Annotated in this window: 36 protein-coding genes, 2 pseudogenes and 1 other annotated feature; of the genes and pseudogenes, 3 read left to right on the forward strand and 35 right to left on the reverse strand. The window is 41.6% G+C overall.

Translation table 11 applies throughout. The features are described 5' to 3' along the window. The 15 genes from C6H66_RS26125 to C6H66_RS20825 form a co-directional block, all read right to left on the reverse strand. The coding region (locus tag C6H66_RS26125; protein WP_181150254.1) for a hypothetical protein at window positions 1–383 on the reverse strand (383 nt) is incomplete at its 3' end. A gap of 873 nt (window positions 384–1,256) precedes the next feature. Then, window positions 1,257–1,862 (reverse strand): FMN-binding negative transcriptional regulator, encoded by a 606-nt coding sequence (locus tag C6H66_RS20760; protein WP_105396590.1) that lies wholly within the window; start codon window positions 1,860–1,862, stop codon window positions 1,257–1,259. Between the two features lie 140 nt (window positions 1,863–2,002). Beyond that, window positions 2,003–3,307, reverse strand: a complete 1,305-nt coding sequence (locus tag C6H66_RS20765; RefSeq protein WP_105396591.1) for a SidA/IucD/PvdA family monooxygenase — start codon at window positions 3,305–3,307, stop codon at window positions 2,003–2,005. Between the two features lie 24 nt (window positions 3,308–3,331). Then, entirely contained in the window at window positions 3,332–4,687 is a 1,356-nt protein-coding gene (locus C6H66_RS20770) for a diaminobutyrate--2-oxoglutarate transaminase family protein (RefSeq protein ID WP_105396592.1), read from the reverse strand. A gap of 25 nt (window positions 4,688–4,712) precedes the next feature. Beyond that, on the reverse strand, window positions 4,713–5,753 hold the full coding sequence (locus C6H66_RS20775; RefSeq protein ID WP_219847631.1) for an aromatic ring-hydroxylating dioxygenase subunit alpha: 1,041 nt from the start codon (window positions 5,751–5,753) through the stop codon (window positions 4,713–4,715). A 198-nt stretch (window positions 5,754–5,951) separates the two neighbouring features. Further along, window positions 5,952–7,478, reverse strand: coding sequence for a 4-hydroxyphenylacetate 3-hydroxylase family protein (locus C6H66_RS20780; RefSeq protein ID WP_105396593.1), 1,527 nt, complete (start codon window positions 7,476–7,478; stop codon window positions 5,952–5,954). 33 nt (window positions 7,479–7,511) lie between these two features. After that, window positions 7,512–8,258 (reverse strand): sulfite exporter TauE/SafE family protein, encoded by a 747-nt coding sequence (locus C6H66_RS20785; protein WP_036775912.1) that lies wholly within the window; start codon window positions 8,256–8,258, stop codon window positions 7,512–7,514. A gap of 42 nt (window positions 8,259–8,300) precedes the next feature. Further along, window positions 8,301–9,365 (reverse strand): cell division protein ZapE, encoded by a 1,065-nt coding sequence (zapE, locus tag C6H66_RS20790; protein ID WP_105396594.1) that lies wholly within the window; start codon window positions 9,363–9,365, stop codon window positions 8,301–8,303. A gap of 386 nt (window positions 9,366–9,751) precedes the next feature. Beyond that, on the reverse strand, window positions 9,752–10,207 hold the full coding sequence (locus tag C6H66_RS20795) for a hypothetical protein (RefSeq protein ID WP_105396595.1): 456 nt from the start codon (window positions 10,205–10,207) through the stop codon (window positions 9,752–9,754). A 374-nt stretch (window positions 10,208–10,581) separates the two neighbouring features. Beyond that, the gene (locus C6H66_RS20800) at window positions 10,582–15,906 is read right to left on the reverse strand and encodes an RHS repeat-associated core domain-containing protein (RefSeq protein WP_105396596.1); all 5,325 of its coding nucleotides are present in this window, start codon (window positions 15,904–15,906) and stop codon (window positions 10,582–10,584) included. 295 nt (window positions 15,907–16,201) lie between these two features. Beyond that, on the reverse strand, window positions 16,202–16,690 hold the full coding sequence (locus tag C6H66_RS20805) for a hypothetical protein (protein ID WP_105396597.1): 489 nt from the start codon (window positions 16,688–16,690) through the stop codon (window positions 16,202–16,204). Window positions 16,691–16,970: 280 nt separating this feature from the next. Beyond that, window positions 16,971–18,194 carry an efflux RND transporter periplasmic adaptor subunit gene (locus C6H66_RS20810; RefSeq protein WP_105396608.1) on the reverse strand — a complete coding sequence of 408 codons (1,224 nt, stop codon included), beginning with the start codon at window positions 18,192–18,194 and terminating at the stop codon, window positions 16,971–16,973. Window positions 18,195–18,237: 43 nt separating this feature from the next. Next, window positions 18,238–19,716 carry a TolC family protein gene (locus C6H66_RS20815; RefSeq protein WP_105396598.1) on the reverse strand — a complete coding sequence of 493 codons (1,479 nt, stop codon included), beginning with the start codon at window positions 19,714–19,716 and terminating at the stop codon, window positions 18,238–18,240. Beyond that, window positions 19,709–20,923: an ABC transporter permease gene (locus C6H66_RS20820; protein ID WP_422615627.1), complete on the reverse strand. Its 1,215-nt coding sequence runs from the start codon at window positions 20,921–20,923 to the stop codon at window positions 19,709–19,711. The genes C6H66_RS20815 and C6H66_RS20820 overlap by 8 nt, the downstream gene beginning before the upstream one ends. Continuing rightward, window positions 20,916–21,659 carry an ABC transporter ATP-binding protein gene (locus C6H66_RS20825; RefSeq protein ID WP_248000767.1) on the reverse strand — a complete coding sequence of 248 codons (744 nt, stop codon included), beginning with the start codon at window positions 21,657–21,659 and terminating at the stop codon, window positions 20,916–20,918. Before C6H66_RS20825 ends, C6H66_RS20820 begins: the two co-directional genes overlap by 8 nt. Window positions 21,660–21,978: 319 nt before the next feature. On the opposite strand from C6H66_RS20825, the gene C6H66_RS20830 reads away from it, so the two are divergent. The 3 genes from C6H66_RS20830 (at window position 21,979) to C6H66_RS20840 (ending at window position 23,729) form a co-directional block, all read left to right on the forward strand. Beyond that, the gene (locus C6H66_RS20830; RefSeq protein WP_036805322.1) at window positions 21,979–22,392 is read left to right on the forward strand and encodes a flagellar protein FlhE; all 414 of its coding nucleotides are present in this window, start codon (window positions 21,979–21,981) and stop codon (window positions 22,390–22,392) included. Between the two features lie 168 nt (window positions 22,393–22,560). Beyond that, window positions 22,561–22,986, forward strand: a complete 426-nt coding sequence (locus C6H66_RS20835; protein ID WP_046394502.1) for a flagellar protein FlhE — start codon at window positions 22,561–22,563, stop codon at window positions 22,984–22,986. A gap of 320 nt (window positions 22,987–23,306) precedes the next feature. Beyond that, the gene (locus tag C6H66_RS20840) at window positions 23,307–23,729 is read left to right on the forward strand and encodes a flagellar protein FlhE (protein WP_236548164.1); all 423 of its coding nucleotides are present in this window, start codon (window positions 23,307–23,309) and stop codon (window positions 23,727–23,729) included. Window positions 23,730–23,829: 100 nt separating this feature from the next. Here the strand turns inward: C6H66_RS20840 and C6H66_RS20845 are convergent, their stop codons facing one another. The 20 genes and pseudogenes from C6H66_RS20845 to C6H66_RS20940 all read right to left on the reverse strand — a co-directional run. Beyond that, on the reverse strand, window positions 23,830–24,054 hold the full coding sequence (locus C6H66_RS20845; RefSeq protein WP_046394511.1) for a type II toxin-antitoxin system TacA family antitoxin: 225 nt from the start codon (window positions 24,052–24,054) through the stop codon (window positions 23,830–23,832). A 174-nt stretch (window positions 24,055–24,228) separates the two neighbouring features. Further along, window positions 24,229–25,164 (reverse strand): hypothetical protein, encoded by a 936-nt coding sequence (locus tag C6H66_RS20850; protein WP_105396599.1) that lies wholly within the window; start codon window positions 25,162–25,164, stop codon window positions 24,229–24,231. 515 nt (window positions 25,165–25,679) lie between these two features. After that, a complete protein-coding gene (locus tag C6H66_RS20855) occupies window positions 25,680–26,165 on the reverse strand; it encodes a C40 family peptidase (protein WP_105396600.1) in 486 nt (161 codons plus the stop codon). Window positions 26,166–26,262: 97 nt separating this feature from the next. Beyond that, the gene (gene arnF, locus C6H66_RS20860; protein ID WP_105396601.1) at window positions 26,263–26,643 is read right to left on the reverse strand and encodes a 4-amino-4-deoxy-L-arabinose-phosphoundecaprenol flippase subunit ArnF; all 381 of its coding nucleotides are present in this window, start codon (window positions 26,641–26,643) and stop codon (window positions 26,263–26,265) included. Further along, window positions 26,640–26,981: a 4-amino-4-deoxy-L-arabinose-phosphoundecaprenol flippase subunit ArnE gene (arnE, locus tag C6H66_RS20865; RefSeq protein ID WP_065391464.1), complete on the reverse strand. Its 342-nt coding sequence runs from the start codon at window positions 26,979–26,981 to the stop codon at window positions 26,640–26,642. Before arnE ends, arnF begins: the two co-directional genes overlap by 4 nt. Then, window positions 26,978–28,640 (reverse strand): annotated as a pseudogene (arnT, locus tag C6H66_RS20870) (lipid IV(A) 4-amino-4-deoxy-L-arabinosyltransferase). Before arnT ends, arnE begins: the two are co-directional and overlap by 4 nt. Before the next feature lie 7 nt (window positions 28,641–28,647). Beyond that, window positions 28,648–29,541 (reverse strand): 4-deoxy-4-formamido-L-arabinose-phosphoundecaprenol deformylase, encoded by an 894-nt coding sequence (arnD, locus tag C6H66_RS20875; RefSeq protein WP_105396603.1) that lies wholly within the window; start codon window positions 29,539–29,541, stop codon window positions 28,648–28,650. After that, window positions 29,541–31,523 (reverse strand): bifunctional UDP-4-amino-4-deoxy-L-arabinose formyltransferase/UDP-glucuronic acid oxidase ArnA, encoded by a 1,983-nt coding sequence (gene arnA, locus C6H66_RS20880; RefSeq protein WP_105396604.1) that lies wholly within the window; start codon window positions 31,521–31,523, stop codon window positions 29,541–29,543. The genes arnD and arnA overlap by 1 nt, the downstream gene beginning before the upstream one ends. Beyond that, window positions 31,524–32,501 (reverse strand): undecaprenyl-phosphate 4-deoxy-4-formamido-L-arabinose transferase, encoded by a 978-nt coding sequence (arnC, locus tag C6H66_RS20885; protein WP_040150606.1) that lies wholly within the window; start codon window positions 32,499–32,501, stop codon window positions 31,524–31,526. Next, complete coding sequence (gene arnB / locus C6H66_RS20890; RefSeq protein WP_105396605.1) at window positions 32,502–33,647, reverse strand: UDP-4-amino-4-deoxy-L-arabinose aminotransferase; 1,146 nt, start codon at window positions 33,645–33,647, stop codon at window positions 32,502–32,504. 156 nt (window positions 33,648–33,803) lie between these two features. Further along, a complete protein-coding gene (btuD, locus tag C6H66_RS20895) occupies window positions 33,804–34,550 on the reverse strand; it encodes a vitamin B12 ABC transporter ATP-binding protein BtuD (protein WP_105396611.1) in 747 nt (248 codons plus the stop codon). A 34-nt stretch (window positions 34,551–34,584) separates the two neighbouring features. Then, entirely contained in the window at window positions 34,585–35,592 is a 1,008-nt protein-coding gene (gene btuC, locus C6H66_RS20900) for a vitamin B12 ABC transporter permease BtuC (protein WP_046394491.1), read from the reverse strand. Window positions 35,593–35,658: 66 nt separating this feature from the next. Continuing rightward, window positions 35,659–35,955, reverse strand: coding sequence for an integration host factor subunit alpha (gene ihfA, locus C6H66_RS20905; protein WP_011146885.1), 297 nt, complete (start codon window positions 35,953–35,955; stop codon window positions 35,659–35,661). A gap of 4 nt (window positions 35,956–35,959) precedes the next feature. After that, window positions 35,960–38,347 carry a phenylalanine--tRNA ligase subunit beta gene (gene pheT, locus C6H66_RS20910; protein ID WP_105396606.1) on the reverse strand — a complete coding sequence of 796 codons (2,388 nt, stop codon included), beginning with the start codon at window positions 38,345–38,347 and terminating at the stop codon, window positions 35,960–35,962. 15 nt (window positions 38,348–38,362) lie between these two features. Then, window positions 38,363–39,346: a phenylalanine--tRNA ligase subunit alpha gene (pheS, locus tag C6H66_RS20915; protein WP_036775936.1), complete on the reverse strand. Its 984-nt coding sequence runs from the start codon at window positions 39,344–39,346 to the stop codon at window positions 38,363–38,365. A gap of 211 nt (window positions 39,347–39,557) precedes the next feature. After that, window positions 39,558–39,682 (reverse strand) — a sequence feature (Phe leader region). Window positions 39,683–39,785: 103 nt separating this feature from the next. Further along, window positions 39,786–40,142 carry a 50S ribosomal protein L20 gene (gene rplT, locus C6H66_RS20920; RefSeq protein WP_036775937.1) on the reverse strand — a complete coding sequence of 119 codons (357 nt, stop codon included), beginning with the start codon at window positions 40,140–40,142 and terminating at the stop codon, window positions 39,786–39,788. A gap of 41 nt (window positions 40,143–40,183) precedes the next feature. Next, the gene (gene rpmI, locus C6H66_RS20925) at window positions 40,184–40,381 is read right to left on the reverse strand and encodes a 50S ribosomal protein L35 (protein WP_011146889.1); all 198 of its coding nucleotides are present in this window, start codon (window positions 40,379–40,381) and stop codon (window positions 40,184–40,186) included. 97 nt (window positions 40,382–40,478) lie between these two features. Further along, window positions 40,479–41,018 (reverse strand): translation initiation factor IF-3, encoded by a 540-nt coding sequence (infC, locus tag C6H66_RS20930; protein WP_071647077.1) that lies wholly within the window; start codon window positions 41,016–41,018, stop codon window positions 40,479–40,481. 3 nt (window positions 41,019–41,021) lie between these two features. Then, a pseudogene (gene thrS, locus C6H66_RS20935) lies at window positions 41,022–42,951 on the reverse strand (threonine--tRNA ligase). Between the two features lie 406 nt (window positions 42,952–43,357). Next, on the reverse strand, window positions 43,358–48,137 hold a 4,780-nt coding region (locus C6H66_RS20940; protein ID WP_146111088.1), incomplete at its 5' end, for a non-ribosomal peptide synthetase.

The raw sequence follows: 48,137 nt of genomic DNA on the forward strand, positions 1-48,137 counted from the left end.
GTTCCGCCGCCAGTTCCACCACCAGTTCCACCGCCAGTTCCGCCGCCAGTTCCACCACCAGTTCCGCCGCCAGATCCCTTATCCTCCTTAATTAATACACCGTTGATATATCCATGTTTATTATATTCATATCCGGTAGTTCTAATAGTGACTTTCTTTGAATTAAGATGTGCAAGAATCAAAGCTATTAAACCACCACTCCCTTGATAACCACCATCAGAATTATCCAAAAGAAAATCCCGTGAAGCACCTTTATCATCAACAATTACTACATGAACATTGTTTCTGGCTATCTCTGGAGCAATTTGAATGGAAGACACAGTTACATCAGAAATCGTTACATTAGGTGCAACTATATTATTAGAATTGTTTTGATCAATCATAATATATTATTCCTTATAAGGTTGAATTCACACCAAGTTATAAATATAGAAAATCATATTAAACTAAAAAACTTAACTAATTTACTGAACATCCATATTCAACCACCATAATCCATAAACTTATAAAAAATAAACACACTTTTCAACTTTAAAAATAGTGCAGAACCAATAGTGCGTCAATAAAATACCAAAGAAAATTAAAACTAAAAAAAATAAGCATTCAACATTAATTTATAATAACAAATTAGATTACCGTATGTTTTTCTATTTTTAACCTAGTGCTACATGGTTCATATATTGTGTTATTTACATTAAACATACAGTAAAGAAAAAACCCTCCTAATAATAGTGGTCCGTAATTATATGATCAACATAAAATTCAAGATAGAAAATATAGCTAATAGATAATCTAAGATTCACATAGTTATAGCAATAGAGCGAGATATTTCGCATCGAAATCAGATCAGCTATTAAAAATCACAATAGCCGGTTGAATAACAGCCACCACATCAGAAAAAATGTCAAAAAAAAAATGAGCCAGATATCTCTAATGGATAATCCGACTCACTATTCACCACTTGATAGTAAATTCAACTGACCATGTGTAAGTCGCAATATTAGTAGAAGTGATGGTTGAATTATAAATAGCACCTCCACTCGGCGTTGCTCCTTTATTCTATTTTAGAATTTTAACGCCATTAGCATATGTCTTGACAAACGTGGTCATAAATTTACAGGTCTTAAACCCTATCTTATAATGATAGCGCTTCTGGCAAGGCACTACCGTTTAAATATCTCGTCTATCTTTACTATAGGCATGATAACCCTCATTGTTATTAATATATTATTTACTCTTTTATCATAAAAATAACTCTAACCATTGATTAAACTTTTAATTAATGAATCAAACTCCGATGGATTATTATCTAACAGCCACTGCATAGCTGACTCATGATCAACGAATGGTTTATCCTGAGATAATTTAAAACGACCTTCAATGTATTTCGGTACAACTTTCAGCCCCAGAATTCCAGGTAAATTCTTAACTACGCGAGGATCTTCCTTATCTGGTCGGAAAGAATCTTTGCTAGTAGCCAAACGCTCACTGGTTTCTAGCAAAATATTTAAATTCATTGAAGATTCTACAATAATATCAATACTGGCATCCATATGTACTGCGGTATAATTCCACGTAGGCAACTGCCTATTCTTATAAGCTTCAGGAGGGATATAACTGGATGGTCCCATGAATACAATATGAGCTTCAAATGAAACGAGATCATTAACCATAGGATTACGACGATCTGTATGCCCGAATAACATCTTATCAACACCTTGGAATAAAGGAATATGGCTGGTAATGAAACCATTGCTCATGTAACGCGTTATTAATGCCAGAGGGTATGCATCAATAAATCGCCATAATAATTCTACATTTTTGCAAATGAATTCATGATAATGGAACGGGAAAGTTTTCATAATATTAATTATCCTCTAAATTCTCTTCATTAATTTCAACGTCTATTTAAATAATATTTCCACCCTTAATACTATATATTTTACTCTCAATAGACAATTCAATCATTTCTGGCACAAAATGTTAGGCACATTCCTTATACTCATCTGGTTCGAGATAGATATTGATTTAACGAATCGACAATTGTTTTAGAACGCAATGCAAGCAAGCTAAATGAACCAGCATCACCCATACCATGAGTCGATTCACACAATCCATTTAAATAAATAGGGGTAAAATCTCCCTTCGTCAAATATTGCACCCTGTAATCTCTTCCTATAGACAATATATCTCCCTGATTGGTCAGTAATTTCTTAATAGGTAATAATAATTTAGGACAAAGCTCCTGGCGTTCTCCAGTGCCTAAATCAAGGAATCCAGTAGCAAGTACAACTAAATCAAAACACTCTTCAAATTCATTGCTATTAATAAAGTTTCGACTTTTTAGCAGTATACCATTTGAAATACTCCGGCAATCAACTATTTCATTGCAAGTTAATATCTGCATTGAATTTTGATGTGACAGTTTATTTTCATACTGTTTAATATACAGTTGATTCAAAACATCAATATCTGCCGACGAATAATTCGTATGTACCAATTCTCGACGAAGACGAGCTTTATTCTCCGGCGTAGCTTCATAGAATGTATCGACAAATTCAGGGAAATAAACCTCATCAGAGAAAGGACTCGTATCTTTCTGCCGAAATCCAAAATTCCGGGTGAAGCCAACGAGTCTTTTGATATCATTTTGGGTACTCGCATGTAATAGAATTTCTACTGCGCTTTGACTGCCGCCAATAACCGCAACGCTTAAAGAATTACTGTATTTCCTGGCCTGATCTAATGAAGGCAAATAATGGTTAAGATGAACAACACGCGTATCTTTCAATTGATCAAAAGGTTCAGGTATGAAAGGAGTACGACCGGGAGCAAGGACAATACTTCTCGCTCTATAGATATCTCCTTTAACGGTATTGACACAATAATGATCTATATATTCATTTTGGCCATCCAGAACAGGAAAAATCTCTGTCGCCTCACAATCGTAATCAACCTGATCATTGAAAAAATTCGCCGCCCAACTTATATATTGCGCATATTCTAAACGCAAAGGATAATGTAAAGGTAAATTAAGGTGCTGATATAATCGGTCAGTTTCATAAAGGAAATTGGTGAACGAATAATGACTTTTGGGATTTCTTGGCGTAACCAAATCACGCAGCGGATGATTTTGAATATCAGATCCTGGCAACATCATTCCTGGCTGCCAACATGCGCTTTGTTGACGCTCAATAAACCGGACTGAAAAATGCGGGGCTAATTCCTCTAAAGCAATAGATAAAGCAATATTAGCAGGCCCAAATCCAATACCCAAGATATCATAAATTGATGAAGAGTTTTTCATAATCTCTCCTTAAATTATTTTGCTTCACGATGGCTGATAATTATAGTTTGAGCAAGCAATAGAAAATGCTGTTCTTAAACGCTCTACAATATTATTTACGTCTTGAGGAGTAATGATCAAAGGAGGCAACATCCTCAAAACAGCACTTTGCCGCCCTCCACTTTCGATAATTAAGCCTGCATCAAAACAACACTTTTTTACCATTTGAGCTAATTTTCCATTAGCTAGAGGATGCCCAAGCGCATCAGGAGGGGAATTTAAATCAATCAATTCTAGACCCAACATAAGCCCCCGACCACGAACATCACCAATAGCAGGATAATCATCTTGTAATTCAAGCAATCTGTTTTTCAGGAGATTACCTGTATAGTTAATCTGATCGAGAAGATTTTCTCGCTGGATGAAATCTAAGGTAGCAGCGCCACTGACTAAAGCAATCTGATTACCCCGAAATGTACCGGCATGTGCACCCGGCAACCACTGATCATATATGTCTCGATAGAGAAGCACAGCAAGCGGATATCCTCCCCCTATCGCTTTAGAAAGAATAATCGCATCAGGCGTGATATCAGCAAATTCATAAGCAAACATATCACCCGTACGCCCAATTCCTGTCTGTACTTCATCAATAACCAGAGGAACATCATGTCGCGCGGTTATTTCCCGGATCTGATGTAACCAATTAGCACTCGCCGGAATACAGCCACCTTCCCCCTGAATAACTTCAACCAACACCATTGCGGGTTTGGTTATACCACTTTCTGGATCACTAAGGAGATTTTCCAGGCTTACAAGACTCAAGCGCTCCGTTTCGCTGACACTGGTATTTGCACCAAAGGGGCTACGAAAAGTATATGGATAAGGTAGAAACTGAATTTCAGCAGAAAGCCCTGTCACAGATCTCTTTGGCGTCAAATTACCCATCAAAGAAAGTGCGCCATGAGTCATACCGTGGTAAGCCCCCTGAAATACAATAATAGAACGCCTCCCGGTAGCTGTTTTAAATAATTTTAACGCTGCTTCTATCGCATCAGTCCCCGTTGGACCACAGAATTGTATTTTTGCTTGATGTGCAAAGCTTTGAGGCAATATTTGATAAAGCTGTTCAACAAAATTAATTTTCGCAGGGGTTGCTATATCTAAAGCCTGCTGTAATTGACCAGACTCCAAAAACTCAATAACTTTTTGCTTTACAAAAGGATGATTATGTCCAAGTGGTAAAGCGCCGGCACAAGCTAAACAGTCAATATATTCTTTATTTTCATTGTCATATACATAAGACAATTTCCCTTTACTTAATACCTTGTCTATATTTCGCGAATAAGTACGCGCATTAGATTCGCGATCGACAAGTCGATATAATCTAAAATCATTATTCATTCTAATACCTTTTTTAAATAGGAAATTAAAAATCAGATTCTCTTGTTTCTGAGAGAATGACTTCACGTGCTTTAAGCCCCAATATTTTTAACCATCGACGGTATTCCAACCCCATTCGATCACTACTGAGATGCATTTCTTGCCGTGGATCAAGCGGCAATCTTACTGGTCGTTGAGATTCAACAATAATTCTGTCTTGTTCAAATACGGTATCTTGTCTGGAAAGTATCTGCTCCAATGTGAGATCATGACCAAAATTAATTGCAACAATTAGCCATATAATACATTTATCTTCATCAACTGGGGTCGCATTGAAGAAAGTACAAAAACGCTCAATATCCCCGGTCTTTTTCTCAAAATAAGCAGTCGTAGGATTGAGTACTGAGTAGCAATAACGTGCAGTAACCGGTATTCCCCGATGGTCGCCATAAGGTTGAAATACGCTAATTTCAGAAGAGTGGAGCCCACGATCATCTTGATTAACAGTATATTTCTTTATCTCCTCTGGAGCATCAGGCAAGCCGTTAAGATTGGCATGAACAAAAGGAAAATGCGAGGCATCTATAAAGTTTTCCAATGACCTTAACGCATTAGCTTTATAATAATAAGGGCCTGCAACCACTTTCCTGAAATTGGGCTTGTCCCATTCAGGGAAGAAAGGAATAGGACGTAATGGTTCTAACAGGCTTACCCATATAAAACCATATTTTTCTTCTGCATAGTGACAGAAAATCAATCTCTTTGACGAAGGTGGGATATTATTCGGATGAGCGGGTGTAAAAGTACAGTTCCCTTTAGCATCATATCGCCATCCATGATATGGGCACTCAATATTCCCATTTTTAATACAACCTAATGATAGTTTAGCGCCCCGATGTCCACAATAATCTTTCCATGCATGTATTTTATTCTCATTATCTCGCCAAAGCACCAATTCTTCACCTAATAAACGAATCGCTTTTGGTCGATTATTTTTGACCTCCTTAGAATCTGCAACAACATGCCATTGATTATTTAAAGCACAATAATCAAGCTCCTCTCTATTCCATTTTCCTGAGTACAACATCGTAACCTCCACTATTAATATATACCCGTTATCTTTCAAGCTGCCTCTTTGTTGGCTGCACTCACCCCAGTCACATAGTTATCTATGCTCCCGGGGATTCGCTCCCTTGCCGTCGCGATGCAACTTGAAATCCATAGGCTATAATAGGAGTTTAAATAGTGTAATAATGCTGATAGAAATACGATTTAAATAATATGACTATAATGTTTCTATGTTATTAGGATCAAAGCGCCAACCTTTATCTACCCAACCATTCAAATCATAGTCAGATAAACATTGATTCACTAAATCATTACATTGATCCATTATTCCAGCGGTTTCACAATGTTTCAGCATATCAAGGCGAATTTGTTCATGATTACCGGCATAATTATGTTCATATAGTTCATGACGCCCGGCGAACTCACTGCCTAATGCATCCCAAAGAAGTTTAATCAGTTTCTGGCGTTCAATAGCGGATTGGTCAGTGCCCTGATAATAGCAATCAATCAGTGGCCTAATCTCCGTATTTTCAATATCCAACCAACTTGAAACTTGCATAATAGGCGAGCCTCCCAAGATCGTGTTGAATATAGGTTTTAACTGTGACATGACTTGAGTACTGAAATATCTCACCGTTGTGGCAGCATCCAATTTAGGTATTACAGAACCGTCATCTCTTTTTTCAGGATTTTGACAAAGGTTTTCTGTTAACGACCACATTAGGTTGCGTATAGCAACAATATCAGCCAAATGACTTCTGACTCCTCTGAATTGATCTGAACCATTGGATTTCAAAACATTAGCAAACAGCCCACATATCAGATCCATTTTAACGGCCAATCTTGTACCTGACTGCAAAGGGTAACGATTAAGAAAACCAGATACTGAATAGAAATTTCGTGCTCTCTCTATATCTCGATAAATCAATACATTTTCCCACGGAACAAAAACGTCATTGAAAATCAAGACCGAATCATTTTCGTCAAAACGACTCGATAAAGGATTATCAAACGGGCTTAATGCCGCCAATTCATACGATTTTCTGCATATTATTTTTAAATTAGGGGAATTCATCGGCACTATAAGACACAGAGCAAAATCCTCTTCCCTGCCCTTCTCATAATGAGTGGCACTGTTTTGTGCAACAAAGGTAGCATTTGAAATTGCCGCACTCGTCGCAACCATTTTTACCCCTTTGACAATGATTCCCGCATCAGTTTCCTTTTCGACATGCAAATAAATATCTCTCATATCTGAAACATTCTTAGCCCTGCCAACAGGGGGATTAACTAATACGTGGTTAAGAAATAGTACCTTCCGCGCACTTTTACGATACCAAGACAGAGCGTTATCACTAAACGAACCATATATTTCAGGAGTTGAACGCAACGTAGCCGTAAACCCTGCTTTATAATCTGGTGTTCTTCCCATAAATCCATAGGTTAATTTTGCCCAATGTGCTATGGCATCTCGTGCTTTTAATAAATCCTTAGCGGACTTGGACGGCATGAAATACCGATGCGTTCGATAGCCGTCAGGATCAATATCGGTTAATATCTCCTGAGAATCTGAATTATGTAACGCGTCATAGAGTCTAGATATCGAATAAGCGCTATTGCGGAATGCCTTATGTGTCGTAACATTACACACTTTTTGCCCATATATTAATACATCACGCCCATCATCTAAGCTACTAAGATATTCTTCACCGGTCATCATTTCATTCTTATCAACACTTGCCATACTATTACTCCTTATAACTCTCTATCTTGAGTATTAATAAAAATATTTAACTATTAACATCACACCAGAAACTAATACTACAATATTAACCAGTTTCAAGAATTGCTCACGCGACATTCTCAGCGTAATATACCGACCAAATGTAATACCAACTAACATGCCAGGAGCAAGTACCAACACCAACAAAATCAAATCAGTATCGAAATATACGCCAGCTAAACCAAAAATTACTACTCGCGTTAATGTACTGAGACCAATAAGCGTTGTTTGAGTGATACGCATAGCCTCTTTATTTTCAATCCGCCCGCTTAGATAAATCGCATATAGAAAACCACCGCTACCAAATAATGCACTGAATACGCCGCCAATTAATCCGAAAGGGAACGAAGCAGTCGATGAAAAATTCCGATTTGGTTTTAAGCCACTCAAAGAGTAGACAGAATAGAGAACAACAAATACACCTAAGGCAAGCAAGAGTATTTCAGGTTTAGTTTTAAGTAATATAGCCGCACCAATAAGGCTACCGAAAATCATCAATGGAACAAGGCGTTTTAATTCTTTCCAATCGGCTTTACGTCCGTCACGACTAACATTAACGATCGCGGCAAACATATCTAGTAGTGCCAACAAGGGAACAATTTTAGCCACCGGAATATATAACGCTAGTACTGGGCTGGCAATTAAGGCCGTACCAAAACCAGCAATTCCAAATATAATGTAAGCAATCAACAAAGCACCGACTATTACGGCATAATTTGAGTAAGTTAAAGCATCCAACATTTTTTTCTTAGCCTATTTTATAAGTGGTTAATGAGATCATATTCACGCTATAGAACAGCCCAAACCATATTGTTTCAATTGACTAAGGCGGCTGCGTGTACGCGAAATATCTGCCAGTTCAACACCATCAAACATTTTATCATCCAGTGGGCGACAACCGATTAAATAAAGCTGACAGCGTTGGTCATAAAGCACATCGACCACATTAATAAAACGTTGTTGAGCGGCACAGGAAACCTGACCTAATTCAGGAATATCCTCAATAATCCAGCATTGATAGCGTTCACTTAAAGCCAGGTAGTCCATAACCGCTGTCGGACTGCTGCACAGATCTTGGAAAGTCAAATGAATTATGCCATTGGCAGCAGATAATACAGACAATATACGGTAGCCAACTTTTAGATCTATAGTAGACATAAGGCGTTCTGGCAAAGACAGCTTAATACGTTGTTCTTCATTCCCAGGCCAAACATAAGCACCTTGGCAAAAAGGATCGACATCATTGCCAACCAGACATCGATAATCAATTTCTCCCTCCATCGAAACTATCTTCATATTTTTTTCAATTAGCTGAATAGCAGGTAAAAAGCGCTCATGATAAAGGGGGTTTGCCAGTAAATCATTAGGGGGATAATTTGAAGTCGTTATCAAGACTATACCACGCTGAAAGATAAAATTTAAAAGCCGGCTAATAAGCATTGCGTCTCCAATATCATGCAGATGAAATTCATCGAAACATAATAATTGGCAGTTTTGTAGCTGAGTATGTAAAGTTGCTTCCATTAAATCCTTTTTTCCTGCTTGAAGGTTCATTAATTGATGAAGTTCACGAAAGAAATGGTGGAAATGGACTCTACGTTTATTTTTTATAGGCGCCGCCTCGAAAAAAGCATCTAGTATGAAACTCTTCCCTCTTCCTACCGGGCCCCAAATATAAATTCCCTTTACACAGGGACGTTTAAACCAAAAGCGACGAAGCATCGTATTAATTAAACATACCATATTCTCGACGACAGATATTTGATATTTATCAAGCGTGTATTTACACAATTGAGCTTTTTTTTGAATAGCTTGTTGTAGCTCTATACCTTTCGCTCGCTTTTCCATATATAAACCAGACCCTTAGTGTTTAACTTATTAAAATAAAAACTAATAAAATCGCAGTCCATTTTTAGAAAATTTTTCCCTAAAATAAATAAACACCAACAAAGGGAACTACACAATACCCTAAAGTTGTTTTTATGATTTTTATGATTCCTATCACATATGTATCACATAGGAATAATAATGTCATACCACTATGTTCTTTGACACATTTTTCAATAAATTCACAGGCTTTTGATAATAGTAACAAGTTCTTTTTAAGGATCTTGTTATCATCAATTATGCAACGGAAAGATTAATTAACTGAAAAAATATGATCTCACTCTCAATAAACCAAGTGAAAAATATGATGAGCCAGATTATCCCATAAAGTATCTGGCTCGCCTCTGCTACTTCATCGTGAATTCAACTGACCATTCGTAGGTAAGAAAATTAGTATAAGTAATGGTTGCATTACAAACAGCGCCTCCACTCGGCGTTGCTCCTTTATTCCATTTTGGAATTTTAACACCATTGACGTATGTGTTAACGAAAGTAGTCGAAAAAACGCAAGTCTTATTTCCAATTTTATATCGTACAATCGCATAATTTCCATCAGGTGAAATCGGGCTTTCAACCTTATAGAAATCAAACTCACCTTGCCTTACGCTAGCTCTAGGCTGAGGTTTCGCATTGACATAGGTACCGACTTCATTATTAGTAACAACGGTATAAACAGCATCCGCGCTACCAGGCGCACCAAGATGCTTAAATGTAACTGTTACAGGCGGGCCTGCATAAGCAATACCTGCGGCAGTTAAGGAAGCAGTTGCAAACAGGGCCAACAACGATTTGCGTACTAACATGTTAGATACTCTCCTTATATGTTGTTTGGAATGGCTTACTGCGTTTCAATACAACTTTCTTTTCTATAATTTATTTTTGCGTACAATATATGTTCAACCCCATAAAGCAAATTTCCACTTTATGTCCCTATTAATATAGACCACTTTGCAGAACTTATTTAAAAGAGTAAGAGGTTCTCCGTCATAAAATTGACAAATACTCTGACCTTAAGGAATTAATAACGGCTTGATAATTAAAAAAACCATAATTTGATAACGGAAAACATTCGCAATCCGCCAATAACCTGCGGTTTTGCCTAGTCTAACAGCAAGGCCAAAGCGCACTGCCTTTAAGCAGCACGCTTGTTTTAATTATTACCTTCTATAAGTTAGGTCTATTTACTCTTTTTTGAGTGCCAGAATCCCGCCAGCCCCAATCCCAGTAATGCCTCCATGCCTACAGTAAGCCCTATCATTCTGGCTGGGGCAGAAGCAGCAATACTGCCGAGCATATCCAGAAACAGCGTACTGCCCACACTTGGTCCACTCCCTATCATCGAAGCAGCAGTTCCTCCTCCCATTCTCGTACCTGTCAGCATAAAATGGCTTTCCATTGCCACACCTGAGCGGCTTGTCACAGGACCTAATAATTCCCTGGAAACACTACCTAACACTCTCTCTTGTACAACATACCTTCCCCCCATTCTGCCAATTCTGGGCGCATTCGAACTGACTGACCTCATCATTGTCGCTCCCGCCCCTTGTGCAAACCCTGCACCCATAGTCGCACACATGCCCACAACACCAAGGCCAAATGCAACCCAACTGAATGTTTCTGCAAGTTCAGGGTTGGTATCCATAATTGCACCAGCAGCAATGGCAAATCCGCCAGAAGCAACGGTTGCTACACCGCCGATGACCGATAAGCCTACAGCTAAAGTCATACCCGCGGCAGCCATTGCGGCCAATCCTGCACCGAGTGTCACAACACCAACGACAACGGTAATGACACCAAAAATAATCCCAAATATCCCTCCCCAGGAAATATGACCTTGCGGATCACGGCAATTAATTGGGTCGATATAGGCATAACTATTTGGCCCACCGTCACCAAAGGGACTCCAACTGTCAGGTGTTGTAAAACGGAACAGACAAGGACTGTATTGCCGTTCACCCAAATGATAAACACCGCTAACATCATCGACCATCTGTCCGGTAAATCCGATAATCATTGGTGTAGCGGAAGAACCAAACGGGCTATAGCTGAGTAAACTGCTTTTCCCTTCCTTATTCAGCGTTAATATTGGTGAGTTCATTTCATCTGCACCAATGAGCAATACATCGTCTTGCTGCTTGCCATCTTTCTGGCCAGAAATAATGATGCCGGTAATCTGCTCTGAAACACGCGACACCCGAGTTTTGAGTTCCCCGGTCAGCTCATTACTCAACAACGGATAATTGGCATTCTGTTGATAATACCATTCTCTACGGGTTTCAAGCTTACTGCGGGATACCAGTTTACCTTGGGGATCATAGTGATAGAGATAAATGTCTTCCCCGGCTTTTAATGTTTTTAACCGATTAAGCGCATCATAAGTCAGAGTTTGACCTTGTTCGTTCTTCGTCATACAACCATTCGCATCGTATTCCAACGTTATCAACACAGGATAATCTTTGTGAGTATGCCTAACTTCCGTCAATTGGCAGGGATCGTGAGGACTTGAATAGATAAAACGAGCCTCATCCTGTTCACTATTAAATTGGGTTATGCATTGGGTAATATTGCCTAACGCATCATAACTCAATGTCAACTTGGAAATAGGTTTCCCATAGCCATCAAGGGGTAATTCATCGCCGGTACAAATATATTCCACCAACATGTTGAGTGAATTATATTTGAAGGTTTCATCGCGCAGTACGATTGTGCCATTACATATCATACGTGATGCCAACTGGTCGTTTTTATGCCAACGTTGTGTCATAGTCAACGTCTTATCAGCCTGTCCTGATGGGGTTATCGTGCGGGAAATTTCACGACCAAATATATCATAACCAAATTCCATCACTAATTTAGTCTGATCACGTTTATTTAATACACTTTGGCGCACCAATCGATCAAAGGCTGCATATTCCATCTCAGTCTCGATATCATCATCAACGACTTTAATAAGTTTCCCTTGTACATTATAAAAATGTCTCTGTTTCTTACCAGTAATATCATTATGTTCAATACATTTATCGCCTACAGAAAATGTTTGAGATAAGGATTGCTCAACACCTTCTGCAATAGGAGTAATGTTTTCCCCAGTAATATTACCCAGACCATCATAAGTTAATTGGCTAATATAGCCACTTTGATCTTTGTAACACTTAAGCTGACCGGTTGTTTTGTCATAATCAAATTGGTGGTCAATATTACCACCTTTAATTGATTTAATCACATCACCAAGCTCATGGATATTTTGATATTGCAATATCGTTCCATCCGGTTTGATCATTGTATCTGGAACTGGAGATAAATCTTTATAAGTATATTTCTGAATACGACCACCATTATTTACCTCAATCAAACGCTCAAGAGAGTCAAATTTTTGACTGCCAGGAATAAATGTTTTATTCGCATTGGTGATACTAATTTTTGTGACAAGTTCCTTATCTGTATGGGGAGCATATTGTTTATTAATTTTCACACCATTCGGTTGTATAACCTCTATTACACGGTGGTAGATATCATAAATAAAATCTGTTTTGTTTCCTATTTCATCAGTCAACGAAATAAGCTTATTATTGGTACCATATTGATGCTCTGTAGCAGAATATAATATTGGTGATAGAATTAATTTCCTGACAATCTCATCTTCATCCTCAATTTCATCATCTTCAATCTTAAGTTTAAAAGCGTAACTCTTGTTTTTTTCATCCTTAACCTCAGAATCCAATGTATATCGGTTATTCTTAATCACATTGCCATGACTATCGAAAGTTTCTTCGGTAAACCACGCAATATCTTTCCCTGATTTCAGCATAATAGCCGGTATACAAAGTCTTGATTCATCATCCTTGTTATTCTCTTGTATTGGGTAATTATAATTAAGAGAGTCAAAACTAGTAGAGTCATAACGGACAAATGATGATCTCTGATATTTTTTCAACAACGATAGAATATAATCTTCGGTCACTTCATGTTTATCATCAATATTAATTGAGTCAATATAAATAGTTTTCCGTGTTTTCTTGACCTCATTGATGAAAGTATACGTTATATCGAATTGTTGATCATGACGTCTATGTAAATTGAAATAACAGAATGGTGAAATATAATAGGTTCTGTAAATATCCTCAGTGACAATAATATCCCCTGATTTTACGTCTGGTAATAAATCAAATCTCTTTTCAACCGTAACAAGGAAATTTTCATCATATTGTTTATCACACACCAACAGCCACTTATTCTGACCTTTCTCTGGGGAAGATTTCCATATCTGTACCTCTCGATTAAATACATCATGACCAGTCAGAACTTTCACACCTTGTGCATTAGTATGCATGATATATCCTGCAAATCTGGCATTATCGACTTTCTCTTTAAAAACCGTAGTATAATCATCATTTATAATAATCCCATGATCATAGCTTTCTGTTGTACTAAATTCCTTTTTAGGATTATTTTTGATCTTTTTCAGTCTTGATAACGCATCCCATTCATATTCAGATATATTTTCATATTTATCTTTTTCACTTAACGTTAAACCCGTCTGAATAGAAATCACTTTTTCAGTCATAGAGTTTTTTCCATCATGCCCGGTAAACGTCATCACTGCTTTGAGGTTACCCTCATAAAATGAATATTTATATGATACAGCGTTAATTTTTGCATCTTTACTGACTAAATTATCAATTTCAGAGGAAGATTTAACATTGCCCAATAACAGCTTATCATTAATCAGATAATCAATTGATTTTTCCAATTTTCCATGATTAAAATGAGAAGGATTATTTATATAAAATGCCCGATTAATTTCGTATGTGGCTACACCAGATTTATCATCTGTATGTTGCATCAACATACACGCCATTAAATCACAATTACCAAGATTAACAGGAAAGCCTTTCTTCTCTTTCACCGGAAAACTATCATAAATATATTTCTTTATATACGTTTTCTCATTACCTTTATTAGAGGAGGGGATATGCTTTTCCGTCTCCAAAAGCAGTGTCTTTCCTTTAAAATAACTATAATTATCAATACTACCATCGGGATGCTCTTTCTTTATAATGCGCCCCTCATTATCATATTCAAATCGGGTTGTTAATATTGAGACAGAATCAATAGTATTATTTTCTATCGATTTTAATGTTACTCCAGTTTCTATTATCTCTATTTTTCCTAGTTTCACCTTCCTATTTATGTCACTATTTCCTATATTTTTCAATGAATTACTATTATCTTTATACTCAAAATAGACTGTTTTTTCTTCTTTCTTTAAAGAGAAAAATTCTGGTTGCTCTGAAAACGGCTTATCTTTAATTGCCAGATATTTACTGATGTTGGCCTTAATAATACCTGGGTCATTAAGATAAGTTTCTATATTACTTCCACGTCTCAACATAGGATCATAATATTGTATCGAGTCTCTATCATGTTTCATATTCTCATCATAGGAACCAATAATATCACAATTAAACTCTTCAAGATAAAGAGCATTGTAAATATAAATTGTTTTACTATATAAACGTGAATAGTTATGTTTTTGCTTTTGAACTGTGGTGATATACATAGGGGAACCCAATGGAGAACCAATTGAGTAACCATAAGAGAGCATATTATCGTTATTACCATCATAATATGAATTATAACTCACTTCATAACTATAATATGTACAAATAGCTTCACTTTTTCCCGTTCCGTCTGCAATCTTATGAAAACAGACTTTAAAGCTATTACGACCATCGTCTTCATATGAAACGGTTTCTATCTTATTTAGCGGAGAAACAATTTCTGTAAGATAAGCTGTCTTCTCTGAACTCTTATTTGACAATTCAGTGTAGGATAATTTCCATTTTAATGGTGTGCTGAATGAAGCATTTTCTATTCCAGTCAGGAGACTATTATTTATAGTCAGGTTAAATTCCTTTTTTTCATTACTATCAGGGAAAACTAGCAGGGACACTTTTTCGTTTGAATAGGAAATAGTGACCAATGATTTCTTTATCTCTTGCGTATCGGTATATCTGTTTATACCGGTTAATTTAACTTCTTTACCCTCTTTATGCCAATTAAATTCTAATATTTCCCCCAAAGACGAACTACGAAATACACAAGGTTTGTTATCACTAAAATCACTTATTTTAAGTAATTCAATCATCCCAGTGTTACGATAAGTGACTTTATAGAATTTATCTATTTTCTCAAAGAACACATCACCAATACCCCCTTCTAATATGAGAGCGCCTTTTTTCTCAGCCACATGAAATAATCTACCATCAGCCAGAGCAAGCAGTTTTTTGTCTTCATTATAGACTGTCACTGGGATTCGCCATCCCTTTCCTAGCCCAACATTTTTCTGATTTAATGGTGAATAGAGAAGTCGAATATCAAATTGAGTTTCTATGAGGCTTGAGAGACATATATTTGAAGAAAAAGTCCCCGTGCGAGTATCAACCCCGCTTTCAATATAACTATGAAAATTTACCTTACCGCTATGTGTTCTTGTGGACATGATTATAAATCCTTAATATTAATGATAGTATATGTACCTAGAGTACATAGATAAATTCCCGGATATACTCTTACTGGAAAGATAATTCCGTGTATTTCGCACAACGCTTTTTGTCTGATAGAGAATAATAAAACCTGATAAAAGACGAATATTTATATAAATAAAACCTCATGATTTGAATGAAAATCCTCAATTCAAACACAGATATTATTTAATTAAACAAATATAATATTCGTCAAGAATTAATTAACGTATTGATGAGAAAATAACGATATTTAATAATTAGTAGCAATCACTATTTTGAATGTACATTAATCATCGTTGCATTATAAATCCCACAGGTTTTATCAATAATTTGAACACTCTGTTGATAATAAGTCCTTGAACTACCTGGAGCGACTTCAATGATAACTTGGTCTGGCCCTTTTTTATTCCAATTATATCCGATATTTCCACTGGGTACCGTAGAGCCGCTGGCATCGAGTTTAATCTTATCCCCCGGTTTTTCCTGAATTACCTTAACATCTATATGGATTTTTTTCGGAGTAGCATATTTCCCTATCTGCCGCACAATTTCTCTCTTTTCTCTCTCAGAATCGCCATCAACTGATTCCATCTCTTTCATCAATCGATCAAATTGAATTTGATTCGAGACGGTCCAACAAGCTGGATCATGAGAAGTTGGGATATTATTTTCAGGCAAACCAAATGCGTATGCATGTCCAGATAGATGAATCAGAGCGACGAATGAAATAACCGATAGCGAATGACGAATAATACTCATAATGTCTACCTCAAAGTTTCATTATTTAATTAATATTTTGAATAGCTATATATTCATGTTTGCTGTTAGAAAAAGTCTATGCCAATTAATATCTAATTAAAGTAATATATTCTCATCAGCGCAAATATGAAATTTGATCTATATCAAAAAATCAAGAAAGTATTATCGAGAGCACATTTTGTCTACCGAAAAACAGCAAAGCCATATCCAGCACCGTAGACTATTGTCAACGGCAAACGGGATATAATTGATTATGTCTGCACTTAATTCGAATTAGTCATCACTGTACGGGGATTTCAATATAGCCAGCTTCCAACCCGCTCACCTCTACGCCTTGAGGAACGGCATGCCCCGGCGTCACTATAATTTGCTGAGTTTGTGCGTTTAATTCACGGCGATAGTTAACGAAAGTTCGTCCATCAGAGCCGATATGTAATGCCTCCGCTGGCACGGCCAATCCACGTTCATTGCGATAGGTGACAATAGCCAGTTTCGCACTCATATTCAGCCGGATACGCTGCCGCTGTTCAGAAGTCAAAGGATCAATCGCCACTAATAGATCATAGGTCACACCCGCTCCCTGCATTTCCTTTGAATTCCCCTGTACACCAATTGTCTTAATTTTCCCCCGCAGAGCTAGCCCGGCAAAACCATCACCGGTGATCTCAACCGGCATTCCTTCATATACTTGATGAAGGTCGGCCTCCTCAATACGCGCCACCGCCTGAATTTGTTCCAAATTAATCACTCCTAACAGAGGTGTTCCCTGAGTGACACGTGTCCCCTTTTGAATAAAGATTCCCTTATCTGATTCCGGTACCTGAGGGCGAATAACAATGCCATCAAAAGGAGAAATCAATTCACGTTGCGCTTGCTGGGCTTGAAGCGCTCGATGACGCGATTGGGCATTCGCTAATTCCATATCAGCAATTTGGCGATTCTCCCCAGCGCCCTTATCAAGAACAATACTCAGTTCCGTCTTAGCGGCAGCCAAATCAAGCTGTTGGACTCTGACCTGCTGCTCCAGCGTATCAACCTCCATACGGGGAACAATGCCACGCTCGAACAAAGCCCGAGTATCAATTAACTTGCGTTCGGTATCGCTCAAACTTAACTGCGCATTGGTTAACGTTCTACGTACCCTAGCGACATCCGGGCTGTTCTCCCACCCCACCAAATCTTGTACGGTTTTCTGGGCTTTCAACAGTTCCGTGAGCGCCTGCCGCAACTGAATGTCCAACTGTGTTGTATCAAGACTCAACAGCGGTTGCCCGCGCTTAACGCGCTGGCCTTCAGTTACCATCACTTCGGCAATAACGCCATCAAATGGCGCCGCGACCGTCAAACTGGTCGCTGCCTGAATGCGGCCAACTAACCCAAGACGATTTTCCAGTAATTGAGGTTCAACATGTACCCACCGCTGCGGTGATGATGTATCCGTTGAGGAAGAGAGGAAAATATAAGCAATGGTAGCCCCAACGACTAATGCAACAGCAAGTGTCATCAGCCAACGAGTTTTATATTTGGAACGAGCAAGTCCCTTGATATTAGTCGTTAAGCGCAATATCCCAACTCCCTAATGTGGTGCCCAATGTTTCGTCCAACTCCGCTTGTGCATTTAAGTAGGTGATCAACGCATTGAGACGAACATTCTCGGCATTGCGCAAATCGGTTTCAAAGCTCAATACTTGAAAGTTGCTGGAGCGGCCCACCGTCAATTTTTCACGTTCAATTTCTAGCTTGCGCAAGGAGAGATCCCTGGCACGTTGTGCGATCTCATATTGACGCCAACGCGTGCCAATATCGCGCACCGCATTACCCACATTACGTTCCAGTGACTGTTTCGCCTCAGCAAGACGAATGTCCTGATTCTGAACATCAACCCGCGCCCGCACTTCCGCCTGACGCTGACTCAAATCACCAATGGGTATCTCTACCTGAACACCGGCGTAATTTTCCCAATTACGGGAACTATTTGACCCTGTTCGATCTCGTATCTGGCTGGCTCCACCAACCAAAGAGACATCCCATAAGCGTTCGTTACGGGCAACTGTCAGGTTAATTGCAGCCTGTTCCGCAGTAATCAATTGAGTAAGATACGATGGCTGCTGCTCTTGTGCTAAATTCTGCGCCTGTAGCAGGTTAATATCTACGCGTTTAGCTTCCAATCTATCAGTCGCCTTCACCTGAGTTTGTAAGTCTAAGGCAAGCAAACGCAGTAGTTCCAAACGACTGGTATCCAATTGATTAGCCGCTTCCTCCGCAGCCAGTTCCTGCATTGCAACGTCAGCCTCGGTCTGGACAACCTCAAAAGCAGCCATTCTGCCCGCGGAGATCATCGCTTTGTTAACTTCCAACAGTTGACGCGAACGCTCCAGAGCATCACGGGCGATTTGTAATTGTTCTTGAGCACGCAACAATTCACGGTAAGCCATAATAATTTGCGTGATAGTCTGGGATACCGTCGCTTTTAGGTTCAAACGATTTGTCTGCTCCATCAATTGAGCGAGGCGCACAGGCGCTGTAGCTATATCTTTGCCGGCGCCACGCAGCAGAGGCTGAATAACCGAGAATGAAACACCATCATTACGGCTACGACCCGCATTGTCTGCCCACGTCGTCCGATTTGTCCAAGACAAACTAAATCGAGCGCCATATTCTCCAAGCAGCGTAGAGGTGGGGGTAATCTCACTTTGGCGATAACGATCGCTCTGATTACGGGTAGCGGTATAACGGCTATTAATCAGCAACTTAGGCGTAAAACGGTCCTCAGCAACGCGTAAATCGAATTTCTGCGCAATCCGATCCAGATAAGCGCTGCGAATCGAACGATTGTTTCGTAACCCTAAATAGATTGCATCACTGAGCGTCAGACCAATGGTTTGCTGATTAAGCGAAATTGTCTTCGTCGCAGGCATGGTTGCCTGTGATGGATTCAACGGCTCCGCTAAAGCCTGTTTGACGGACGCGGCTATTATCAGGGCAATGATGATGCCAATAACACGTTGAAAAACTTGGCTAATCATCACGAAGCGCCTCTACAGGTTGTAATCTGGCCGCCGCTAATGCCGGATTGATACCGAAAAACAGGCCGATCACTAATGAACTGGCGATACCCAGAGGCAAAGAGAATAGGGATAACGTAAATACCCAGCCCGAAAATTTTACAAATAGGTATCCTGCCGCAACCCCCAACAATGAACCAATCATTGCGCCGGCAATGGACAGAATGGCAGCCTCCAACATAAACAGCATACCAATATCAACAGGCCGAGCGCCCAAAGCCATACGAACACCAATTTCACGCCTGCGTTCCGAAACATTCATCAGCATGACATTCATCACGCCCACTCCTCCCACCAGCAACGAAATTCCCCCTAAACCCGCGAGCAAATAGGAGAATGTCCTTGCCTGACGCGTCAATCCATCAAGCAATTGTTTCGGGATCTCAACTTCGACACGACGACCTTTTGATAATGAAACAAGGTAGTCACGTAACGACACCGCATCACTGCTTAGCGTTGTTGTGTCACGCGCTCTGGCAATGACGCTGCCAACTTCTGGCGCAGACCGCAACCGTCGCATTGCTTCAATGGGCAGTATGATGGAATGATCAATAGAGCCGGGGAGTAAAGGGTTCGGCCCCTGAGCCGCAAGAATGCCTATCACTTCAAACAGATATTCCCCAATTTGCAATTGACTGCCTACTCGAATAGGTTGATTGGCTACTTTTAATTGTTTGGCAATATCCGCGCCAAGCACGGCATAGGTTGTTTGGCGATCATAGTCCGATAGGAAACGCCCCTGCTCGATCTGTAAATCCAGCACCGCAGCCAGATCAGAGGATGTACCGGTAATATTCGTATCGACCCCTTGCCCGTGAAAGCGTACACGAGTCGAATATAACGTGATGGGCGCAGCATGTGTGATAGTCGGTATTGTACGAGTCAGCGCCTGAGTATCCAGCGTAGAGGGCGCGGGTTTGACATCAACGCCGGGAATGAAAGCAAAATGAGCAACCAAAATATTGCTTCCCATACTTTTAAAAGTGCTGATAGCTTCATTAACAGCGTTATGACCGATGTTTAGAAGTGCAATGACCGAAGCACATCCGACTGCAATACCAAGCAAAGCAAGCAAGGAGCGCCTGCCTAACAGGCGCAGGCTACCCAGTGATTCTCGCAGGGCTTGCGTGAAGGAAAAACCATAGCGACCAGAATTCACATTAAGCATTAGGGCTACCCAGCCACAGATCGGTTTCGGAAAGCCGCCCGTTGTTAACATAGAGACAGCGCTGCATGTTTTTGGCTATGGCTTCATCATGCGTAACCATGACCAACGTAACCCCTTGCTCACGGTTCAATGACAGCAGAAGCGCCATGATATCTCGTGCCGTCGCACTATCGAGATTGCCTGTCGGTTCATCCGCCAGAATCAGAGAAGGCTTACCGACCAAGGCTCTGGCAATGGCGACACGTTGCCGCTGTCCCCCGGAGAGATCAGCCGGACGATGGTAAATACGGCCAGCCAGACCAACCAACTCAAGCTGGTATTTCGCCTCCTGCCGAGCTAGAGAACGAGAATATCCGCGATATAATAGTGGTAGCGCGACATTATCTAACGCCTGCATTCTGGGAAGTAAATTGAAACTCTGAAACACGAAACCAATTTCCTGATTTCTTATTTTCGCCCGTTCATTAGGAGTAACATTTGTTATATTAACGTCCCTAAACTGAAAATAGCCAGAAGTGGGTTGATCCAGTAAACCAAGAATATTGAGTAGAGTACTTTTACCCGAGCCGGAAGCGCCGACAATCGCACAACTTTGTCCGCGCATGATAGTGAATGATATTTTATCAAGCACTGGGTAATATTTTTCCCCCATACGATAAGATCGACAAATATTTTCCATGTGAATCAATGCTTCCTGACATGGGGAAGTCGTGATTGTCATGTCTGATTTATTCATCGTTTTTGGCATCCATTAAACGTATTACTGACTCCACTGGGTTGCTTAGCAGGTTTTATATCATGGGGAGATCCTGTTGTAAAAGATTGCCGTCTGAATAAAAGACAAAAACATCAGATGCCAAAAATTAATTAGAGTTATTTAACAAAAATCAACATTACCCATTGACGTAATAGGGTTAATGCACCCAAATTGATGCTACCACCTTTAGTACATGGTGGGTGTTGTTATGAAATTGAGGAAGCAAAAGGGAGCGAGATCGAAAGACATATCCAAGATCTCATCAATATGAAGAAATTAAATTATCAGGATAACAACCATGAAATTGAAAAAAATCTTTGGGATTGGTAGCGCTTTATTATTAACTATGCTCTCACAGACAGCTGCGGCAAGTGGCAGCTATCACTCTTCAGTTGTTCTGCCCACACTGTATTCCAAAAATTTCTTAGAAACGGTTAACGTTCCTATTGTCGGTTCTCCCCCTGCAACAGGAAAGATTACCAATGTATCTTGGACTTGGAACGTTGTTGGATGGCCTAAGAATTTATCGGTTTATCTTTGTCAGGGAGATACCAGCAGTTGCGTAGATATATCACGCACGCGAAGAATGTCGACAGCCGCATTTAATAATAGAAGCCCAGCCCAGCAGTTCCTTTTCGCCTTAAGTGTTGGAAACGGTAACGTTATGCCAATAGCAGGTCAAACCGGAGAAATTACTGTCAGTTGGCAATAACTTTTCAATAACTCTCCAAAGATTGCCGTCAGCGCTATAGACGGCAATTCTGACCAATCTTGAATATCAGTATGGCTTTCTAAATATAACGTCGGTGGCAAACGGTGCGAAATTTCAGGATATATCCAAGATCGCACAATAGAAAATATCAAGTTACCAGGAGCAATTATGAAACTGAAAAAGAAAGTGCTCACAACCCTTTGTAGCGTCAGCAGTGCATTATTGTTAACGATGTTTTCACAATCCGCATTCGCGGCAAACTATCAATCTTCGGTTGTTCTACCCACGCTGCATTACAAACATTTCACACAAATTGCTAACGTTCCTATTGTCGGATCTCCACCTGCAACAGGAAAAATTAACCTTGTAACTTGGGCTTGGAGAGTTGATGGATGGCCTAAAAATTTGTCGGTTTATCTTTGTCAGGGAAATACCAATAGCTGCCTCGACATATCACGCGAGACAAGTGGTGGAACTACCGCATTCAATAACAGAAGCCCAGCACAACAGTTCCTTTTCGCTTTAAGAGTTGGAGACGGCAACATAATGCCAATAGAAGGTAAGACTGGAGAAATTACTGTCACTTGGCAATAACTTTTCTATTATCCTCCAAAGATTGCCGTCAGCGTTACAGGCGGCAATTCTGATTTGCTTTGAATATCAATATAGTCTGCTAAATAGTCTTCCAACTCTGGCTTCATTTCATTAATTCATTAGATAAATTTAATTTAAATTCCCATTTTTCATTGACAACTCGAGGAAAAAATACCTCAATTAATAAAGTCATCTAATGTATTTTATCTATCCTCACTTATGGTTTAGGTGGCGAAAAGTGTGAGATCGCAGGAGACATCCCGGCCCTCGCAACAGAAAACATTAAGTTATCGGGAGCAATTATGAAATTGAAAAAGAAAGTGCTCACAACCCTCTGTGGCATCAGCAGTGCATTATTGTTAACAATGTTCCCACAAACAGGATTCACGACAAGCTGGAGCTATACATCTTCGATTACTCTACCAACGATATATTCCAGAAACTTCACGGAAATTGCCTATCTTCCTATTGTTGGACCTACACCAACGACGGGTAGTATTACTGAAGTATCTTGGGTTTGGAGCGTTGCTGGATGGCCTGCTAATACTCAAGGACTATCCGTTTATCTTTGCCACGGAGATACCAACAGTTGCCTGGATGTATCACGCATTCAAAGAATGACGACTACCGCATTCAATAATAGAGACCCGGCACAGCAATTCTTTTATGCTCTGAGAGTTGCAAGTGGTGGAACAGTACCTGTATCTGGCCAAACCGGAAAAGTTATTGTCAACTGGGAATAATATTTCAATAACTCTCCAAAGATTGCCGTCAGTATTATAGGCGGCAATTTTGATTTGCTTTGAATATTGTAGGGTTTAAGAAAGTTACTAGATGATTTCTTCAAGGATTATAGACATTCACCCTATCTTTATAGTGCTTTGCGGCTTTAAGTAGCTTAGAGTTTGCTTTTGGCGGATTTTCCAAAGCTGCCAACAAAGCATCAGCCCCCTTCATCGAAAGATGTAAGGTTTCAGTTTGTTCAGTCGCTATTTGTATGATCTCTTGAATCTCTGTGGAAATTCTTGCAACTAAACGAGTCTCTTTACGTTCTGTATTAGTAGCCATGATTTCATCTGCATTTTTAATCCATATAAACATGGTGCCATTATGGCATAAAAAATAGACGTTCATTAATATGTATGTCGAAAAGGCACAATATGAACATCCAAGAATGTATTATTTTCTACCTGATAATAGATGACGACGGCCTCGGCCGCCATCTTAGTCTCCCTCAGATAATTAATCCTGCGGTAATTGAACCCCTTTATAACCAGATAAAATCAATTCCCATTCCTGTTGGGCAAACCATATCTGGGTTTTGTCATCATAATGAATACTATCAGGCAGAAAAACACCAAACTCCGGCGCCTTTCCGGTATAGTCAGGAGAATTCCGTGCATCAATTAGCGTTCGATATTGGGGAGCATCAGCGATAACATTGTTAATTGCTTCAAGTACATAACGAGTGTTAATAGGTTCAAATACAACCGAAAGTGGATAATACAATCTCCACGGTATACAGCGAGAACCCAAAGCATCACTGATACCAGTAATGATGCGGGTAAAATTCTGCTCTGATGCCTGTGCCGCCAATAAACTTTCGGTTTCTGCTTCCCACTGGTTCCAATGAACAGCCAAAATACGAGGATTTTTGCCTAGTTTACGCAGTGATTCGACCGCCATGCGCAAGGTTCTGATCGCACGCGGATAGAGCGATTCGACATCGCAGGGATTTCGCTCAGGAGCCCAACGGTTATTCGGCAGATTATCCAGATACATGCCCTGCCCGCCCCACCCCATTAAAATGACATAAAGATCAGGTAAATTAAGCGCATTACCCCGGTTAATGTGGCCTTGCCAAAGTTTGGCAAAACGGTTGGCGACATTGACTGGGTGATCCTGATTGCCAATAGGTAAACCGATAGGAGTGCCAATATTGGCATTACCAAAGCTAGTCAGCCCTGTCCAGTTAATTGCGGGAAAGTCAATGCTGTAAACTTCTGGCTGAGATAATGTAAATACGTTTTTTAAACCTTGTGTAATTTTTTCACCTTGTGGTAATTGTGTTCCATGACCATAACTGTTGGATTGCCCAAGTATGATAAATAATGGCGCATCATTGGGCGCCCACGGAGAATATTTTATTTCCGGTAAATAAGGTTGTTTATTTGTCATCAGTTTTCCTCTTAATATGATTTAAGTTATTAGGTCTGTTCTCCTCACCAAAATATAATTAATTTCTGGCAGATAAAAGTCATCTGATTAATTAATCATATTTATGGTGCGCGAATGCAAAACTGTTTTAAATATTAATTTTCTGTTTCTAATTTAAAATATAATCTGATATTGTTCTTCACAAATCAGTTAATTATATTTCATGTTGAAAAATACACTTATTAGTATAATATAGCAAATAAAAATATAACTCATAAAAACAAGCCGGCTTGATAAATAATGTTCAGGTCTTTTTTATCATAAAAAATAAAAATGTTTTTTATTGTATTTATCATTGATGATATTTTATTTTTGAATAAAAAATTTACTGAAAATATATATTGCATCTAATTACTACAAGTTATAATAACACTACAACAGAAATAACAAAATAGTTCTATGATAGATGTTCTAACCAGTTCCCTATATGTTAAGGAGTTGGTTATTTATTTCTAAGCTTCCTTAACGAATATACCTTAAATTCTACGGGCTTGCCAAAAAGCTTTTTTCCAGTAAACATTATTCATAGATGAACGAATAACACCTTTATGAGTCGATGCATGAATAAACTGATTATTGGCATCATAAATACCAACATGTAACCCATGTTCGCCACTACCTGTTCTGAAAAAGACCAAATCACCCGGCATTAAATCGCTTTTATTAATACGGGTGCCTAATTTTATTTGTCCATCGGTAGTGCGAGGTAACTGAATATCAAACCGGTCACTGAAAGTACGGTAAACAAAACCAGAACAATCTACCCCCCGATGATCCATTCCACCATAATGATATGGCGTACCATACCATTGATTAAGCTGCTCCTTAAGTTGAGCAATTACCATGATGGGATCAGAAAGCGCCGTTTTTAACTCAGGCGCCGGTGTCCTGGGGGCGTGGCTGGAACAGCCAATAAGTAACAGACTGAGCAACAATAGTAACTCTTTTGTTCTTATTATCATTACCCCCCTCCTCATAAGATCAGCAGAATAAGTTAACTCTATCCGGCACTCGATAAAAAAACAAGGTTGTACTTCAAGTAAAACAGCTAAATATTCTTCATTCTGGACGGCTAATCAACCAGACACCACACAAAATGAAAATGACACCCGCGGTTTTCAATAATGTGATGGTTTCATTAAACCAAGGCAATAAAGCCGCCGTTAAATAGACAAATACATAACTTAAGCTTATTAACGGATAGGCTTTATTTAATGGTAAATATTTTAGCGTGAATAACCAACACAGCATAGATAATAGATACCCAGCCAGACCGGCCATTACCATCACCAGGGAGTGGCGATGACTCCACAGCCACTCAATATCAAACCAATCCAAACCAAGATTCAATGCCGGTAAATTGACAACACCCCATTTCAGTAATAACTGGGCTATTGTCACCAGTAATACACTAACTAATCCCCAAATATAACCTTTCATTCATTCAAGCTCATCAGCAAAATTCCCAACATGATAAATACAACTCCACTCCAATGTTTTCTGCCTGCTTTCTCCTGATAGAAAAATTTCCCCGCTAACGTGACCATAATAAAATTTATACTTAACATGGGATAAGCAATTCCTAATGGCAATATCTGCAATAGACGAAGCCAGAATAACATGCCAACAGCCAATAGAATCACAGCCCCTATCAACCATTTCAGCGCAGATGCCCGCGGATAAACATCACTCTGCCAACATATCACAGCCTGTTTCTGACATAGCTGACCAGCACATGTCAGTAAGCTAACCAGCAACAATAAAGTGAAATTTATCATGGTCGCTTCTCATAAACCAAAATAGCAAAGCGATAATTACGATTAATGTGATCTGCTTTTGGCAAATCAGGTAATTTTTCATTTTTATATAAATGAAAGAGTACTGATACCCGTCCTTCTTTACGCGCTTTCTCTAACCATTGTGGAAAATCTTTATAACTGATATATCGATATCGGCTATCTGGATAATTCAACCCATATTCCAACTCACCCCAATTCTCAAGCATATAAATATCGCTACGCTTCATCTCCCAAGCTACCGTGGTTGCAAGACCAACGCTTTCCGATAGAATGTACCGACTGTCTGCAAGTTCCTGATGATGTAACTTAATAAAACTTTGCGGTAATTTAGAATTAACAGTATTCTCAGGCAACGCATTACCTATCACTAAACTGACAACAATGGAACAAAATGCCGACCACAACCAGTATTTTCCATTCAACGCAAAACACAGATAACCAATAATTCCCCAAATACCAAAAGCAACAATCGCTAAAACCCATTTAGGCCATTCTGATGGTTGATATAAAGAGTGTTTTGTTACTGCTTCCATAGCAAACAGAACCATTACCGCCATCAGACCAATCAATACGTTAACCATTCCATTGATCTTCAGCAATTTCATTTTGCCATCTCTTACGCAATCAACGCCAAATTTAGCCATCATCATTGCCAATGGCGCCATGCAAGGCAGGATATAGGTTGGCAATTTTCCTTTCGCGATACTGAAAAATAAAAATGGTACGACAAACCAGCAAAGTAGAAAAAACATTTCAGGATTGGATTTTCTCTCTTTCCAACCTTTAATTACCGCGCCGGGTAATAATCCCAACCACGGGATCACACCAAGAATAAGAATCGGTATGTAATACCAGAATGGTGCAATATGCTGTGCGTCATCGGAAGAAAAACGCTTAATATGCTCAACCCAGAAGAAATAATGCCAATAGTCAGGCTCACGTTGGGCAACCGCAATCACCCACGGCAAACTGATTGCTACCGCCGAAATAATAGCAAGTGGGCCAAAGTATATTATTTGCAGAACCCGCTTCTGATAAATGACAATGGGCAACATCGCAATGACCGGAACGGCCAATGCCAGAAACCCTTTGGTCATAAATCCCATACCACAGCATAAACCCAGTACCAGATATGCCATAATCCGCTGTTTGTTACAATCGGCTTTTAACGCCCAGAAGCTAGATATCATGGCAGACGTTATCCATAAAGAAAACATTGGATCGAGTACGCTATAAGTGCCAATGGCAAATACCAGAAACATTGAGATGTAAATAAGGCTGGCGGCAAAAGCAATATGCCGGTTATGCCACATCATCATAGCAAGTCGATATAATAAAATCGCGCTGATAAAAATACAGAAAACCGACCCAAAACGAACAGCAAAATTATTATCACCGAAGATCCATTGGCTAATATTATTAATCCAATAACCCGCTACTGGTTTTTCAAAATAACGAATATCCAGCAAATACGGAACAATCCAATCCCCTCGTTGCAGCATTTCTCGGCTAATTTCTGCGTAACGGGTTTCATCAGGCTGCCATAGCAGACGGCCATTAAGGGGTAATAAATAGGTGAGGATAAAAAAAAAGAGCCATCAGAAAGGCCCCCACTTTACACGCCCGGTTATTTAACATAGATAAGTTAAACCTCTTGTTGGCATCCTAACCATCCTTCTCTGCCGGGAAATTCGGAACGAATAATTCTCCCGACAGGAAGTCGCTGTATATTTTCAGGCAGCAGATGACTCAATGCACAAAATTGTATGTTTTCCTGATGAACCATTTCCAACAGCGTTGCAAATTCTGTGGACTTGGACATCCCTTCAACTTCCGTATGGATGGTATATACCGGAACTCCCTGGCTGTTTTTCATCTTATCAAGGATAAATTGGTTAAAATCTTCATCTTTAACCTGAATTCCTATCACTTCGTCATAAGTTGGCAACGTTACCGGAATTTGCACAGTACCAAGAGTACCATCAGGTAAAATGGGCCTGAATGGATGAGTTCCCCGACAATCGCTGTTGTAATCAAAACCAAACTGTTGCTTTACCGCGAGTATGCGTTCATCAGCCCGCCAACCCGCAACAGCAGAGCAAGTTACCCGTTGGCCAATTGCCTGTACCAATGCATCCATCCCCAGTTTAACCTGCTCTGTTAACTGAGCTTCTGACCAATGGTCGACTTTCGCCTGCCAACGCTGATGATCCCAAGCATGCAGACCCACTTCATGGCCTGCATCCAGAGTTTGTTTCATCAAATAGCCTAAATCCTTAGCGATCTTCTTACCCGGCCATGCCGTTCCCGCCAGTAAAATATCAAGACCATATAGAGACGCTGCATTTGACCTCAACATTTTCCATAAGAATTTCGGCCGTAAAAGACGCCACAAATGGCGCCCCATATTATCCGGCCCAACACTAAAGAAAAAACTGGCCTGAATCTGATGTTTTGCCAAAATCTTGAGTAATTGCGGCACCCCTTCAACGGTTCCTTGATAGGTATCCACATCAACTCTCAAGCCAACTTGTTTCATTAATTTTTCCCTAATTCTTCCACTGCGCCACGCAAGAAGAAATCCAGTGTTTCATTTATCGTCTGTTTCATGTCGATGGTTGGCTTCCAACCTAATAACCGCTCCGCGTTTCTAATACTTGGTTTACGGTGTTCAACATCCTGATAACCTTTTCCGTAGTAACTGCCGCTTTCAATCTTTTTAAATCCAGCAAACGGAGGAAAATGATCTCTCAATTCATGGTTTTCAAAGCTATCAAGTAATATTTCCGCTAATTGACGAATACTGGCTTCATTAGTTGGATTGCCAATATTGATAATTTGACTGTCACATAACCCATCCCGGTTTTCAATAATACGGAACAGCGCCTCAATACCATCATTAATATCAGTAAAACAGCGTTTCTGTTCACCACCATCCACTAGTTTGATCGGTGAACCTTCAACTAAGTTCAATATTAATTGTGTGATCGCTCTGGAACTGCCGATACGCGCGGAGTTCAAATTATCCAAACGTGGCCCCATCCAGTTAAATGGACGAAATAGTGTGAATTTGAGTCCTTCTTTCTCACCATATGCCCAAATAACACGATCTAGCAATTGTTTTGATACAGAATAGATCCAACGCTGTTTGTTGATCGGACCAACGATCAGACGAGAGTCATCTTCATCAAATTCTTTATCATCACACATTCCATAAACTTCTGATGTGGATGGGAAAATAATCCGTTTATTGTATTTAACGCAATAACGGACAATTTTTAGATTCTCTTCAAAATCTAATTCAAATACACGCAGCGGATTACGGGTATATTCAATTGGAGTCGCAATGGCTACTAATGGCAAAACAACATCACACTTTTTAATGTGATATTCGATCCATTCAGTATGGATATTGACATCACCTTCGATGAAGTGGAAACGCGGATTACCAATAAAACGCTCAATGGCGGAAGAACCGATATCCATACCATAAATATCATAGTTGCCATCACGTAATAGACGTTCTGTTAGATGATTACCGATAAAGCCATTTACACCGAGAATTAATACACGTTTCCGGTGGCTAATTTGAGCGGTTGCCTTTGGACCAACACGGATATCAGTCACCATGCTCATATCTACCGCCAGACGATGGCCCTGAACATATAACCCTGATTCGCTTTGCCCATTAATAATTTCTAACGCGCCTTCTCCACAGGCAATAATTAACGGATCTACCGATAATACCGTTCCTGGTTGTTTATCATGAATCTCATTCAATGGAGAGGCGCGCCAGATAGTAATCTTACGTTCACCCAAGAAAGTAAACGCCCCCGGATATGGCTCAGTCACTGCCCTGACAAGATTGTTAATTTCAGCGGCTGATTTGCTCCATTCAATCTCACCATCCGCAGCAGTACGGCGCCCAAAGTAAGTTGCCTGACTTTCATCTTGCGGTATCGCTGGATAAGTTCCCGCTTTGATCTGGGGTAATGCTTGATTAAGCAGTTTTTCCGCTGCTTCACGAATTTTACCGTGCAAAGCCAACGCGGTATCTGTCTCTGCAATAGTAACTTTGTGTTGAGCAATAATATCCCCTGCATCAGGTTTCAACACCATTTTATGCAAGGTTACACCGGTTTCCACTTCACCATTTAAAATCGCCCAGTTAATCGGGGCGCGACCACGGTATTTTGGCAACAGTGAACCATGCAGATTAAATGCGCCTGTGCTCGCCAGCGATAAAATATCCTCGCTCAGCATATTTCGGTAATAAAAAGAGAAAATCACATCAGGTTTCAGTTCCCGAATACGTTCAATCCAAAGTGGATGGTTGACATTCTCTGGCGCAAAAACCGGTAGTCCTAAATCTGCACTTAAACGGGCAACAGAAGAGAAAAAATGGTTTTCATTAGGATCATCTGTATGGGTAAATACCGCCTGAATATCAAAACCCGCTTTAGTTAAGGCATTGATCCCGATACAGCCGATATCATGATAGGCAAATACAATTGCTTTCATTTAGTACTCTTCCTGGTTGTTGTTGGTCTTTTTATTTCCGACCACTTTTTGAATAAAATAACGTGGGCGCGCCCGAACATCGTTATAGATACGGCCTATGTATTCACCTAATAAGCCCATCGCGACGAACTGCGCGCCAATAAACATGAAAAGGATGGCAAATAGAGTAAATACCCCTTCTGCTGCCCATATGGCGCCAAAAATCAAACGTAAAACCACCAATAATACAGCCAGCAAAAAACCAGAAACTGCAATCACACTGCCTACGACACTCAGCAAACGCAAAGGCGCAGTTGTCAGGCAGGTCAGTAAGTCATACATCAGATTAATCAGCTTCATGAAGCTATATTTAGAATCGCCAAATTCACGCTCGGCATGAGCGACATCAATCTCAATGGTTTTACGGGCAAACGTGTTTGCCAGAATAGGAATAAAGGTGCTGCGCTCATGGCACTGTAACATAGCTTCAACAATATGGCGGCGATAGGCACGGAGCATACAGCCATAATCTCCCATAGAGCGGCCTGTTGCCTTAGTAATCAATGCATTGATGAGTTTTGAGGCTGTTTTACGAAACAGAGAATCCTGCCGATTAGCCCGGCGAGTACCCACAACGTCATAACCTTGTTCAGCCGTTTTAACAAGACGGGGGATCTCCTCTGGCGGATTTTGCAAATCGGCATCGAGCGTAATAATTAAATCGCCATTGACCTGATTAAACCCCGCCATAATCGCTGAATGCTGACCATAATTACGATTAAGTAAAATTGCAACAATATGATTTTCATACTGTTCCGCAGCCTGAATCAGAATTTCCGCAGATCTATCACTACTACCATCATCGACAAGAATAAGTTCATATTCCTGAGTCAATTGTTTACAGGCCGCTAAGGTTCTTTCCAATAAAAGAGGTAAACTTTCTTCTTCGTTATAAACCGGAATAACAACAGAAACTTTTTTAATTTGTTCAAATAACACTTATCTGTGCTCCGAAATAATTTCTTGTAAAACATCAATAACATAATCCACATCGTCATCACTCATATCAGGAAAGAGCGGCAATGAACAAAGTGTTACTGAATTCCATTCTGATTCGGGTAATGACAATTGCGGATACCGATCCCGATAATATTTTTGTGTATGCGCAGCCCTGAAATGCAAACCTGTACCAATATTTTTCTCTTTCAAACGTTCCATTAACGTATCGCGATCAATGCCACAAACATCCTTATCAACCCGCACCATAAATAGATGATGTGCATGCATATGCTCATAATCAGGCACACTTAACATCTGCAAAGGCGAATCTTTTAATGCCGCTGAATAACGGGCAACAATTTGCCGACGGCGAATATTCATTGATTCCAATTTACTTAATTGCACAACAGCAATCGCAGCATGAATATCAGATAAATTATATTTGTAACCCGGTTCTACAACTTCTGCCTGTGGTCTCCTGCCTTGTATTTGACGATCAAAAGCATCAATACCCAATCCATGAAACTTTAGACACCGAATTCGTTCAATAAGTTCATTATTATCAGTAGCAATTAACCCCCCTTCCGCACAAGTGGCATTTTTTATGGCATGAAAAGAAAAAATCGCAGTACCATGCTCACCAATCCATTCACTCTTATAACGGGTTCCTAATGCATGAGCCGCGTCTTCAATCAATGGAATACCCTCCTCTTGAGCAATCCCACGCAATTCATCTAAATCACAAGGCGCACCGGCATAGTGAACAGGAATAATCGCTTTGGTTTTGGAAGTAATCGCCTTTTTTACTGCCTGCGCGTCGACCATTAACGTATGACGATCAACATCAATCATGATCGGTTCAGCACCAAGCAAGCAGATCATATTTATTGTGGAAACCCAAGTTTGAGATGGTGTAATCACTTCGTCACCAAGGCCAATTCCCAACGCCATTAGCGTCAGATGCATACCCGCCGTTGCAGAGGCCAATGCAACCGCATGTTTACAACCAAACATGCGGCAAAAGTCCTGTTCCAATTGATGATTTTGCGGGCCTGTTGTAATCCAACCCGAACGAAGAACCTTTTCTACTGCCTGAATTTCTTCATCACCTATCGCAGGACGAGAAAATGGAAGAAAACGATCCATAAAACACAGTCCAATTCATTCATAATATAACGATATATTAGATGACTATATTTTAACGAATCGTAAACACAGGTATGATTTAACAAATTAAGTGGAAATTACTATAGATCTACGGTACGTACAGATTCACAGTAGGCACATACGGCGGGACTATAATTAAGGTAAGAAAACCCGCCAATACTTATCTGTCCTTTCTGGCACACATTTGATGTCAGCAGCAAAAACTTTAGAGAGCGTATTTTCTTTCATTACCTCATCCGGTTTTCCATTCGCAACCAGTGCTCCATTAGCAAGCAACCAGATCCGATCAGCTTTATCATAGCTATGATTGAGATCATGACCACTCATGACTACGGTTCCACCGAGTTCACAAAATTTCTTTATTAATAGATCAAGTGCGGCTACCTGAGTGATGTCAAGATTATTCGTAGGCTCATCCAAGAGCAATAATTTGCCTTCCGAATTGATTGTCGGCCAGACTTGCAAAAAAAACCCTGTTAATCGCACCCTTTGCCATTCACCACCAGATAGATGACCTACAGGTGTCTCCAGAAGTTTTCCCAACTTAAAAAAGGAGCAAAGTTCTGACAACACACTGTCACAATTAACAAGATGGGCAGCTAAGTACAGTTGCAGATATTGAAAAACCGGCATTATTGGCACAGAAGAAATTTGCTGGCTAAGCCATGCTCTATGCCGCGCTAACTGGCAGTGACTATATTGACTAAGACATTTTTGTTGCAAATTGATTGCACCACCATAGGGTAAAATACCGGCCATACAGGCCAATAACGTACTTTTTCCTGAACCATTCGGCCCAATGAGATGTACCTGTTCACCTTGTTGCACCAACGCTGTCAGCGGCATTAATCTGTTTCGTACTGATACTTGACTGAGAGCCATCAACTGATTGGTCACTTGCACATTATCCACTTTTTTAACTCCAGTCTCTGACTCTCAATAATAACCAAATAAATACCGGCGCACCCAATGTTGCAGTCACAACGCCAATCGGCACTTCTGCATTATTCAAGCTAAGGCGAGAAAATAAATCAGCCAGCAATAATCCACAACCGCCAGATAGAACACAGGCGGGCAGTAGTGTTTTATAATCTGTCAGACCACATAAACGTAAAATATGTGGAATAACCAAACCAATAAAGCTGATTGTTCCAGCAAGTGCAACACTTAATCCGACCAATAACCCAACAGCAAATACAAATAAATTACGCCAATAATAAAGCGATATACCCAACTGTTGAGCTTGTGTTTCCCCCAGTGACAGAAAATTAAGTACTTTTCCTTGCCGGCTCAACCAAATGATCAAAGGAAACAAAGCGACTACTAACCATTGCTGCCGCCAATCTATTCCACTGAAACTTCCCATCATCCAATACATTAGCTGACGCAAGTCTAGGCTAGTACTGAAATAAACCATCCAGGTCATTAACGCACCTGAAACGACACCAAAAGCAACCCCTACCAATAATAAACGGGCATTATTCAAATAACGCTTTCTTGCAAAAGTCAGCAATATCATTGTGACAGTCAACGCTCCGAGCACAGCGCTAATACTTAGTAACCAAAATGGCGCAATACCATGAAACATCAACACCAAAAACACTACCACCACGCCAGCACCATTACTGACGCCTAATAGCCCAGGTTCCGCCAACGGATTTTCAAACAGCGCCTGCATTACAGCACCCGCCACAGTCAAGCTTGCACCCACAGCAACTACAGCTAATACACGGGGAAAACGCAATTGCCACACAAACAACTGACCTGTTTCAGAAAACCATTTATCAGGCCAGATCCAATTTTCTCCGGCACAGAGTGAGAGAAAAAAAACCAATAGAAATAAACAAGTGAGAATCACCAGAAAACGATAATCACGCTTTTTCTGGCGAGTCACTAATTCAGTGATGGAAGAGATGGGTTGCATGGTAAATCAAGCTCATGAGGGAGGATTCGTTTAAGAAAAAGGCCGCTATCGATGCGGCCTTTTTGATTATTCTTTAGGCGTGGCTTTCTCAACCCTGCTTTTTAACTTCTGACCAGGACGGAATGTCACTACTCGGCGAGCTGTAATCGGAATGTCCTCACCAGTCTTAGGATTACGCCCCGGACGTTGGTTTTTATCCCGTAAATCAAAGTTGCCAAATCCAGACAATTTTACCTGCTCACCATTCTCCAAAGAACGACGCACTTCTTCAAAGAATAATTCAACCAGATCTTTAGCATCACGCTTGCTAATTCCCAGTTTCTCAAACAGATTTTCTGACATTTCAGCTTTAGTAAGCGCCATAGGTTCAGTCCCTCAAGGATGCTTGGAATCGCTGTTTCAGCACTGCAACACATCTATTAACAGTCGCAGCAATCTCTTCTTCTTCCAGTGTACGCGCGGTATCCTGCAAGATAAAACTTATAGCAAGGCTCTTATGACCCTCTGCTACACCTTTACCACAATACACGTCAAACAAGTTTATGCCAACTATATGATTTACGCCAACTTTCTTGCACTCAGCCAAAACATCTTCTACAGCAATATTTTCAGGCACTACGATCGCAATATCACGGCGGTTTGACGGAAAACGTGAAATCTCTTTCGCATCAGGAATCACGCGACTTGCCAGCTTGTTCCAAAGTACTTCGAATACCACTGTGCGGCCATTTAAGTCAAGTTTACGTTCCAATTCCGGGTGAACTACACCAATATATCCGATGTATTCATTTTCCAAATAAATCCCGGCGCTTTGACCTGGGTGCAACGCCGGATTTACATCTGCTCTAAAAGAAATCTTAGATAATTTTCCAGTTAATTCCAGAACAGCTTCCAAATCACCTTTCATATCGAAGAAATCAACTGACTGTTTGTCCAGTGACCAATGTTCTTCAAAACGATTGCCGGTAATGACTCCCCCCAACATCAGCTCCTGACGAATGCCCTGCTCCGCATTTTCATCAGGAACAAAACGCAAACCCGTTTCAAATAAGCGCACACGGTTTTGCTGACGGTTCTGGTTATATACCACAGTCGTTAATAAACCCGTCAGTAAAGATAAACGCATTGCTGACATATCTGCTGAAATTGGGTTAGGCAGCATCAACGCTTGTTGCTGTGGATGTAACAGTGCTTGAATTTTGGGATCAACAAAGCTATAAGTAATCGCTTCTTGATAACCTCTGTCAACCAGCATCGTTTTAACACGTTGCAGGGAAAGATCCGCTTCACGATGTTTTTTCATGATAAGATCTGCACGCATCGGTACATCTGGAATATTGTTGTAACCGTAGATACGGGCAACTTCTTCCACCAGATCTTCTTCCAACTCCATATCAAAACGCCAGCTTGGCGCAACCGCTTGCCAGCCATTTTCCTGAACAGTGACTTTGCAACCTAAGCGAGTCAGAATGTCACCAACCTGTTCATCAGGTATATAGTGACCAATCAAACGATCCAGTTTTTCACGACGTAATGTGATTGTCGCGGACTGTGGCAATTGAGATTCATCAGTAACATCAATAATTGGACCCGCTTCACCACCACAAACATCAATCAGCAGTTGAGTCGCTCTCTCTATTGCTTTGTGTTGTAGCTGAGGATCAACTCCACGTTCATAGCGGTGAGAAGCATCAGTGTGTAAACCATAGCGACGAGCACGGCCAGCAATCGCTAAAGGGGCGAAAAATGCGCATTCAAGTAAAATATTTTGCGTCTCTTCATTCACGCCTGAATGTTCACCGCCAAAAATACCTGCCATTGCAACAGCTTGTTTTTCATCAGAAATAACTAGCGTATCAGTAGAAAGGTTGGCTTCTGTACCATCCAGCAGCACCAATTTTTCATCCTGCTTCGCCATACGCACAGTGATTGAGCCATTCAAGCGTTCCAGATCAAACGCATGCAACGGTTGACCTAATTCAAGCAATACATAGTTAGTTACATCGACAATCGGGTCGATAGAACGGATACCACCACGACGTAATTTTTCACGCATCCACTGTGGTGTTGTCGCTTTCACATTAATGTTTTTAATTACTCGTCCCAGGTAACGTGGGCAAGCTTCTGTTGCTTCAACACGAATAGGGAAAACAGCATCTGTTGTCGGTTTTACTGCTTCAATTTGTGGCTCAGATAGGGGCATTTTATTAGCAACCGCCACATCACGCGCAACCCCTATAATACTTAGGCAGTCAGCGCGATTAGGCGTAATACTAATTTCAATGACTTTATCATCCAGCTTCAAATATTCACGCAGATCAACACCTAAAGGAGCATCAATCGGCAATTCAATAATACCGTCGTGATCCTCAGAAATACCCAGTTCAGAAAAAGAACATAGCATCCCTTCGGAAGGCTCACCTCGCAGTTTTGCCGCCTTGATTTTAAAGTCACCCGGTAATACAGCACCCACAGTTGCTACTGCAACTTTCAACCCCAAGCGGCAATTTGGCGCACCACAAACAATGTCCAGCAGCCGTTCACCACCGACATTCACTTTTGTTACCCGTAGCTTATCTGCATTTGGATGCTGGGCACATTGAACAACTTCACCGACAACTACACCATGAAATTGACCGGCAACGGCTTCAACGCCATCAACTTCCAGACCTATCATGGTAATTTGATCAGATAATACTTCACTGCTAATGGCTGGGTTTACCCATTCGCGTAACCAGAGTTCACTGAATTTCATGAGATATTCCCGCCTTTATTTAAACTGTTTGAGAAAACGCAGATCATTTTCGAAGAACGCACGCAAATCAGTTACACCGTAACGTAACATTGTCAGGCGCTCCACCCCCATACCGAAAGCAAAACCAGAATAAATTTCAGGATCAAGGCCAACATTATGCAATACATTGGGATGAACCATACCGCAACCCAATACTTCCAGCCATTTGCCATTTTTACCCATGACATCAACTTCCGCCGAAGGTTCTGTAAATGGAAAGTAAGAAGGCCGGAAACGAACCTGCAAATCTTCTTCAAAAAAGTTAGTCAGGAAATCGTGCAACGTTCCTTTCAGATTGGTAAAACTGATATCACGATCAATAATTAAACCTTCTACCTGATGGAACATGGGTGTGTGTGTCTGATCGTAGTCATTACGATACACGCGACCCGGTGCAATGACGCGAATTGGCGGCTGTTGACTGTGCATAGTTCTAACCTGAACACCTGAAGTCTGAGTACGCAACAGACGCTTGGCATCAAACCAAAAAGTATCATGATCAGCACGGGCGGGATGGTGAGCAGGAATATTCAGCGCATCGAAATTATGATAATCATCTTCAATCTCAGGGCCTGATTCTACAGAAAACCCTAATTCACCAAAGAAAGTTTCAATACGCTCTATTGTGCGGTTAACCGGATGTAGTCCGCCATTTTCCATACGGCGACCGGGCAATGATACATCAATCTTTTCCGCTGCTAAACGGAAGTTCAGAAGGTCAGTCTCCAGTTTTTCTTTACGGATATTCAGAGATTCCAGAACTTCCTGCTTAGCCTGATTAATAACCGCCCCTGCTGCTGGACGTTCTTCGACCGGCAGATCACGCAGCGATGACATTTGGAGAGTTAAATGGCCTTTTTTGCCTAAATATTCAACACGCACCAAATCCAACGCAGCAACATCCTGGGCATCTTCTATGGCTGCTCTTGCTTTTGCAACCAGTTCAGCGAGATGTGGCATCGTTTTCCTCTTCCTTCGGCCTAACGGCCTGCTAGTAATGATCGTTAATGACCTTATATATACCCGTTATCTTTCAAGTTGCCTCTTTGTTGGCTGAACTCGCTTCCCACGGCCACATAGTTTGCTATGCTCCCGGGGATTCGCTCCCTTACCGTCGCGACGCACTTTAAAATCCATAGGGTATACCTATTTCTGCTTTTACTGTCATAAAAACAAAAAAACCTCCACAACGGAGGCTCAGGCGCTACTTTTCGTTTCTTTTCTTACGCGCAAAGCCCCCTGAATTCAGGTGCTAAAGTAAAAAAAGATGCGAAAAAAAGCTAAGGACATAATGTTGGTTCTCTCGGAATAAAATTCTGTTTTGGCAACAACACTCTTGTAAACCGCATTTGACAACAAAGTAAAAAGAGGGAGCATGCTCCCTCCTTACTACCCTAACTTATGCCAGAGCGCTCTTCGCTTTTTCAACTAAAGCAGCAAACGCCGCTTTGTCAAACACAGCGATGTCAGCCAGGATCTTACGGTCGATTTCAATAGAAGCCTTTTTCAGACCATCAATGAAACGGCTGTAAGAGATACCATTCTGACGTGCAGCAGCGTTGATACGTGCAATCCACAGTTGACGGAACTGACGTTTCCGCTGACGACGGTCACGGTAAGCGTACTGCCCTGCTTTGATTACTGCCTGGAAGGCAACACGGTAAACGCGCGAACGGGCACCGTAGTAACCTTTCGCTTGCTTTAAAATTTTCTTGTGACGTGCACGGGCGACAACACCACGTTTTACGCGAGCCATATACTTCTCCTATCGTCTCTGAGTTCTAATCTAAAAATTGCTTACGCGTAAGGCAAGCAAGCAACAACCAGGCCCAGATCACCTTTGGAGACCATGCCCTTTGGACGTAAATGACGTTTACGCTTGGTTGATTTCTTAGTCAGAATGTGACGAAGGTTAGCGCGCTTACGCTTAAAACCACCACTTGCAGTTTTTTTAAAGCGTTTAGCGGCGCCGCGTACTGTTTTAATCTTTGGCATTTTAATTTCCACTTCGCATTGTGAATTACAACGAATTAATCAGGCGAACAAGCCCCAACCAGATGAACCGACTGGAGCTTATTACTTGATTGCCTAACTATTTCTTCTTAGGAGCGAGCACCATTATCATCTGACGGCCTTCAATCTTCGAAGGGAAGGATTCAACTACCGCCAGTTCATCCAGATCGTCGCGGATGCGGTTAAGCATTTCGACGCCAATCTGTTGGTGCGCCATCTCACGCCCACGGAAACGCAGGGTGATTTTGGCTTTATCGCCATCTTCCAGAAAACGAATCAGGTTGCGTAGTTTGACCTGATAGTCGCCTTCATCTGTACCAGGACGGAATTTAATTTCCTTAACCTGAATAACTTTTTGTTTTTTCTTCTGCTCTTTGATCGACTTACTCTTCTCATAGAGGAACTTGCCGTAGTCCATAATACGGCAAACCGGCGGCTCGGCATTCGGGCTGATTTCAACTAAATCAACATCCGCTTCCTCAGCTTTTTCAAGAGCTTCCCTCAGACTGACAATGCCAATCTGTTCGCCATCTAAACCTGTTAAACGAACTTCAGAAGCGCGAATCTCTCCATTAATGCGATTAGGACGCGCTGTTTGAATTCTTTTTCCGCCTTTAATACCTTATTCCTCCAATTGATGAAGATTGCGACTGCGTATTTCTATAAGCAGTTTTTCGATGAACTCGTTAACATCAATGCTACCCAAATCTTTACCACGGCGGGTACGAACGGAAACTTTTCCTGATTCGACCTCTTTCTCACCACAGACAAGCATGTAGGGAACACGACGAAGAGTGTGTTCACGGATTTTAAAACCAATCTTCTCGTTTCTCAAGTCTGCTTTTGCACGAATGCCCGCATCTTGAAGTTTTTTTTACTAATTCCTGTACATAATCAGCCTGGTTATCGGTGATATTCATCACTACCACCTGCTGTGGAGCAATCCATGTCGGGAAGAAACCCGCATACTCCTCGGTCAGGATGCCGATAAACCGTTCCAGTGAACCTAGAACCGCACGGTGAATCATTACAGGAACCTTACGTTCATTATTTTCACCTACGTAGGACGCACTCAAACGGCCTGGTAGTGAAAAGTCGAGCTGCACAGTACCACATTGCCACGCACGATCCAAACAATCATGCAAAGTAAATTCAATTTTCGGTCCGTAGAAGGCGCCTTCGCCCGGCTGATATTCGAATTGAACGCCATTTTCTTGTAGTGCTGCCGCCAAAGCTGCTTCCGCTTGATTCCATTGTTCCTCAGTACCAATGCGCTTTTCCGGGCGGGTTGACAGCTTAACCACGATTTTTTCAAAACCAAAAGTGCTGTAAACGTCATACACCATCTTAATGCAACTGCTGACTTCCCGGTGAATTTGCTCTTCTGTGCAGAAGATATGAGCATCATCCTGAGTAAAACCACGGACACGCATCAAACCATGTAATGCCCCCGATGGTTCATTACGGTGACAACTACCGAATTCAGCCATACGTAACGGCAAATCACGATAGGATTTTAAGCCTTGATTAAAAATCTGAATATGCCCCGGGCAGTTCATCGGCTTAACGCAATATTCACGGTTCTCTGAAGAAGTGGTAAACATATGCTCGCCGTAGTTTTCCCAGTGACCCGTTCTTTCCCACATTACACGGTCCATCATAAACGGACCTTTAACTTCCTGATATTGGTATTCTTTCAGTTTAGTGCGAACAAAAGTTTCCAGCTCACGGAAAATAGTCCAACCATCGTTATGCCAGAATGCCATACCAGGAGCTTCTTCCTGCATATGGTACAGATCTAATTGTTTACCAATTTTACGATGGTCACGTTTAGCCGCTTCTTCCAAACGTTGCAGATAAGTATTGAGCTGTTTCTTATCAGCCCACGCGGTACCGTATATCCGCTGCAACATTTTATTGTTGCTATCACCACGCCAATATGCCCCTGCGACTTTCTGCAACTTAAAATGGTGGCAGAAACGCATATTTGGCACATGTGGGCCACGACACATGTCAATATATTCTTCATGATTATAGAGGCCGGGACGATCATCACGACTGATGTTTTCATCCAAAATCTGTACTTTATAATCCTCGCCACGAGCAACGAAGGTATCACGAGCTTCTTGCCAGCTCACTTTTTTCTTGATGACGTCATAGTCTTTTTTGGCAAGTTCCAACATACGCTTTTCAAGCAGCGTAATATCTTCCTGCGTCAAGGCGCGGCCAATATCAACATCATAGTAAAAACCATTATCAATAATCGGACCGATAGCCATTTTCGTATCTGGCCATAATTGTTTAATCGCATGGCCTAATAGATGAGCGCATGAGTGGCGGATAATTTCCAGCCCTGCATCATCTTTACTGGTGATGATGGCAAGATTTGCATCTGAATCGATTAATTCACAAGCATCCACTAGCTCACCATTTACGCGGCCGGCAATACATGCTTTCGCTAAACCTGGACCAATATCACAGGCAACATCCATTACAGAAACGGCACGGTCAAACTGGCGTTGGCTACCGTCAGGAAGAGTAACAACAGGCATTTAAAATCCTTATCTACAGTGGTGACCCACACGAAAGGTCACTTGAAGGAGTTTGATATTCAACTAAAATAACGATTTAAATTATTATCTCGTCAATCCATTAAAGTTTGGTACTAAAATTGGTACACAATGTAAAAAGTGACTGCCTTCAATACCTAAACATCGCGAAAATATACCACCAACAACCATTCAGGTCACGGCGATGTTTAGTGTAGGTACAATCATTTGCACTTATTTTTATGCAAATGCACAAACTATAAAAAATAATTTTATAATGAAATAATATGTTTTAAGGAAAAACAGATAACATGCTCTTCAAGACACACATAGAACAAATCCGGCATAAGTTATATATGCCGGATTATCATACATATGGATACAGGATCGTTTAGCCTCTTTTAAGCCATTACTGAACTCCCTCGTCACCCCCCTCCGCCAACGCCATATTTAAAGCCTGAACTAAAACAGCTCTATCCTCATTATTCTCCAACATACTAAAATGGTTACCCGAAATTGGAATTAACCGAAGCGAAGAATCAGGCAATATCCGCGCCCAGCCTAACGACATATCCCTGTTTAAAGGCGGTGATTCAACATCCATAACTTTAGTATCCATAGCATTAGTTTCCATAACAACAGATACAGGCGAAGAAGGCTCCATTGCGTAGAATTGATGCAGTGTTATCGCAGATACTTGCGGCTCATAGTTTTTAACTATTTGTGCATAATTTGCTATCTGTTCCCAACGTCTTGCGATTAAATCAGCACGCAGATTTGCCGGATATAACGCCAATTTCTGCGCCATTTCGATAAATTGCACCAAATCTAATTCATCAATTTGTTGGTACAGTGCCGTAATTTCTTCAATATGTCCGTCTTCTGCTTGTCTTGCCAACTCGATAAAAAATTGGAATTTTGGCGGCGTTATCCGCGGCCTGTAATAATGAGGAACTGGCGTATCTATCAGACCAAGGAAATTAACCGCTTCACCGGAATACAGAAGTTGCTGGGCAATCGCATAAGCCAATATGCCACCGGAAGAGTAACCACATATCTGATATGGACCTTCCGGTTGAACCACTTTCATAAAGTGGATCATTCTTGCGGCTTGCTCTTCCATAGCCGACATCGGCTCTTCACTAATGGATGGCCACGGCAATGCATAAATCGGGTAGCCTGAATGAAGCTGCTGAGACAACCCGAACACATAGGAATAATCACCCATCCCGCTAGGCACAAAGAATAACGGCAGGCCCGTTCCACCAAGTCGCACCGATATCGCACTGTTTCGTGGTTGAGACAACGTATCTGATGTCATTTTTGCTGCCAGTTCAGACAGCACAGGGAATTGAAATAGATCATTCAATGTGCAAATAAGACCATGATTAGCGGCAAGATTTATCATCCGCATAGCCAACAGTGAGTGACCGCCCAAGACAAAGAAATTGTCATACCGGCTGACCTGCTCAACGCTCAGTAATTCACACCAAATAGCCGCCAATACGGTTTCCGTTTCTCCTTGTGGCGCTTCATAAATCTGCCGGGCAAAAGCTTCATTGCTTGGGGCAGGTAGTGCATGACGATCCAATTTACCGTTAAGGGTCAACGGAAAATCATCCAGACGCACAAAAGCCGACGGCACCATATAGTCAGGTAACATGGCACTCAGGTAAGTACGCAAGCTATTAGCCAGTCCCTCATCCTGTCGTGCCACGACATAAGCAACCAAACGTTTATCTTGCCCATCACCTAGCACCAACACCACGGCCTCTTGTACCGTTGAGTATTCCACTAATCGAGCCTCAATCTCACCCGGCTCAATGCGGAAGCCGCGGATTTTAATTTGCTGATCGTTACGGCCAAGGAACTCCAAATTACCGTCTGGCAGGTAGCGGGCTAAATCCCCGGTCCGATACATGCGGGCATCAGGTAAATCACTAAAGGGATCAACAAGGAAGCGTTCAGCCGTCAGTTCAGGACGATTGAGATAACCACACGCTACACCTGCTCCCCCAATATACAATTCCCCTACCATCCCCAGAGGTACCGGCTGCCCATAGACATCCAGCAAATAAACCCGCGTATTGGCTATCGGTCGACCAATGGGGATCTGGGTCATCCCCGATGATAATGCCGTGATGCGGTAGGTAGTGGTAAAAGTGGTCCCCTCACTCGGTCCATAACCATTCAATAACTGTTGAGGCGGGCTATCACGCAGAACCTGCGCAATCACATGCGGGTCCAGTACATCGCCGCCGACAATCAGGATCTTAAGTTGCGCAAGAGCCGGAGCCAACTCTGTCGCCAACCGGTTAAACAGCCCGACACTCAACCACATCACGGTGATTCGATAAACTTGTAATGCTTGGACAAACGCTTTAGGCGTCAACACAGTCTCGTGATCAATCACCACCAAAGTTCCGCCATTTAGCAATGGCGCCCAAACTTCAAAGGTGCTGGCATCGAAAGCCGGGTTAGCTTCAAACGCCACCCGATCATCCGGCCCGATTTCAGCATACCCATTATTAATAACCAATCGAACCACCGCCTGATGCGGCACCATTACTCCTTTTGGCGTACCGGTCGAGCCGGAGGTATACATGATATAAGCCAGCTCGATATTGGACCGAGGTAAGTTAAGATTAAGGTAATCCTCCTCTTCGATATCACTCATCTCATCAGCAAAGCAATACAGGGGAATATCCAAGTTAACCGGAATATCTGTAAGCAACAATTTGGCTGAACAATCGTTTATCAACCAATGCTGCCGCTCATCCGGCACTCGGGGGTCGATAGGCACATAAACGGCCCCGGCTTTAAGGATTGCCAATTGAGCTACCACCAGTTCGATAGAACGCTCTAACAGCACCGCCACGCGATCGTCTGACCCTATCCCCTGCCTGATTAACCGGTGGGCCAACCGGTTAGCACGGGCATTTAATGCCGCATAGCTGAGAATATGTTCTTCATACATCAGCGCTATTGCATCAGGGGTTTTCTCTGCCTGTTGTTCAAACAACTGGTGAATACAACACTGGTCAGGATATGGCGCCTCAGTTGCATTCCAGGTCTCCAGCAACAGCCGCTTTTCTGCTGCCGGCAGGATATTCAGTGCTCGGACCGGTGTCTCCGGCTGCTGTTCAAGCGCCGCTGCCAGACTTTCCAGCGCCTGTTGCATATAACCGCATACTCTCTCCGGATCAATCGGTTGAACGATTTGTGCCGTCAGCCCCAGAGCATTACCAAAATCCTCCACCGACAAAACAAACGGATAGTTAGTGCGCTCTTGCCCGCCATGAAATTCAATGCCGCTGATAACTTCATCCGTGGCGATTATTGGCGCATTATGTCGGTAGTTCAACAAAGCACTAAAGAGTGGAATTTCATTTTGTACCCCACTGCAACGTTGAGCCAATGCCAGTGAAGCGTGCTCATGTTCCAGTAATCCAGTCAGCCGGGCATGTGCTGCCCGTACACTGTCCTGCACCGAGGTATCATCCATATCCAGTCGTAACGGCAAGGTGTTGATAAACAGTCCCATGCCGCTGTCACCTCCTTGTCCTGCCTGCATCCGCCCAAACAGCACGGTGCCGAACACCACTTTCTCCTGTCCGCTGGTACATGACAATACCTGTGCCCAAGCCAAGTGGCATAACGCAGCCAAACTGACTCCCAGACGCCGAGCCTGACTACGCAAACGGTCATTCAACATGGAGGGCAACATCCGGTGTGATTGTGCCACCTGTGAACCATCCCGATGTACTTCCATCAATCCGAATGGCAACGTCGGTTGATCCACCCCTGCCAACATATCGGTAAAGAAGCGAGTATGTTCAACCTGACTCACCCCCAACCGGGCCTCAGCTATCAGATTGCGGAAAGGAGTCGGAATAGGCAAGCGGCCCCCCTGCCCGGCGAGGTACGCCTGAACTTCGCGATTCATCACCTCCATTGCAGTATGGTCACCAATCAAATGATGCTGCAACTGCAATACGATCCAACGACCATCCGTTTCTTGTGCAATAACAACATGTAACAGTGGTGCTTGACCCAAATCAAGACGATGCTGACGCGGATCAAAACGTTGAGCCAGTTGTTCACAAACCGGTCCATCTGAGGAATCCAACGTCAACTCAGTCACTGATAACGGTGCCTTACGCCAGACTACCTGAGCCGGAACTGATAATCCTTGCCAAACAAAGGCAGTACGCAAAATATCATGGCGATCAATCACCTGTTGCACTGCCGTCAAATAACAATCCAGCAACGAACGATCAGCAAAACTCATAGGATAGGCCAGCAGATATGGATCGCCCTTGTTCGCTAATAAATGGTGGAATAGGATGCCATCTTGTAACGGTGACAGGGCATAGATATCCTGAATATTAGCCACTCCCCCCGGCACTTGTTCCACAATATGGTCAATCTCAAGTTGGGTCAGCTCAATTAACGGCAACATCTCAGGTGTGAGTACTGTAGCCGCCGGAGTGATGACGTTCGCCGGTACCACCACCGCTCGAGACTGTCCTACTGTTTGGGCAAATGCGGACAGCACCGGAGATTGGAACAGATCACGCACCGCCAACGTTAACCCCGCACTACGCAGACGCTCAATCATCTGTATCGCCAACAATGAATGACCACCCAACGCAAAGAAACTGTCATGCCGACTGACTTGTTCAATACCCAACAACTCACTCCAAATAGCGGCCAATGTGGTTTCTATCACCCCTTGCGGCGCTTCATAAACCTGACGGGCAAACGCTTCTTCTTCCGGTGCCGGTAACGCCCGACGATCTAACTTGCCGTTTGGCGTCAGCGGGAAGGAATCCAGACGGACAAACGCTGCCGGCACCATATAATCCGGCAAAATGGCACTCAGATGAGTACGCAAGTGATTAACCAACTCTTCATCCGCTTCTGCCTCCACATAAGCCACCAACCGCTTGTCCTGACCGTCACCTAGTACCAATACAACCGCTTCACTCACCGCCGGATGTTCCATTAGCCGAGCCTCGATTTCCCCCGGCTCAATGCGGAAACCACGGATTTTCACCTGTTGGTCATTGCGGCCCAGGAACTCCAAATTGCCATCCGGTAGGTAACGGGCCAAATCCCCGGTTCGATACATGCGAGCATCTAGTTCACCACTAAATGGATCAGGCAGAAAACGTTCCGCGGTCAGT

The organism is Photorhabdus hindustanensis (genome assembly GCF_002968995.1).
Classification (GTDB): domain Bacteria; phylum Pseudomonadota; class Gammaproteobacteria; order Enterobacterales; family Enterobacteriaceae; genus Photorhabdus; species Photorhabdus akhurstii.

Bases quoted from the DNA above. Each gene is read 5' to 3' on its own strand.
- arnA (WP_105396604.1), bottom strand. From the start codon at position 31,523: ATGAAAGCAATTGTATTTGCCTATCATGATATCGGCTGTATCGGGATC.
- C6H66_RS20815 (WP_105396598.1), bottom strand. From the start codon at position 19,716: ATGATTAGCCAAGTTTTTCAACGTGTTATTGGCATCATCATTGCCCTG.
- pheS (WP_036775936.1), bottom strand. From the start codon at position 39,346: ATGCCACATCTCGCTGAACTGGTTGCAAAAGCAAGAGCAGCCATAGAA.
- C6H66_RS20805 (WP_105396597.1), bottom strand. From the start codon at position 16,690: ATGAGTATTATTCGTCATTCGCTATCGGTTATTTCATTCGTCGCTCTG.
- pheT (WP_105396606.1), bottom strand. From the start codon at position 38,347: ATGAAATTCAGTGAACTCTGGTTACGCGAATGGGTAAACCCAGCCATT.
- C6H66_RS20830 (WP_036805322.1), top strand. From the start codon at position 21,979: ATGAAATTGAAAAAAATCTTTGGGATTGGTAGCGCTTTATTATTAACT.
- arnB (WP_105396605.1), bottom strand. From the start codon at position 33,647: ATGGATCGTTTTCTTCCATTTTCTCGTCCTGCGATAGGTGATGAAGAA.
- btuD (WP_105396611.1), bottom strand. From the start codon at position 34,550: ATGGCTCTCAGTCAAGTATCAGTACGAAACAGATTAATGCCGCTGACA.
- btuC (WP_046394491.1), bottom strand. From the start codon at position 35,592: ATGCAACCCATCTCTTCCATCACTGAATTAGTGACTCGCCAGAAAAAG.
- C6H66_RS20765 (WP_105396591.1), bottom strand. From the start codon at position 3,307: ATGAAAAACTCTTCATCAATTTATGATATCTTGGGTATTGGATTTGGG.
- arnF (WP_105396601.1), bottom strand. From the start codon at position 26,643: ATGAAAGGTTATATTTGGGGATTAGTTAGTGTATTACTGGTGACAATA.
- arnD (WP_105396603.1), bottom strand. From the start codon at position 29,541: ATGAAACAAGTTGGCTTGAGAGTTGATGTGGATACCTATCAAGGAACC.
- C6H66_RS20775 (WP_219847631.1), bottom strand. From the start codon at position 5,753: ATGTTGTACTCAGGAAAATGGAATAGAGAGGAGCTTGATTATTGTGCT.
- arnE (WP_065391464.1), bottom strand. From the start codon at position 26,981: ATGATAAATTTCACTTTATTGTTGCTGGTTAGCTTACTGACATGTGCT.
- C6H66_RS20795 (WP_105396595.1), bottom strand. From the start codon at position 10,207: ATGTTAGTACGCAAATCGTTGTTGGCCCTGTTTGCAACTGCTTCCTTA.
- C6H66_RS20770 (WP_105396592.1), bottom strand. From the start codon at position 4,687: ATGAATAATGATTTTAGATTATATCGACTTGTCGATCGCGAATCTAAT.
- C6H66_RS20835 (WP_046394502.1), top strand. From the start codon at position 22,561: ATGAAACTGAAAAAGAAAGTGCTCACAACCCTTTGTAGCGTCAGCAGT.
- C6H66_RS20825 (WP_248000767.1), bottom strand. From the start codon at position 21,659: ATGAATAAATCAGACATGACAATCACGACTTCCCCATGTCAGGAAGCA.
- C6H66_RS20855 (WP_105396600.1), bottom strand. From the start codon at position 26,165: ATGATAATAAGAACAAAAGAGTTACTATTGTTGCTCAGTCTGTTACTT.
- C6H66_RS20845 (WP_046394511.1), bottom strand. From the start codon at position 24,054: ATGGCTACTAATACAGAACGTAAAGAGACTCGTTTAGTTGCAAGAATT.
- C6H66_RS20800 (WP_105396596.1), bottom strand. From the start codon at position 15,906: ATGTCCACAAGAACACATAGCGGTAAGGTAAATTTTCATAGTTATATT.
- rplT (WP_036775937.1), bottom strand. From the start codon at position 40,142: ATGGCTCGCGTAAAACGTGGTGTTGTCGCCCGTGCACGTCACAAGAAA.
- ihfA (WP_011146885.1), bottom strand. From the start codon at position 35,955: ATGGCGCTTACTAAAGCTGAAATGTCAGAAAATCTGTTTGAGAAACTG.
- C6H66_RS20850 (WP_105396599.1), bottom strand. From the start codon at position 25,164: ATGACAAATAAACAACCTTATTTACCGGAAATAAAATATTCTCCGTGG.
- C6H66_RS20780 (WP_105396593.1), bottom strand. From the start codon at position 7,478: ATGGCAAGTGTTGATAAGAATGAAATGATGACCGGTGAAGAATATCTT.
- zapE (WP_105396594.1), bottom strand. From the start codon at position 9,365: ATGGAAAAGCGAGCGAAAGGTATAGAGCTACAACAAGCTATTCAAAAA.
- C6H66_RS20810 (WP_105396608.1), bottom strand. From the start codon at position 18,194: ATGACACTTGCTGTTGCATTAGTCGTTGGGGCTACCATTGCTTATATT.
- C6H66_RS20785 (WP_036775912.1), bottom strand. From the start codon at position 8,258: ATGTTGGATGCTTTAACTTACTCAAATTATGCCGTAATAGTCGGTGCT.
- C6H66_RS20820 (WP_422615627.1), bottom strand. From the start codon at position 20,923: ATGCTTAATGTGAATTCTGGTCGCTATGGTTTTTCCTTCACGCAAGCC.
- C6H66_RS20760 (WP_105396590.1), bottom strand. From the start codon at position 1,862: ATGAAAACTTTCCCGTTCCATTATCATGAATTCATTTGCAAAAATGTA.
- rpmI (WP_011146889.1), bottom strand. From the start codon at position 40,381: ATGCCAAAGATTAAAACAGTACGCGGCGCCGCTAAACGCTTTAAAAAA.